General features: G+C 32.1%; 57 protein-coding genes and 2 tRNA genes (2 of these 59 running past the window's edge). 41 read left to right on the top strand and 18 right to left on the bottom strand.

Annotation, left to right across the window (positions count from 1 at the left end; genetic code table 11):
• The 20 genes from SD960_RS04010 to SD960_RS03915 all read left to right on the top strand — a co-directional run.
• On the top strand, positions 1 to 909 hold the 3' portion of the coding sequence (locus tag SD960_RS04010) for a glycosyltransferase family A protein (protein WP_318801066.1). The gene continues 114 nt to the left of window position 1, outside the view; 909 of the gene's 1,023 nt are visible here — the last part of the coding sequence; its start codon lies beyond the left edge, outside the window; the stop codon is at positions 907 to 909.
• Positions 910 to 918: 9 nt separating this feature from the next.
• The gene (locus tag SD960_RS04005; protein ID WP_318801065.1) at positions 919 to 1,698 is read left to right on the top strand and encodes a glycosyltransferase family 2 protein; all 780 of its coding nucleotides are present in this window, start codon (positions 919 to 921) and stop codon (positions 1,696 to 1,698) included.
• A gap of 47 nt (positions 1,699 to 1,745) precedes the next feature.
• Complete coding sequence (locus SD960_RS04000; RefSeq protein WP_318801064.1) at positions 1,746 to 2,699, top strand: glycosyltransferase family 2 protein; 954 nt, start codon at positions 1,746 to 1,748, stop codon at positions 2,697 to 2,699.
• The gene (locus SD960_RS03995) at positions 2,696 to 3,769 is read left to right on the top strand and encodes a glycosyltransferase family A protein (RefSeq protein WP_318801063.1); all 1,074 of its coding nucleotides are present in this window, start codon (positions 2,696 to 2,698) and stop codon (positions 3,767 to 3,769) included. The genes SD960_RS04000 and SD960_RS03995 overlap by 4 nt, the downstream gene beginning before the upstream one ends.
• The gene (locus tag SD960_RS03990) at positions 3,769 to 4,896 is read left to right on the top strand and encodes a glycosyltransferase (RefSeq protein WP_318801062.1); all 1,128 of its coding nucleotides are present in this window, start codon (positions 3,769 to 3,771) and stop codon (positions 4,894 to 4,896) included. The genes SD960_RS03995 and SD960_RS03990 overlap by 1 nt, the downstream gene beginning before the upstream one ends.
• Before the next feature lie 177 nt (positions 4,897 to 5,073).
• Complete coding sequence (locus tag SD960_RS03985; protein ID WP_318801061.1) at positions 5,074 to 6,240, top strand: acylneuraminate cytidylyltransferase; 1,167 nt, start codon at positions 5,074 to 5,076, stop codon at positions 6,238 to 6,240.
• Positions 6,227 to 7,102, top strand: a complete 876-nt coding sequence (locus tag SD960_RS03980) for an N-acetylneuraminate synthase family protein (protein ID WP_318801060.1) — start codon at positions 6,227 to 6,229, stop codon at positions 7,100 to 7,102. The genes SD960_RS03985 and SD960_RS03980 overlap by 14 nt, the downstream gene beginning before the upstream one ends.
• Positions 7,103 to 7,107: 5 nt before the next feature.
• Entirely contained in the window at positions 7,108 to 7,929 is an 822-nt protein-coding gene (locus SD960_RS03975) for a polysaccharide pyruvyl transferase family protein (protein WP_318801059.1), read from the top strand.
• A gap of 48 nt (positions 7,930 to 7,977) precedes the next feature.
• Entirely contained in the window at positions 7,978 to 9,375 is a 1,398-nt protein-coding gene (locus SD960_RS03970) for a UDP-glycosyltransferase (RefSeq protein ID WP_318801058.1), read from the top strand.
• A 1-nt stretch (position 9,376) separates the two neighbouring features.
• Positions 9,377 to 10,810 (top strand): MBOAT family O-acyltransferase, encoded by a 1,434-nt coding sequence (locus SD960_RS03965; RefSeq protein WP_318801057.1) that lies wholly within the window; start codon positions 9,377 to 9,379, stop codon positions 10,808 to 10,810.
• On the top strand, positions 10,810 to 11,691 hold the full coding sequence (locus SD960_RS03960) for a hypothetical protein (RefSeq protein ID WP_318801056.1): 882 nt from the start codon (positions 10,810 to 10,812) through the stop codon (positions 11,689 to 11,691). Before SD960_RS03965 ends, SD960_RS03960 begins: the two co-directional genes overlap by 1 nt.
• Positions 11,692 to 11,710: 19 nt before the next feature.
• Complete coding sequence (locus SD960_RS03955) at positions 11,711 to 13,021, top strand: alpha-1,2-fucosyltransferase (protein WP_318801055.1); 1,311 nt, start codon at positions 11,711 to 11,713, stop codon at positions 13,019 to 13,021.
• A 1-nt stretch (position 13,022) separates the two neighbouring features.
• On the top strand, positions 13,023 to 14,180 hold the full coding sequence (locus SD960_RS03950; protein ID WP_318801054.1) for a glycosyltransferase family 4 protein: 1,158 nt from the start codon (positions 13,023 to 13,025) through the stop codon (positions 14,178 to 14,180).
• A gap of 13 nt (positions 14,181 to 14,193) precedes the next feature.
• On the top strand, positions 14,194 to 15,732 hold the full coding sequence (locus SD960_RS03945; protein ID WP_318801053.1) for a glycosyltransferase family A protein: 1,539 nt from the start codon (positions 14,194 to 14,196) through the stop codon (positions 15,730 to 15,732).
• Complete coding sequence (locus SD960_RS03940; protein ID WP_318801052.1) at positions 15,729 to 16,727, top strand: glycosyltransferase family 2 protein; 999 nt, start codon at positions 15,729 to 15,731, stop codon at positions 16,725 to 16,727. The genes SD960_RS03945 and SD960_RS03940 overlap by 4 nt, the downstream gene beginning before the upstream one ends.
• 8 nt (positions 16,728 to 16,735) lie before the next feature.
• A complete protein-coding gene (locus SD960_RS03935; protein ID WP_318801051.1) occupies positions 16,736 to 17,833 on the top strand; it encodes a glycosyltransferase family 4 protein in 1,098 nt (365 codons plus the stop codon).
• Positions 17,830 to 18,948, top strand: coding sequence for a glycosyltransferase family 4 protein (locus tag SD960_RS03930; protein ID WP_318801050.1), 1,119 nt, complete (start codon positions 17,830 to 17,832; stop codon positions 18,946 to 18,948). Before SD960_RS03935 ends, SD960_RS03930 begins: the two co-directional genes overlap by 4 nt.
• Entirely contained in the window at positions 18,945 to 20,021 is a 1,077-nt protein-coding gene (locus SD960_RS03925; protein WP_318801049.1) for a glycosyltransferase, read from the top strand. Before SD960_RS03930 ends, SD960_RS03925 begins: the two co-directional genes overlap by 4 nt.
• Positions 20,021 to 21,361 (top strand): O-antigen ligase family protein, encoded by a 1,341-nt coding sequence (locus SD960_RS03920; RefSeq protein ID WP_318801048.1) that lies wholly within the window; start codon positions 20,021 to 20,023, stop codon positions 21,359 to 21,361. Before SD960_RS03925 ends, SD960_RS03920 begins: the two co-directional genes overlap by 1 nt.
• 71 nt (positions 21,362 to 21,432) lie before the next feature.
• Positions 21,433 to 22,827, top strand: coding sequence for an exopolysaccharide biosynthesis polyprenyl glycosylphosphotransferase (locus tag SD960_RS03915; protein WP_318801047.1), 1,395 nt, complete (start codon positions 21,433 to 21,435; stop codon positions 22,825 to 22,827).
• Here SD960_RS03915 and SD960_RS03910 read toward each other — a convergent pair whose 3' ends face one another.
• Complete coding sequence (locus SD960_RS03910; RefSeq protein WP_318801046.1) at positions 22,828 to 23,964, bottom strand: DUF4105 domain-containing protein; 1,137 nt, start codon at positions 23,962 to 23,964, stop codon at positions 22,828 to 22,830.
• A gap of 37 nt (positions 23,965 to 24,001) precedes the next feature.
• The gene (locus tag SD960_RS03905) at positions 24,002 to 24,985 is read right to left on the bottom strand and encodes a PorV/PorQ family protein (protein ID WP_073396711.1); all 984 of its coding nucleotides are present in this window, start codon (positions 24,983 to 24,985) and stop codon (positions 24,002 to 24,004) included.
• A gap of 271 nt (positions 24,986 to 25,256) precedes the next feature.
• Here SD960_RS03905 and SD960_RS03900 point away from each other — a divergent pair, with 271 nt between their 5' ends.
• Positions 25,257 to 25,967 (top strand): CDP-alcohol phosphatidyltransferase family protein, encoded by a 711-nt coding sequence (locus SD960_RS03900; RefSeq protein ID WP_318801045.1) that lies wholly within the window; start codon positions 25,257 to 25,259, stop codon positions 25,965 to 25,967.
• 9 nt (positions 25,968 to 25,976) lie between these two features.
• The gene (locus tag SD960_RS03895; protein ID WP_318801044.1) at positions 25,977 to 26,834 is read left to right on the top strand and encodes a glycoside hydrolase family 25 protein; all 858 of its coding nucleotides are present in this window, start codon (positions 25,977 to 25,979) and stop codon (positions 26,832 to 26,834) included.
• Positions 26,835 to 26,857: 23 nt separating this feature from the next.
• Here SD960_RS03895 and SD960_RS03890 read toward each other — a convergent pair whose 3' ends face one another.
• The 5 genes from SD960_RS03890 to SD960_RS03870 form a co-directional block, all read right to left on the bottom strand.
• Positions 26,858 to 27,079, bottom strand: a complete 222-nt coding sequence (locus SD960_RS03890; protein WP_318801043.1) for a DUF5808 domain-containing protein — start codon at positions 27,077 to 27,079, stop codon at positions 26,858 to 26,860.
• Positions 27,080 to 27,152: 73 nt separating this feature from the next.
• Entirely contained in the window at positions 27,153 to 27,893 is a 741-nt protein-coding gene (gene lptB, locus SD960_RS03885; RefSeq protein ID WP_095952286.1) for an LPS export ABC transporter ATP-binding protein, read from the bottom strand.
• A gap of 196 nt (positions 27,894 to 28,089) precedes the next feature.
• The gene (locus SD960_RS03880; RefSeq protein ID WP_007803834.1) at positions 28,090 to 28,443 is read right to left on the bottom strand and encodes a carboxymuconolactone decarboxylase family protein; all 354 of its coding nucleotides are present in this window, start codon (positions 28,441 to 28,443) and stop codon (positions 28,090 to 28,092) included.
• On the bottom strand, positions 28,436 to 29,251 hold the full coding sequence (tatC, locus tag SD960_RS03875; RefSeq protein WP_318801042.1) for a twin-arginine translocase subunit TatC: 816 nt from the start codon (positions 29,249 to 29,251) through the stop codon (positions 28,436 to 28,438). The genes SD960_RS03880 and tatC overlap by 8 nt, the downstream gene beginning before the upstream one ends.
• Positions 29,251 to 30,216, bottom strand: coding sequence for a KpsF/GutQ family sugar-phosphate isomerase (locus tag SD960_RS03870; protein ID WP_318801041.1), 966 nt, complete (start codon positions 30,214 to 30,216; stop codon positions 29,251 to 29,253). Before SD960_RS03870 ends, tatC begins: the two co-directional genes overlap by 1 nt.
• Before the next feature lie 87 nt (positions 30,217 to 30,303).
• Here SD960_RS03870 and recQ point away from each other — a divergent pair, with 87 nt between their 5' ends.
• Entirely contained in the window at positions 30,304 to 32,499 is a 2,196-nt protein-coding gene (gene recQ, locus SD960_RS03865; RefSeq protein ID WP_318801040.1) for a DNA helicase RecQ, read from the top strand.
• Positions 32,500 to 32,586: 87 nt separating this feature from the next.
• Here the strand turns inward: recQ and SD960_RS03860 are convergent, their stop codons facing one another.
• Positions 32,587 to 32,823, bottom strand: a complete 237-nt coding sequence (locus SD960_RS03860; RefSeq protein WP_318801039.1) for a hypothetical protein — start codon at positions 32,821 to 32,823, stop codon at positions 32,587 to 32,589.
• Positions 32,824 to 32,942: 119 nt separating this feature from the next.
• Here SD960_RS03860 and SD960_RS03855 point away from each other — a divergent pair, with 119 nt between their 5' ends.
• Genes SD960_RS03855 through SD960_RS03840 form a run of 4 tightly spaced genes read left to right on the top strand, consistent with a single transcriptional unit; the run spans position 32,943 to position 36,135 of the window.
• Positions 32,943 to 33,194 carry a hypothetical protein gene (locus SD960_RS03855; protein WP_042565954.1) on the top strand — a complete coding sequence of 84 codons (252 nt, stop codon included), beginning with the start codon at positions 32,943 to 32,945 and terminating at the stop codon, positions 33,192 to 33,194.
• Positions 33,191 to 33,457 carry a type II toxin-antitoxin system RelE family toxin gene (locus SD960_RS03850; protein WP_318801038.1) on the top strand — a complete coding sequence of 89 codons (267 nt, stop codon included), beginning with the start codon at positions 33,191 to 33,193 and terminating at the stop codon, positions 33,455 to 33,457. The genes SD960_RS03855 and SD960_RS03850 overlap by 4 nt, the downstream gene beginning before the upstream one ends.
• A gap of 20 nt (positions 33,458 to 33,477) precedes the next feature.
• Positions 33,478 to 35,037: an NAD(P)/FAD-dependent oxidoreductase gene (locus SD960_RS03845; protein WP_318801037.1), complete on the top strand. Its 1,560-nt coding sequence runs from the start codon at positions 33,478 to 33,480 to the stop codon at positions 35,035 to 35,037.
• Between the two features lie 9 nt (positions 35,038 to 35,046).
• Complete coding sequence (locus SD960_RS03840; RefSeq protein WP_318801036.1) at positions 35,047 to 36,135, top strand: hypothetical protein; 1,089 nt, start codon at positions 35,047 to 35,049, stop codon at positions 36,133 to 36,135.
• Between the two features lie 351 nt (positions 36,136 to 36,486).
• Here the strand turns inward: SD960_RS03840 and SD960_RS03835 are convergent, their stop codons facing one another.
• Both SD960_RS03835 and SD960_RS03830 read right to left on the bottom strand, forming a co-directional pair.
• Positions 36,487 to 37,446: a quinone oxidoreductase gene (locus tag SD960_RS03835; RefSeq protein ID WP_318801035.1), complete on the bottom strand. Its 960-nt coding sequence runs from the start codon at positions 37,444 to 37,446 to the stop codon at positions 36,487 to 36,489.
• 187 nt (positions 37,447 to 37,633) lie between these two features.
• The gene (locus tag SD960_RS03830) at positions 37,634 to 39,040 is read right to left on the bottom strand and encodes an aminopeptidase P N-terminal domain-containing protein (RefSeq protein ID WP_318801034.1); all 1,407 of its coding nucleotides are present in this window, start codon (positions 39,038 to 39,040) and stop codon (positions 37,634 to 37,636) included.
• Between the two features lie 265 nt (positions 39,041 to 39,305).
• Here SD960_RS03830 and SD960_RS03825 point away from each other — a divergent pair, with 265 nt between their 5' ends.
• Positions 39,306 to 39,740 (top strand): META domain-containing protein, encoded by a 435-nt coding sequence (locus SD960_RS03825; RefSeq protein ID WP_318801033.1) that lies wholly within the window; start codon positions 39,306 to 39,308, stop codon positions 39,738 to 39,740.
• A 63-nt stretch (positions 39,741 to 39,803) separates the two neighbouring features.
• Here the strand turns inward: SD960_RS03825 and msrA are convergent, their stop codons facing one another.
• Positions 39,804 to 40,412 (bottom strand): peptide-methionine (S)-S-oxide reductase MsrA, encoded by a 609-nt coding sequence (gene msrA, locus SD960_RS03820; RefSeq protein ID WP_318801032.1) that lies wholly within the window; start codon positions 40,410 to 40,412, stop codon positions 39,804 to 39,806.
• A gap of 8 nt (positions 40,413 to 40,420) precedes the next feature.
• A complete protein-coding gene (msrB, locus tag SD960_RS03815) occupies positions 40,421 to 40,981 on the bottom strand; it encodes a peptide-methionine (R)-S-oxide reductase MsrB (RefSeq protein ID WP_318801031.1) in 561 nt (186 codons plus the stop codon).
• A 295-nt stretch (positions 40,982 to 41,276) separates the two neighbouring features.
• On the opposite strand from msrB, the gene idi reads away from it, so the two are divergent.
• The 8 genes from idi (at position 41,277) to SD960_RS03775 (ending at position 44,987) form a co-directional block, all read left to right on the top strand.
• Positions 41,277 to 41,804 (top strand): isopentenyl-diphosphate Delta-isomerase, encoded by a 528-nt coding sequence (idi, locus tag SD960_RS03810; protein ID WP_318801030.1) that lies wholly within the window; start codon positions 41,277 to 41,279, stop codon positions 41,802 to 41,804.
• A gap of 19 nt (positions 41,805 to 41,823) precedes the next feature.
• A complete protein-coding gene (locus tag SD960_RS03805) occupies positions 41,824 to 42,234 on the top strand; it encodes a 6-carboxytetrahydropterin synthase (protein ID WP_042565962.1) in 411 nt (136 codons plus the stop codon).
• Between the two features lie 3 nt (positions 42,235 to 42,237).
• Positions 42,238 to 42,696: a peroxiredoxin gene (locus tag SD960_RS03800; RefSeq protein ID WP_042565963.1), complete on the top strand. Its 459-nt coding sequence runs from the start codon at positions 42,238 to 42,240 to the stop codon at positions 42,694 to 42,696.
• A 53-nt stretch (positions 42,697 to 42,749) separates the two neighbouring features.
• A complete protein-coding gene (locus SD960_RS03795; RefSeq protein ID WP_318801029.1) occupies positions 42,750 to 43,718 on the top strand; it encodes a type I phosphomannose isomerase catalytic subunit in 969 nt (322 codons plus the stop codon).
• Between the two features lie 57 nt (positions 43,719 to 43,775).
• Complete coding sequence (locus SD960_RS03790) at positions 43,776 to 44,042, top strand: hypothetical protein (protein ID WP_026982865.1); 267 nt, start codon at positions 43,776 to 43,778, stop codon at positions 44,040 to 44,042.
• Positions 44,043 to 44,120: 78 nt separating this feature from the next.
• Positions 44,121 to 44,194, top strand: a tRNA-Thr gene (locus SD960_RS03785).
• 104 nt (positions 44,195 to 44,298) lie between these two features.
• Positions 44,299 to 44,372, top strand: a tRNA-Thr gene (locus tag SD960_RS03780).
• A gap of 156 nt (positions 44,373 to 44,528) precedes the next feature.
• Positions 44,529 to 44,987 (top strand): hypothetical protein, encoded by a 459-nt coding sequence (locus SD960_RS03775; protein WP_318801028.1) that lies wholly within the window; start codon positions 44,529 to 44,531, stop codon positions 44,985 to 44,987.
• A gap of 70 nt (positions 44,988 to 45,057) precedes the next feature.
• On the opposite strand, the gene SD960_RS03770 is transcribed toward SD960_RS03775, so the two are convergent.
• The 5 genes from SD960_RS03770 to htpG form a co-directional block, all read right to left on the bottom strand.
• Positions 45,058 to 45,774 carry a DUF4369 domain-containing protein gene (locus tag SD960_RS03770; protein WP_042565967.1) on the bottom strand — a complete coding sequence of 239 codons (717 nt, stop codon included), beginning with the start codon at positions 45,772 to 45,774 and terminating at the stop codon, positions 45,058 to 45,060.
• A 133-nt stretch (positions 45,775 to 45,907) separates the two neighbouring features.
• Positions 45,908 to 46,729, bottom strand: a complete 822-nt coding sequence (locus tag SD960_RS03765) for a hypothetical protein (protein WP_318801027.1) — start codon at positions 46,727 to 46,729, stop codon at positions 45,908 to 45,910.
• 117 nt (positions 46,730 to 46,846) lie between these two features.
• Positions 46,847 to 48,106 carry a hypothetical protein gene (locus tag SD960_RS03760; protein ID WP_318801026.1) on the bottom strand — a complete coding sequence of 420 codons (1,260 nt, stop codon included), beginning with the start codon at positions 48,104 to 48,106 and terminating at the stop codon, positions 46,847 to 46,849.
• Between the two features lie 81 nt (positions 48,107 to 48,187).
• Positions 48,188 to 49,453, bottom strand: coding sequence for a patatin-like phospholipase family protein (locus SD960_RS03755; protein WP_318801025.1), 1,266 nt, complete (start codon positions 49,451 to 49,453; stop codon positions 48,188 to 48,190).
• A gap of 212 nt (positions 49,454 to 49,665) precedes the next feature.
• Complete coding sequence (gene htpG, locus SD960_RS03750; protein ID WP_318801024.1) at positions 49,666 to 51,549, bottom strand: molecular chaperone HtpG; 1,884 nt, start codon at positions 51,547 to 51,549, stop codon at positions 49,666 to 49,668.
• Between the two features lie 201 nt (positions 51,550 to 51,750).
• Between htpG and SD960_RS03745 the strand changes: the two genes are divergently transcribed.
• From SD960_RS03745 to SD960_RS03725, 5 genes are all read left to right on the top strand, one after another.
• Positions 51,751 to 52,251, top strand: a complete 501-nt coding sequence (locus tag SD960_RS03745; protein WP_042566057.1) for a lipocalin family protein — start codon at positions 51,751 to 51,753, stop codon at positions 52,249 to 52,251.
• Positions 52,252 to 52,269: 18 nt separating this feature from the next.
• Positions 52,270 to 52,965, top strand: coding sequence for an OmpA family protein (locus SD960_RS03740; RefSeq protein WP_042565972.1), 696 nt, complete (start codon positions 52,270 to 52,272; stop codon positions 52,963 to 52,965).
• Between the two features lie 102 nt (positions 52,966 to 53,067).
• Positions 53,068 to 54,018, top strand: coding sequence for an ABC transporter ATP-binding protein (locus tag SD960_RS03735; RefSeq protein WP_318801023.1), 951 nt, complete (start codon positions 53,068 to 53,070; stop codon positions 54,016 to 54,018).
• Positions 54,019 to 54,235: 217 nt separating this feature from the next.
• Positions 54,236 to 55,243 carry a 3-oxoacyl-ACP synthase III family protein gene (locus SD960_RS03730; RefSeq protein WP_059114242.1) on the top strand — a complete coding sequence of 336 codons (1,008 nt, stop codon included), beginning with the start codon at positions 54,236 to 54,238 and terminating at the stop codon, positions 55,241 to 55,243.
• Positions 55,244 to 55,362: 119 nt separating this feature from the next.
• Positions 55,363 to 56,034 (top strand): copper homeostasis protein CutC, encoded by a 672-nt coding sequence (locus SD960_RS03725; protein ID WP_318801022.1) that lies wholly within the window; start codon positions 55,363 to 55,365, stop codon positions 56,032 to 56,034.
• A gap of 89 nt (positions 56,035 to 56,123) precedes the next feature.
• Here the strand turns inward: SD960_RS03725 and SD960_RS03720 are convergent, their stop codons facing one another.
• Positions 56,124 to 57,671 carry the 3' portion of a TonB-dependent receptor domain-containing protein gene (locus tag SD960_RS03720; protein ID WP_318801021.1) on the bottom strand. 867 nt of this gene lie beyond the right edge of the window, so the window shows 1,548 of its 2,415 coding nt (coding positions 868-2,415); its start codon lies off the right edge, out of view; the stop codon is at positions 56,124 to 56,126.

Genomic DNA, 57,671 nt, shown 5'->3' with positions numbered 1-57,671 from the left:
TTTACAATTTTTACTTATTGCCTGACTTCAATTCACAAAACTTCATTTTCAAATATAAAAATATCTGTAATAAGTAATGGTTCTTGCAATAGCGTAAACACTAAATTATTTCAGTTACAAGAAGAAAAATATATAGATGAACTTATAATTGAAAAAGAAAACATTGGTAAAGTAAATAGTATTTTAAAAGCATTGCGTACAGCCGAAGAACGTTTGATAACAATTACAGATGCAGATGTTTTATTTGATAACAATTGGGAGAAAGAAGTTTTAGAAGTTTTTAATGCTTTTCCAAAAGCGGGATCAGTAAGCCCGGTCCCTGTTTTCAGAAACCATTTTAGGCTAACATCCAATATATGGTTTGATAATCTCTTTTCACAAAAACTAAAATTTCGCCCGGTAAAAGATCCTGAAAGCATGACATTATTCGCAAACAGTATTGGATGGCCATGGCTTGATATAAAATATAAAGATGTTATTGCAACGTTAAAAAATAAGCAAGGTGCGATAGCAGTTTTAGGAAGTTCTCATTTTGTATGCACATATAAAAAAGAAGTTTTTTCTAAGATGCCTAAAAGCAATAGTATTTATAAATTAGGTGGCGATAGCGAATATTTATATACAGATCTTCCGGTTCTTAAAATGGGAGGATATCGCTTGGCAACTTATGGTAATTATGCCTTTCATTTAGGAAATGTTTTAGAAGACTGGATGATTCAAAAAATGGATACACTAAAAGTAGAAAATAAAGAGGCAAAGATTTTTAAGAATTTAAAAACGATAAAGGCACGGCCCCTTTATTATTTTTTTACTGAAAAAGTATTTAAAAAGATATTTTACAATAGTATTATCAGAAATAAAATTTTGACTTACAAAGGCCTAAGTAAAGAACAAATTAATAATTTATAATATTTATAAATGATTTCAATTGTTATAAGAAATAAAAATGAGGCAGAGGCTCTTGCGTCAATCTTGACTGTTTTGAGGAAAGTATATAATGATGATATTGATGAAATCATCGTAGTAGATAATAACTCTACAGATAATAGTGTTGAGGTTGCGGAAAGATTTAGTTGTAAAATTGTTATAATTGAAAATTTTACTTACGGTAAAGCAATTAATCTAGGAATTGAAAATGCAAAAAATAATTTAATACTTCTTCTAAGCTCGCATGCTGTCCCTGTTGGAAATTCCTTCTTTAAAAATTCAGTAAAAGAGTTTATTTCTAAACCATCATTGGCAGGAATGCGTTATATAAATTCCTATTCAAATTATTTGAGAGCAAATGATAATAATTTTTTGGTAAACGATGGCTTGAAATTTGGTCTGATGGCCGGCTGCGCAATGGTTAACAAAAAGATATGGCAAGAATTTAAGTTTGATGAAAAACTTGTTTTTAGTGAAGATAAAAAATGGTCAGATCAAGTATTGAAGGCAGGATATGAAATTATGGATTTTAATGAAACTTTTTTTTATCATATTAAGCGTGATGAAAAAAGCTCTTTAAATCGGTGGAAAAGTGAAACAATTGCCCATTATCAATTGCATCATTTACATTACCCTTCAAAAATAAAATTAATTGCATTATTTCTATTTAAAATAGGATTTCAATTGCCAAAAGAATATTTGGGTAAATTAAAATATGAAGTGCGGTTGTTTTTTATTAAACTTAATTTGAAAAACAAAATAAACCAGTAACAATAGTTTAGTTATCTAACTGAGAGAGTAATTTTTAAAAAGTAAAAATGATTTCAATTATTATCCCTGTTTACAATAGAGGAAGTTTATTGCCTGAAACATTAGATTCTATTATTAATCAAACATATCAGGCTTGGGAGTGTATTATTGTTGATGACGGCTCAACTGATAATACAGAAGAGATAATAGAATTTTATGCGAAAAAAGATTCTCGAATTCAGTTTCACAAGCGTCCGGATTATAAGCAAAAAGGCGCAAATGCATGTAGAAATTATGGTTTTGAATTAAGTAAGGGAGAATTTATACAGTTTTTTGATAGTGACGATATAATGCATGCTAAACATTTAGAAAAAAAACAAAAAGTATTAGAAAAAAACAAAAATGTACATTTCTGTATTTGTCAAACTCAAAACTTTGAAGGATTATTTAGTGAAAAAAAATTAAAAGAAAGTTCAGTAAATACTATTACAGGAGATATATATGAAGATTATATTTTAGGAAGATGTTCTATTTTAATGATAACTCCTACTTGGAGAAGGGAAGTCTTAATGAACTCTACATTATTTGACGAAACTTTACTACAATCGCAAGACTTGGAACTATATTCAAGAATTCTTTTAAAATTTAAAAACATTGAAATTATACCAGAAAATTTAATTTATGTAAGAAGAAATAATGATTCCATTACGACTTTAAAAGGCAAATTAAATATTCACTTAGAATCTTATCTAGAAGTCAAAAAAAGAGTTTTAATGCAGTCTCCAAATAATTTAAAAATTAATTCGGCACTAATAAAAATGATTTTGGGAATTTTCAGGTATAAATTAGCAAATAAAGAATATAGCGATTGTAAAAAATGTTTGGCTTTTATTGGGACGTACAGTTCGGACAGATCACTAAAATTTAAATATTTCTTATTAAAAATAAATTTCTTTTATCAGGTATTTAAAACATTAGGCAGAGGCGATACGCGATTTAAATCATTACTTAAATTAAAATGATAACAATAGTTTTAACTAACAGAAACCGCGATTTAAAAACTATAAAAAATTGCTTTGAATCTTTGAGCAAACAATCTAATAATAATTTCGAATTGTTTTTTATAGATTATGGATCGGACCAAAATTGCATCAATGATTTAAAGCAATTAATTGTACAATATCCTAAAATAAAATCTATAATTTCTTCGGTTTCCGGACAATTGTGGAATAAATGCAGAGCCATAAATATTGTATTGAAAAAATGCAATACACCTTATTTTTTTGTTGGAGATATAGACATGCTTTTTCATCCCGATTTTATAAACAAATTGGATGAACTTAAAAATAAAGATAAAGTAACGTATTTTCAAGTTGGTTTTTTAAGTCAAAATGAAACCGCAATTCAAAGAGATTTTCATAATGCAACGGTAGATTTTACTTCAAGAAAAGAAGCTACGGGAATGACCTTGTATCCAACTCAATTGTTAAAAGAAATAAATGGTTACAATGAGTTTTATCATGGTTGGGGTGCTGAAGATACAGATGTGCATATTCGACTACACAATCTTGGAGTTGAAATTGATTTTTTTGAAAGAGAGATTCTTTTAAAACATCAATGGCATCCAAAAACATATAGAACAAAGTTAAGTACAGATCCATATCATTTTGAACTCGAAAAAATAAATCATTCCTATATTCAAATTTCTCAAACTAGCAAACAAATAAAAGCAAATATAAACCAGCAATGGGGAGTTTTGCCAGAAGAAAAAGACTATTCTAAGTTATCAAATAAGCCGGATTTTTCAATTGTGACGGAACCGGAAACTTCAAAAGTAAATGCATTATTAGCACAACTGAATAATTTTGAAAATAAAGTGGTTTCAATAATAGTTAAAGACACATCTGAGAGCAATAAGAGAAAACAATTTACAAAAAGAATTTTAGGAAAGAAGTACCTGAAATTTTTACCGATGAAAAGTGTAAATAATATGATTTTACAGGAAATTGTAATGCATTACAGGAATCTGCCCTATCAATATTCATTTGATCAAAATAAAAATTTGATTCATCTTAAAATTTATTTTCGATAATGAAGATACTTATGGTTTCAATTCCATCACTCCATTTCTTTAGATGGACAAGTCAGCTTCAGGATTCTGGACATGAAGTATATTGGTTTGACATTACCGGAATGAGTGAAAAGTCTGAAAGACTAAATTGGGTATCTCAAAAAGTAAGCTGGAAATTAAAATGGAATTATCCCGGAAGATTGTTTGTAAAGAAAAAATTTCCAAAAGTCTATCAGTTTCTTCAACATTTTAATGAGTATAAAACGTCATCAGTTTTTGAAGAATATTTAAACGAAATTGAGCCTGATGTTGTTCATAGTTTTGCTTTGTATTTATCATGTACTCCCATTATTTCTGTAATGGAAAAAAAATCAAATCAAAAATGGATATATTCTTCCTGGGGAAGTGATTTGTTTTATTTTCAAAATGATGAAAAGTATTTAAAAGATATCAAAAGAGTTTTGCCAAGAGTCAATTACTTGTTTACAGATTGCAAAAGAGATTATGAAATAGCAAAAGAACATGGTTTCTCGGGTGATTTTCTTGGTGTTTTTCCTGGCGGGGGTGGATTTGATTTGGCTCATATGGAACAATATAAATTACCTAATGAGCAACGAAAAACTATTTTAATTAAAGGTTTTCAGGGAAGATCGGGAAGGGCAATTTCTGTTTTAAAAGGGATTGAATGCCTGAAAAAGGAACTTATTGATTATAATATTGTTGTTTTTGGTGCCGATGATGAGGTTTTTAATTACGTTAAATATTCTGTGCTAAAAGATTGGTTCAACTTCCAGATAAAAGGGAAAATGTCACATCAGGAAGTTATTCAGCTTATGGGACAATCTAAGATTTATATTGGTAATAGTAACTCAGATGGAATTCCGAATACTTTACTCGAAGCCATTTGTATGGAAATTTTTCCTATACAGTCAAATCCCGGGGGAGCAACAGAAGAAATTATAAATCATCACATAAATGGAATGCTGATAGAAGATTGTGAAAATGTTTATGAAATCAAAAAAATTATTTTAGAGGCTATCTCTTTTCTGCCTACTGCAAATTATGATAAAAGGAAACTTCTACCAGAATTAGATTCTGCCTATTTGCAAGAAAAAGTACAAAAAATATACACTAATTTAATTGCTTAATTATTTTAGGCGCTTTCATAAAATGAGGAATTCTAATCAAAGTTATATTACAATTAATCACATTTAAATCAATAAGAATGATTTAATCCTCTTTATTATTTAAACATAAACTTTATTATTACAAAGTGCCTTTTTTTAACTTTTAAAATTACTTTTGAGGCATTAAAAAGATTACTTATGAAAAAAACAGCCATTATTCCACTTCGTAAAAATTCTAAGGGAATTCCAGGAAAAAACAAGAAAAAAATGTTAGGCCGCCCACTTTTTTCATGGGTTCTGACAGAAGCTATTTTTTCGGAATTAGATGAGGTGTATGTTTTTACAGATGATCAGGAAATAATCGATTATATAAATAAAGAATACCATTGGTCGCCAAAAGTAAAAGCGCTTTTGCGTAATGATGAAAATGCGTCTGATACAGCCTCTACAGAAAGTGTTATGCTGGAGTTTGCAGAGATTGTTAAATACGATTTTGATATTCTGTGCTTATTACAGGCAACTTCTCCAATGACAAGGGCAGTAGATATAAATGCCACGTTAAATGAAATTATCGATAACAAAAAACAATCTGCGTTAACAGTTGTTAATACACATCGCTTTATATGGAATTCTGATGGGACATCTCAAAATTATGATGTTTTTAAAAGACCGAGACGCCAGGATTTTGATGGTTTATTAATAGAAAATGGTGCAGTTTATGCCACAACAAAAGAAGCTTTTTTAAATTCAAAAAATAGAATAAGCGGTTCGATTGGTTTGGTGAAAATGCCAGAAGAATCTCTTGTTGAAATAGATAGTACATCAGATTGGCATATTGTTGAGAATTTATTGGCAGAACGTCAGAAGAAAAGCAAGACGCACCAAAAAATTGAATATTTAATACTCGATGTCGATGGTGTTTTTACCGATGGAAGTGTTTATTATAATGCCGATGGAGAAATGGCCAAAAGATTTGATATGCGCGATGGAATGGGATTGGAAATTATCAGGCAAAATCAGATTCAGGTGATCGCAATAACATCCGAAAATTCTGATTTAGTTGCGCAGCGGATGAAAAAATTGCAAATAAACGACACATTTTTGGGGGTAAAAGATAAATTTTCATTTTTAACACATTTTCTTTTAGATAGAAATAGTAGTTTTGGCGCCGTTGCGTACGTAGGAGATGATGTAAATGATTTGGCAAATATTTGTAGTGTTGGATGGTCTTTTGCACCGGCAAATGCAACTATTACCGTAAAAGCAAATGCTGATTATATATTAACCCATGCATCTGCATCCGGAGCAATAAGAGAAACTTGTGAAATTTTAATAAAGTACAATAAACGTTATGAAGGAATATAAAAAACCTTATGTGATTGCCGAAATAGGATGTAATCATAAAGGCGAAATGTCAATAGCAAAGGAATTAATTAAAATTGCTAAGATTTTTGGAAATGCAGATGCAGTTAAATTTCAAAAACGAAATAATAAAGAACTTTTAACAGAAGAACAATACCACGCTCCACATCCAAATGCATTAAACTCGTATGGAGATACTTATGGTGCGCACCGCGAATTTTTAGAATTTGATGTTAACCAACACCGCGAATTAAAAGAATATTGCGAAGAAATTGGTATCGTTTATTCAACATCAGTTTGGGATACTACTTCTGCAAAAGAAATTACATCCTTAAATCCGGAATTCATTAAAATCCCTTCTGCATGCAATAATAACTTTGATATGTTAGGCTGGTTATGCGAAAATTATTCTGGCGAAATTCATATTTCTACAGGTATGACTACTAAAGACGAGACGGATATTTTAGTAAATTATTTTACTGAAAGAGGCAGAAACAAAGATTTAGTATTATACAATTGTACTTCAGGATATCCGGTTCCATTTGAAGATGTTTGCTTATTGGATATCAATTTGTTAAAACAAAAATACGCAGATAAGGTAAAACATATTGGTTTCTCTGGTCACCACTTAGGAATTGCTGTTGATATTGCGGCTTATACATTGGGTGCAAACATTATAGAAAGACATTATACTATCGACAGAACCTGGAAAGGAACTGACCATGCAGCCTCTTTAGAACCAATGGGCTTGCGCAAATTGTCTCGTGATTTAGATGCTGTTTATCAGGCATTAACTTTTAAATCGACTGATATATTGCCAATTGAGCAAGTTCAAAGAGATAAATTAAAGAACAAAAAAGTTTAAGACGAATGCTTTTTTCAAACAGAATTAGAGTTTTTTGGTGGAACGAAAAAATTATCCAGGGTAAGTCTAAAGAAAACTATGGAGATGTTTTAGGAAAATACCTTGTTGAAAAAATCTCTAATAAAAAAGTAGTTTTTGCATGGCCTAAAAAATTCTCTGTTTTAGATTGGTTTTTACCAATTTATGTAACGATAGGAAGTATTTTAACCAATGTAAATCATAAATGTATTGTTTGGGGCAGCGGAATTATCAGTAAAGATTCTAAAATAAAAAATGCTGTTTTTTTAGCTGTTCGCGGCCCTCAAACCCGAAAACATTTGCTCAGTCTTGGATATAAAGTTCCCGAAATATATGGAGATCCGGCTTTACTCTTGCCGGATTATTTTAATCCTGAAGTAACTAAAAAGTACGAGTACGGCATTGTACCGCATTACAATGATTATAAATTAGTTCAAAGCTGGTTTCAGGGACAAAATCATATCAAAATCATCGATATGATGACCAATGATATTGAGTCTAAAACTATTGAATTTTTAGAATGTAAAAAAGTGGTTTCGTCTTCTTTGCACGGAATCATTATAGCTCATACATACGGTATTCCGGCAGTTTGGCAGCCGTTTTCTGATGGTGTTTTCGGTGACGACATCAAATATCAGGATTATTTTGAGTCGGTACAAATACCTTCTTATAATCCGGCAATAAGAAGTAACGAGTACTCAGAAATAGAATTAGAAAAATTATTTGCTGAGAATGCTAGTTTGCCAAATAAAGAAGTTATAGCGTCACTGAAAAAAGGTTTAATGGCAGTTTGTCCTTTTAAAAATTAGTTTAATTATAGAAAATATTATTTTTAAATACCACTTAGTGTTTAGGTTATGAGTAAAAAAGTATTTGTTTTTTTTCCGGATGGTGTAGGACTACGCAATTTTGCTTTTACAAAATTTAAAGAAATAGGAGAAGAAAAAGGGTATCAAATCGTTTACTGGAATAATACTGTTTTCTCTTTAAAAGAGGAGTTAGGATATGATGAGGTTAAAATCGAAAATCATACGACGCATCCTTTAACGCCTGTTTATTCCAGAATAAGAAAACATATTGAATTAAATGTTTCTCAAAAAAAATTCAATGATAAAGTCTACGAAACCTATAAATTTCCATTTAGTTACAAAGGTTTCAAAAATACTTTAAAAACCTTATACACTAAATTATTGATTGGTTTTAATTCTTCAGAAAAAGGAATTGTAAGGATCAGAAAGCGTATCAATGCCCTGGAACGTTCAACTACAAAATATCAATATTGTAAAGCACAATTACAAGAACATAAACCTGATTTAGTTTTTTGCACCACACAAAGAGCAACACAATCTATTAGTGCGTTATTGGCAGCCAAAGATCTCGGTATTCCAGTTGTATCTTTTGTTTATTCATGGGATAATGTGCCAAAAGCAATGCAGGTTGTCGAAGCTGATTTTTATTTTGTATGGAGTGATTTAATGAAAGAAGAAGTCCTGAAATATTATCCTTTTATACAGGAATCTCAGGTTTTTGTTACAGGTACGCCTCAGTTTGAACCTCATTACGACCAAAATTTATTCAAAAGCAGAGAAGAGTTTTTTAATGAAAATAATTTAGATACTTCTAAAAGATATATTTGCTTCTCTGGTGATGACGAAACGACTTCTCCACTAGATCAATATTATTTAGAGGATCTGGCAATAGCGGTACGAAATTTAAATGCTAAAGGTGAAAATGCGGCTATTATTTATCGTAAATGTCCTGTAGATGTCAGCACAAGATATGACGCAGTTATTGAAGCTAACAAAGATGTAATAACTGTACTTGACCCATTATGGAAACCTGCAGGTAAAAATTGGAACGAAATTTTACCAACCAAAGAAGATTTAGGATTATTACATAACGTTTGTGCACATTCAGAGTTCGTTACAAATGTATGTTCTTCTACCGTTTTTGATTTTGTTGCACATGATAAACCTTGTATTTACTTCAATTACGAGCAGCCACAACTAAAAAAAGGAATCAGAGATATTGGGCAGAATTATAAATATGTTCATTTTAGAAGTATGCCTTCTCAGGAAGCGGCAGTATTTTGTACAGATAAGACAACTCTGGAAGATCAGGTAAAACAAATTTTAGATAAAAAGTTATCGAATGTCTCCGATGGTAAAAAATGGTACGAAATTGTGGTGGGAAAAAATCCAACACAAGCATCTTTAACAATTTGGGATAAAATCAATCAATGCATAAATAAATAATATGTTTTTTAATTCTCTAGCTTTTGCTGTTTTTTTACCAATTGTTTTTTTTCTCTATTGGTTTGTTTTCAATAAAACAAAAAGTACTCAAAATGCTTTACTTATAGTTGCCAGTTATTATTTTTATTCTTGTTGGGATTGGAGATTTCTATTTTTATTAGTTTTTTCTACGTTTCTGGATTATTATACCGGAATCCAGATTGAAAAAGGTAAATCTGAAAAAAGCCGAAAATTTTGGTTTTGGCTTAGTATTATAGTCAATTTAGGATTCTTAGGAATATTTAAATACTATAACTTTTTTGCCTCTTCTTTCTCTGATTTATTAAATTCAGCAGGAATAAAAGCGAGCCCAATTTTATTAAATGTGATTCTTCCTGTCGGAATTTCATTTTATACATTTCACGGTTTATCATACGTCATTGATATTTATTATAAACGAATAAAAGCCGAATACAACTTTGTAGATTATTCCTTATTTGTGAGTTATTTTCCACTTTTGGTCGCAGGACCAATAGAAAGAGCCACCCATTTATTGCCACAGGTAAAAGTTAAAAGAGAATTTAATTTTGAAAGGGCAAAAGAGGGTATTTGTCAAATTGTATGGGGATTGGTAAAAAAAGTGGTCATTGCGGATACTTGTGCAACTTATGCCAATGCCATTTTTGATCATTATACAGCAATGAATTCGTTTTCATTAATTATGGGAGTCATCTATTTTGCATTCCAAATTTATGGCGACTTTTCAGGTTACTCGGATATTGCTTTAGGAGTTTCAAAACTCTTTGGTTTAGACTTATTAAGAAACTTTAATTATCCTTATTTCTCAAGAGATATTGCCGAGTTTTGGAGACGCTGGCATATTTCACTTTCGTCCTGGTTTCGCGATTATTTGTATATTCCGTTAGGAGGAAGCAAAGGGGGACTTTGGATGAAAATCAGAAATACCTTTATCATTTTTGTGGTGTCTGGTTTTTGGCATGGTGCCAATTGGACATATGTTGTATGGGGTTTTATAAATGCTGTTTACTTTTTGCCTTTACTGTTGTCAAATAGTAATAGAAATAATATGGATGCCATTGTATTGAAGTGGAATTTTGATTCTGCAAAAGTAATAATGAGCATTTTGTACACATTTTTATTAACCTGTATAGCCTGGGTTTTTTTTAGAGCAAGAACCATAACAGATGCAGTTTCATATTTAAAACGTATTGTTACAGATAGAAGTTTTAATTTTCAATATCTCGATAACGAAAGATATAGTTATGAGTTATTGCTTATGATTGGCCTTTTTGTTTTGATTGAATGGAATAGCCGTAACAAAATTGAACCTATTTCGGGAAAAAGAAGCTTTTTAAAATTGAGCTTTGCAATAATAGCAATAATGGCTTTCGGGACTTTTTCAGACTATAAAGAATTTATATATTTTCAATTCTAATGAAGAATTTTTTAATTTATATAGCCAAGATTATTTTTGTAACAATCTTATTGGCCATTGTTTTAGACGGACTTTATAGTGCGATGTTCATACAATGTAAAAACCGAGGAAAAATAGATCAGATTTATAATTCAGAAGGAAGGAAATATGATGTAGTGATTTTGGGTTCTTCAAGAGCAAACAATCATTTTGTAGCTCCAATGTTTGAAGAAAAAGGATTAAAAACCTTTAATTATGGCATGAGCGGTTCACATTTATTTGAAACAGCCCTAATGCTAAAACTTATGATAGAAAGAAAATATCAAATTAAGAATGTTATTCTTGAAGCTGATTTAAACCTTTCCAGCATTAATCAATCTGAAGGCATTGCTTCAAGATTTTTGCCTTACATTCATAATTCAAATGTTATTAAAGAACATTTTCAAACACAAGATCATTTTAATGAATTGTATTATATTCCATTTTATAGATATATTAAATATGAAGTACGAATAGGATTTAGAGAAATGTTTTTTAATGCGATTCATAAAAAAACAACACATTTAAATAAGCTGGGATATTATCCTCTGGATGGAGTTGAAAACGGCAATATGAAAAATAACATTGTCAAATTGAATCCATTGCCACATAACAAATACTACGAAGAAATTAAAAGTATTTGCAAAGCAAATAAAATAAACCTGATTGTTGTAATGACGCCAATGTGTGAAAACGTAAAAGGTATGAACTATTTTGAAAAGGTAAAAAAAGCGTATCCCGAAATTCATAATTATGAAAATGTAGTAGTCGAAAATAAATATTTTGAGTCTTGTGGTCACATGAACAATACAGGGTCCGAAATGTTTACAGCCAGGATTTTAAAAGACTTTTTTAATAAATAACTTCTGAAGACTTTTTAAAATGATAACATACTCTAAAATAGGAAAGAAGGGGAATTTGGGAAATCAGCTTTTTCAAATCGCATCTACTATTGGTTTGAGTATTAGAAATAATCAGCAATATGCTTTTTCACAGTGGAAATATCAGGAATATTTTAAAAATAAATTACCACTTTTAACATCTGATTTTTCAGGTTTTATAAATGCTGAAGAGACCGAATATAATTTTCATGAATGGGATATAAAAGACAGGGATTATGATCTTTCCGGTTGGCTTCAAACAGAAAAATATTTTGATAAAGGATTAACCAAACATCATTTTGAATTCGCTGATTCGGTAACTAATCACATTAAAAAAAAATACGAAAGTGCTTTTACGAAGCGAACCATTTTGCTTTCAATACGAAGAGGCGATTTCGTAAATCATCTGGATTATTTTCAGTTGCCAATTAATTACTATTTAAATAGTTTAGCTCAATTTTTCCCAAATTGGCAGTCTTGCAACTTGATTGTTTTAAGTGATGATATTAAATATTGTAAGTTTCATTTTTCATTTTTAGAAAATGCTTTTTTCGCAGAAGATTTAAATGGTATAGAACAGCTTTGCCTGGGTTCATTGTGCGATGATTTTATAATAAGTAATTCTACTTTTTCGTGGTGGACAGCCTGGTTGGGTGAAAAAGAACATTCAAAAATAATAAGACCATTAAAGAACTTTGATGGCGTCAAAAGTCAGGAACTTAATGATAAAGATTATTTTCCGGAAAGGTGGATAAAATACAATCATACAGAAGAGATAATTAAACTTGAAGATATAGTTTTTGATATCAAAAGCAAAAAAAACAGACATGAAATTGCCGCATATATTTCGACTTATTTTGATGTGGAAATGAATCTAAACCACAGTGAAACTGAATCATCTAAAAATATTTATGTTTTAGAGAAAGATTATTTTTTACCTCCTTTGGTAATTTATTCGTCTTATTTAAAATTGAAAGAAGATTCAAATACTTTAGTTGTCAATAATGTAGTTAGATCTTTTAAAGTTTCTAAGCCATTAAACTATAATGATTTTCTTTTACAAAAAGACTTCGGTTTGTTTTCAACTATTTTTTCATTTTCGAAAACCAACGAAAACTCAAAGGCTCAAAATCCTGACATTTATTTAAAAAGGAATAACAATGCAGTTTTGGAGCCAAAAGAATCAATATTATATTTTTCAGGAGGACAATTTTGTGCAATCGGAGCGTATGGTTATAGTTTTAAAAAGTTAATGAAAAGAAAAGAAATAGAATTAAAAAGAACTATTAAAAAAATACTTTCAATAAAATAATATGGCAGCAAAGCTACATGTCGCATACATTGTTTCTCATTATCCACATAAAGCTTTTGGTCACGATGGCGGATTAGGAACCAGCGTTTACAACTTAGTTGAAAAACTTAGAATGAGCGATGTTCAGGTTTCTGTTTTTGTGTACGGACAAAAAAATGAGTTTGTTCTGGAAGAAAATAATGTAACGATGTATAGTCTTACGGACAGCAAAGTAAAATTTCTTAAGTTTTATTTTAACAGAAAAAAGATAGAAAATTTTATCAATAATAAAATTCAGGAAAAGAATATTAATATTATTGAAGCACCGGATTGGACAGGAATTACCGCTTTGATGAATTTTAAAATTCCATTGATAATTCGTTTTCACGGAAGTGATGCTTACTTTTGTCATCTCGAAAACAGAAAACAAAAGCCTAAAAATTTCTGGTTTGAAAAATTAGCCATAAATGGAGCAAAAGCTTTTATTGGGCCAACAAGCTTTGCCGGAGAAGTCTCAAAAGAACTATTTAAAATAAAAAATAAAGAGATAAAAACGATTTATCACGGATTAGAATTACAAAAAATCACAAACGATTCTCCTTTAATTTATGAAAAAGGGATTATTCTCTATGTAGGTACATTAATTAGAAAAAAAGGAGTTTTAGAATTGCCCGAAATTTTTAATAAAGTGCGAAAAGAATTTCCTGAAGCAAAACTGATATTAATTGGCAGCGATGCTTCTGATATAAAAACAAACTCAGGTTCTACATGGCAATTAATGCAAAGTCAGTTTAAAGCTGATGATTTAGAACATGTAAGTTATTTGGGGAAAATCCCATATAACGAAGTTCAAAACCATATTAGAAAAGCAAATATATGTGTTTTTCCAACTTTTGCAGAAACTTTAGGAATGGTTACCATAGAATCAATGGCCATGCAAAAAGCCGTTGTTAATAGCAATATTGGCTGGGCACAAGAACTTATTATTGATGAAGAAAGTGGTTTTTTAGTACATCCGGAAAATCATAATTTATACGCCGAAAGAATTATACAGCTGTTAAAAGATGACACATATTGTTTAAGAATTGGTCAGCAAGCCTTAAAAAGAGTCGAAACCAAATTTGATATTAATAAGGTAGTGCTTGAGAATATTGCTTTTTATAAAAAAATAATCAATTAAATATAAAGTAAAAATGATAGTTATTTATCATCAAAATAATAAAATTGTAAATGTTGAACATGGAGCTGAAAGCCTGAATTTTTCTCAAAAAGATATTACCAAAACTTTATTTGAAGTTGCGGTTTCTTTTCCGGATGAATTATTGATTTGGTGCCAGTTTGATTTGAAATCAAATCTTAATTTTTCAGCTATTTCTGAAATTTTTCACCATCATAAAATACTGGCATCTTTCAATTTATCAGAAAAAACATTTTTGTCTGATGCAATTGGTTATGTTGAAGTATCTCCATTTATTAATATTAAAAAAGAGATAAATTATCCAACCTGGCAAATGAGTGGCTCTGTTGGAGGTATTTATGCTTCGACATTATTAACTTTTAAAAAGTTATATAAAACAGCAGATAGTTTTGAATATTTTTTAAATTCTCTAGCTAAATTAGCAATGCCAAATGGTCTTTTGTGTTATTCTGAACCTAGACTATTAATAGGTACGTGTAATAAAATTAAAGAACATAAAAGTAATTTTTTTTACTTATTTCGATTTGTAAAACAGCATTATAAAACCCGTTGGATATTTTTACTTCTGCTCAATTTGTTTTTATATGAGAGAAAAGTAGCTTTTTTTCCATTTTTGTTAAGCCTTTTCTATAGTAAAAGAAAATTCGAAAATAATTTATTAGCTAATATAAAAGTTCAATCAACAAAAAAAGTACTGGAAACAGGAACTATAGATGTTATCATTCCTACTATAGGAAGAAAACAATATTTATATGATGTTTTGAAAGATTTATCAGTCCAAACTCATTTACCAAAAAATGTAATCATTGTAGAACAGAACACAAACCTTGAAAGTGTTTCAGAGCTTGATTATCTTACAAACCAAAGTTGGCCATTTTCAATAAAACATACTTTTACTCATCAGGCTGGAGCTTGTAATGCGAGAAATGTGGCTTTGTCACAAGTGAAGAGTGAATGGGTCTTTTTAAATGATGATGATAACAGATTTGAGCCACAATTAATTAGTGAAACTCTTAAAAATTGTGTGCAATTTGGTAGTAAAGTAGCAAGCAATTCTTATTTGAAAAAAAATGAAAAGAAAATTGATAACAATGTTTACCAGGCAGTTTTTTTTGGCTCGGGAAATAGCTTTATCGCCAGTTCTTTGTTGAAAAAAGTTTCCTTTGGAATGGGATTTGAATTTGGTTATGGAGAAGATAGCGATTTCGGAATGCAATTAAGAAATTCAGGTGAAGATGTTCTGTTTTTTCCCAATCCTGAAATTTTACATTTGAGTGCACCTATTGGAGGTTTTAGAACAAAGCCGGTTTTAGCCTGGCAAAATGAAATTATTCAGCCAAAACCTTCACCAACCATTATGTTATTCAATCAATTGCATTTGACGAAAAAACAAATTAATGGTTATAAAACAATATTGTTTTTTAAGTTTTATCGCGTTCAGACAATCAAAAATCCAATTAAATATTTGAAAAATTTTAAAAAACAGTGGAAGCAAAGTTTACATTGGGCTAACGAATTAAAGAATAAAAGATGAAGTTTTCATTGATTGTTTGTACTTATATGCGTCCTGCATCTCTAGTAGCTTTATTAAAATCTGTTGAAAAACAGACGTTATATCCGAATGAAATTATAGTTGTTGATGGCTCTCTGAATAGAGAAACAGAGATTGCTTTAACGAATAATGAATTTCAAAACCTAAAATATTTTTTAGTCAATGATGAGGACAGAGGCCTTACTAAACAACGAAATTTCGGAATTTCTAAAGTTGCTGAAGATTCAGAAATTGTTTGCTTTTTAGACGATGACACTGTTTTAGAATCTGATTATTTTGTAGAAATCATAAAAACATTTCAAACAAATAATGATGTTTCAGGTGTTGGCGGAGTTGCCATTAATGAATACAAATGGAAACTTCAGCAAGAAAATGTTTTATATAATAAAAACAAATTTTATTTGTTTGAAGGTTACTATTATAAGGAAGGTTTGCGCAATGTAATGAGAAATTACCTTGGTCTTGCCTCAAATTTAGGCCCCGGAAAAATGCCGAATTATTCACATGGGAGAACATGCGGGTTTCCGATGACAGGAAAAACGTATGAAGTAGATTTGCTGATAGGAATGTCGATGTCTTTCAGAAAAAGTGTTTTTGACAAGATTAATTTTTCAAGATTTTTTGAAGGTTATGGCTTATACGAAGATGCGGATTTTAGCTTAAGAGCTTTAGAATTTGGTAAAAATGTAATTAATACAAAAGCGCATTTATCGCATTTTCATGCCGAATCAGGAAGACCAAATAAATATAAATATGGTATAATGGTAGTAAGAAACGGCTGGTATGTTTGGAGAGTTAAAAAAGCAAAACCAAATCTAAAAGAAAGATTTAAGTGGAATGCAATAACAATTTTACTTGCTTCTATCAGATTTACCAATGTAATTACAGATCAAAATAAAAAAGCAGCTTTTACCGAGGCACTTGGCAGAACAGTTGGATGGTGGAGTTTACTATTTAATAAACCTCAAACAAAATAAAGGTATTTATGAAAACAATTTTAATTGCACATAATTATACCGAAAATTCATTTGCGTCAATGAGTTATTATTTGGCGCATCATTTGGCTGATTTAGGAAATAGGGTGATTTTTATTTCGCATAAGCCCTTTTTTAAAGAAAAAGAGATTATTAGTAAAGAAAAAGGGGAAATTATTGTGTATTCATGGCCAACTCAAAAAAGGCCAACTTCTATAAAAGATGTTCTTTGGTTTTCTAAGATTTACTTTAAATACAAGCCAAATGTGGTGGTTGGTCATTTTGTTGGAGCCAATATTACAATTGCAATGTCAAAGGTATTGTCATTTTCGAAAGCTAAAACATTTGCCTATTATCATACGTTAAGTAATCAGATTTTAACAGATAAAAAACAGAGCGGAATAAAATATAAAATGCAGTTTTTACGAAAAAAGATGTTTTATAAATTATTCTGTAATGCTATTGTTTGCCCATCAGAATTGGCAAAATCAGATCTGGAAAAATACTATTCTGTTACAAAAGGAATAGTTGTTTTAAATCCGATGAAAGATCGATTTAAGAATAAAACTGATATTGGACAGAATATTAGTATATCTTTTTTAGGAAGATTAGATCCTTCAAAAGGAATTTTAGATCTTATTAAGGCGTTTAAAATTTACTGTGATAAAGTTAAAACGACAAATATAATTTTGAATATTGCCGGAACCGGAAGCCAGGAAAAAGAAATTAAAGAATTGGTAAAGAACGATGACAATATTTTTTATTTTGGAGGATTAGGTTATGATAAAATTGATGACTATCTATGTAAGAGCCATTTTGCCATAATACCTTCAAAAGTTGATAATTTGCCAACTGTTGGTTTAGAAGCAATGATGAATCAGACACCTTTATTGATTTCTAATTCAACAGGATTAACAGAATATGTACAAGATAATCATCAGTGTTTTAAATTCGATTCAAATCAGGAATCTATGATTTCACTTTTTGAAAGAGTGGAAAGTAGCTTTAATCAACAAGCACAAATGAGTGTTAATGCCAGAAATACTTTTTTGGTCAAATTCACGATAGACAATTATTGTATTAATTTTTCTAACGAATTACTCAAATGAAACTTGTAATCATTACACATGTCAACCATATTCAAAATGACAATCAGTATTTTGGTTATGCGCCTTATGTTCGCGAAATGAATATTTGGTTAAAATATGTTGATGAAGTTATAGTTGTTGGTCCTTTACTTAAAGGGAATCTAACAGCAATTGATATTTCATACAATCATCCTAGAATCAATTTTAGAAAAACACCTAATTTCAATTTAACCACTTTTAAAAATAGTATATTTTCTGTTTTTAAATTTCCAATCATAATTTGGAGAATATTTTGGGCAATGAAAGATGCAGATCATATTCACCTGCGTTGTCCAGGAAATATTGGTTTGTTAGGTTGTATAGTTCAAATTCTGTTTCCAAATAAAATAAAAACGGCTAAATATGCTGGAAATTGGGATCAAAAAAGTAAACAGCCCTGGACTTACAGACTGCAAAAATGGATTTTGAGCAATACTTTTCTAAATCGAAACATGCAGGTTTTGGTTTATGGTCATTGGGAGAATCAATCAAAAAATATAAAACCTTTTTTTACCGCGACATATCCAGAATCTGAAAAAGAGATTTTTAAAAAAGCAGGATTTGAAGAAACTATAGAATTTGTTTTTGTTGGAAGTTTAGTTCCCGGTAAAAAACCTATATACGCCGTAAAATTATTAGAGCAACTAATTAAAAAAGGACACAATCTGGTTTTGAATTTGTACGGAGAAGGAGTCGAGAGAAGTGCTTTAGAACAATATATTCAAGAAAACCAACTCGGGAAAAATATAATCCTGCATGGTAATCAGGATATAGAAACAATAAAAAAGGCTTATCGAAAGAGCCATTTTGTATTATTGCCTTCTAAAAGTGAAGGTTGGCCAAAAGCTGTTGCCGAAGCTATGTTTTGGGGGTGTGTTCCTGTTGCCACAAAAGTCTCATGCGTACCTTTTATGCTTGATAATGGAAACAGAGGGGTTTTGTTGGATATGAATTTGGATAAAGATGTGGCCGATATGGAAGAAATACTTACAAATGAGGCAGTTTTTTTTACTAAAAGTAAATCAGCTATAGAATGGTCACAAAAATATACAACTGATGTTTTCGAATCTGAAATTAAAAAGCTTTTAGGAAAATGAGAATTGTACAAATTATAGATTCCCTTGAAGCTGGCGGAGCTGAAAGAATGGCGGTAAATTACGCAAATGCTTTAGCTAAAAAAATATCGTTTTCAGGTTTAATTACCACAAGGAAAGAAGGAGCGTTAAGAGGTCAAATAGATTCGAAGGTTTCTTATCTGTTTTTAAAAAAGAAAAAAGTGATTGATTTTCAGTCTGTTTTTCGTTTGCGAAATTATATTAAAAAAAATAAAATTGATATAATTCATGCCCACAGTTCTTCATTTTTTATCGCTGTCTTAGTAAAATTAACTTTGCCCAGAATAAAAATCATATGGCATGACCATTACGGTACAAGATCAAAAGAAACAAAAGAAAAAAATAAAGTTTTAATTCTTTTATCTGCTTTCTTTTCTTCTATTTTTGTTGTCAATCTTCAATTAGAAGAATGGAATACGAAAAATATGAATTGTTCGAAAGTAATCTTTATTCCTAATTTTACAACATCAGGACATGCACATGAAAAAGTGACTACATTAAAAGGCATCCCAAATAAAAGAATTATTTTTCTGGCAAATTTAAAAAAACCTAAAAATCATATTTTAATTTTAAAGGCATTTTTTGATTTAAAATTAAATGAATCTGAATGGACTTTACACCTTATTGGTAGAGATTACGGTGATGATTATTCAGATTTATTAAAAAACTTTATAAAATCGTATTCACTTGAGAATTATATACATTTGTATGGCGAAAGAAATGATATTAAATATATTTTATCTCAGGCTTCGATAGGAGTTTTAGCTTCAACAGAAGAAGGTTTTCCAGTTACTCTATTAGAATATGGACTAGAAAATTTAGCCGTAGTTTCTACAAATGTAGGGTATTGCTCCTCAGTTATTAAGGATGGCTTTACAGGATTATTATTTGATCCTTTTTCTGATGATGAAGTTAAGTCTCAATTAAGAAATTTGGTTGACAACGAAGCTCTAAGGGAAATGTTAGGATATAATTTAAAACAATCGATTTTAGAACATTACTCAGAGGAAATAACAATTAAAAAGTTGATTTCAGCATATAAAATAACTTATTAATGAAAGACAGTAAAATATCATATTTTTATATAATTACAATACACGCATTAATTGCACTAGCAGTTTTTGCTGTTCCATTTTTATCTAAAATTTATGCCATTTTAGTACCGGTAGTTGGTTTTTTAATTGTTGTAAAAAAGCAAAATAAAAATAATGAAGTTCTTTTAGTAGCAGCCTATATGGTTGGATTTGAGGTTTTTTTGCGAATGACAGGAGGGAATTTTAATAATGAATTTGTTAAATTTAATATTATCGGTTTCATGTTCTTGGGAATGATTTATAGTAATTTTTCAACAAAGGCCTTTGTCTTTTGGTTTTTTTTAATACTATTAATTCCCGGTATATTGATGGCTGTTGCAGTTGCTAATTTTAATACAGACATCAGGAAGGCATTGGTTTTTAATTTGTCTGGCCCCGTTTGCTTAGCCAGTTGTGCTGTTTATATGTTTAAACGAAATGTTTCGTTTTCAGATCTGCAAAATATAGTCATGGCAATGGGGTTTCCAATATTTACGACTGCAATTTACCTATTTTTATACAACCCTAGTGTAAAAGATGTAGTGACGGGAACACAATCTAATTTTGCAACTTCTGGGGGATTTGGTCCTAATCAGGTTTCTACAGTTTTGGGATTAGGAATATTTATCTTTTTTGCACAGTTCCTTTTATTTTCAAAATCAAAAAAACTGATGTTTTTAAATGGGGCTTTGTTACTGTTAATTAGCTTTAGAGGCATAGTTACTTTTTCGAGAGGTGGTGTAATTACTGCAGTTGTTATGATTATGTGTTTATTGTTCTTGTTGTACTATTTTTCAAGTCCAAGAGGCAAAAGTAAATTTACAAGAGTCTTCATCGTAACGATTTTAATGGGAATTGGACTTTGGACCTACAGTTATTTGCAAACCGGAGGGTTGATCGAGAAACGTTATGCGAATAAAGATGCCAAAGGTAGAACCAAAAAAGATCGTCTTGGAGGAAGAGAAGAAATAATAGATACAGAATTGAAACTTTTTGTAGATAATCCTATCCTTGGGGTAGGCGCAGGCATGGGAAAACAGGCGCGAGAGGAATCTTTTGGTATGGAAGCAGCCTCTCATAATGAAATTTCACGTATGTTAGCGGAGCATGGGGTATTTGGTGTTATTGGGCTTTTTGTATTATTTGTTACGCCATTTGTTCTTTATTTTGATAACAAACAACATTTGTATTTTCTTTCCTTTTATGTTTTTTGGCTTCTTACTATAAATCACGCTGCGATGCGGACCGCAGCTCCAGCTTTCGTTTATGCCTTGACTTTACTATCGGTCAAAGTGAAGATTCCTGAAAAACCTGAAAATTAGGTAGTTTATATTCTTTTTTTTATAATACATTTGTTCTACGTTTTAGCCCCAAACCAAAACCAAATAAACCAATGTTTACAAAAAATAAAATTCATTTCGAGATATCGGAAAGAAAAGTGTTGCTACATGCTTTCGATGCTTTTTTTGTCCTGCTCACGCTATACCTCTTAAATCTGCTTTTCAATTTCCAATATTTTCAATTTTCGATTGTAAATTATTATAGGGAGATTGTACTAATATCTTATATATACATCTTCGGCTCCATTTTCGAGATGTATAACCTGCAAGTTGCAAGTAATCAGTTTCAAATTCTTAAAAGTACTGTTTTTACAACTACAACTACTGTATCAGTTTATCTGTTAACTCCTGTTTTATCTCCGGAATTACCCAAAAACAGAATTGCAATTGTAATATTTTATTTTGCTGTTTTGTTTGCCTTATTATCGTGGAGATATATATATGTTTTTTTTCTGGCTTCTCACCGCTTTGTTCAAAATGTCGTTTTAATATGTGATCAGAATCAGGTTGAAGAATTGGTGTTAGGACTAGAAAATGTTGATCCGCATTATAAAATAATTGGTTTTGTAAATTCAGATTCTGTTTATGAAAAAGATTTAGATTTTCATTATGTAAAACAAATTAAAAAGGAAAACCTGGAAGATTTTGTAATCAGACATAATGTTGCTGAAATTGTAATTGCTTCTCAAAAAACAGACGGAATTACAGCCGATTTATACCAGCAATTACTCCATTTGCTGCAATCAGGAAATATAATTCGCGAGTATACGCAAGTATACGAAAGTAAAACACAACGTATTCCGGTTCAGTATATTGCCAGAGATTTTTACCGTTTTTTTCCTTTTAGTCGTAGCAACAATAATAAATTATATCTGTTGCTGGTGCGAGTACTTGAGTTCTTTTTCTCGTCCGTAGGATTGTTGATATGCATGGTTTTGATACCATTTATATCTTTTGCCAATCTTTTGGGAAACAAAGGAAAGTTATTTTACACACAAGAGCGAGTAGGAAAGAATGGTGATGTTTTTAAAATCTACAAATTTAGAACCATGGTCGAAAACTCTGAAGCAAACGGAGCCGTTTTTGCAACAGCTTCAGATAAACGTATTACACCATTTGGTAAGTTTATGCGTAAATCGAGAATTGACGAATTGCCGCAGTTTTTTAATGTTTTAAGAGGCGATATGGCAGTAATTGGACCAAGACCCGAACGTCCGTTTTTTGTTGCTGAAATTGCGCAGATAATGCCGTTTTACGAAACAAGGCATGTTATAAAACCGGGACTCACAGGTTGGGCACAGGTAAATTACTCTTATGGGGAATCAATAGAAGAGAGTTTGATCAAGCTTCAATATGATTTATATTACATCAAACACCGAAGTATATTTCTGGATTTAAGCATCACCTTCAAGACAATTACAACAATTGTCTTTTATCGCGGACAATAATCAGATGATGATAGGAATACGTTTTTTGTTTCGTATTGCTACTCTTACCAAAACAAAACCACTTGTAATTATCATTGGTAATACAATTATAAAATGCGCTTTATTGATCATAAAGATGCTGTAGATTACTAAGAACATCAAATGTAAAACGGCAAATCGATACGTCCATTTTTTGTTTTTTGCAATGGAGAGAAAAATCAAAATAAGCAAAAATGGGCTAAATAAAAGTACATTGTAGTTCATCGATAATTCCAGGTGGAAAGAATAGAAACCAACACAAACAAAAAAGATTCCCATTAAGGATAAAAGCAAAAGATAAATTTTGTCTACAATTTTGTTGTGCGCTAAAACTACAAAAGCCAAAATGATGAGGTAAGAATAAATATTGTTCCACCATGAAGTCGGCGTTTCTTTTTCGAAAAAAAGAAGTGTTTTGCTTTTGGCAGCCAAAGGTTTATTTTGAAAGCTTACCTTTTCTAAACTATTTTTTAATTCAAATGGCAAAAATATTCTCGTTCCTAATTGGTCTACTTTTGTTCCGAAAATAATGCTTGTGCCTAATTTTTCGTAAAAATGACCATCAAAATAAGGATATAAAATAGATCTGTAAGTAATGTCCGTGTCGCCTTTTTTTACAATTACATTTTCATTCAAAGTGTTATTGATAATATCTACCACCATCGAAGTACAATTTTTATCAATAAATTTATAAGTGTAATAGCGATCTTCAGAAAGTAAAGTGGCGTTTAATTTATCAAAAAGCTTTTGTTTTAAACCCTGTGAAATAAGTAATTCCTGCTCAAAAACACTTCTTTTTTCAATGTTATATTCCTCTATAAATTCAGAGAAAGAGTGTGTGATTACAAAGTACTGTAAATCTCCCTTGGTGAATTTTGCAACGAAATTTGGAGTCCTAAAATCAAAAGCGCCATAATTATAAACAATATCAAGATTATTTGCCGGATCAGAAACCCTAATCGCCGTATGTCCGAAATAGGAATAGGTTTCATTTCCTAAACCACAAGTAAGAACGCTAACTTTAGCATCTTTTGATAAAGGTACACTTTGGCTAAAACCAATACTGAAACTTAGTAATACTAATAAATTAAAAAGTGTTTTAAAATTGACTTTTTTCATGATTAAAAATTTTAAGAAGTGTGATGGTTTTTAATTATTATCTAAAGATACCTAAATCTACTTTCAAAGAAAAAATATTCGAATACAAAGCAGTACTTTGGTTTCCTAAATCAGTCAGGGCATAATCAACCTGAATGCCTTTATATTTAAATCCCAAACCAATGTTGGGTTGAAAATTTATTTTTTCAGTATTATCCAATTGCGTAACATTTTGGAAATTTCCCGCTCCCGCTCTTAAAAAAACAAGTTCAGTATATCCAAATTCAAAACCTACAGCCGGATCAATGCTCACTACTTTTGATGAGATAATATCGTTTGTTTGTTCAAAACGCATATTCAAATTTGTAGCAACCAAAAGACTGTAATCGTTATGAAATTCTATCTTTTTTGAAACCCCTAATTGTGCTTTTGGTAAGGTAATTTCAGTACTTTCGGGTAGTTCAGTATTTTCTCCCGGAATTGCATTGGCAATTTTTTCGTATTCTTCTTCATCAATATTCCAAACATTATAAGTCGTTGTAATATCACGAAGCATTAAACCAAATTTCCAGTCATTTTTCTCAAACTGTAAACCAAAATCAAAACCAAATCCCCATGAATTGGCAAATTTTCCAATAACACGTCGAATTATTTTTGCATTTACACCATATTGAAAACCTTCAACAGGCAATTTTCTTGCGTACGAAAAAGTAAAACCATAATCGGCGGTCGAAAACAAGCTAATTCGGTTGTAATCAATATTTCCCTGACTGTCGATCAATTCGGTTGTGTCCATGATGTCATCAACACCAAAACGAATCATCGAAATTCCCCAGGCACTTCTCTCATCAATCGGGCTTGCATATCCTATATAATCATATTGTGCAATGTTTGCAAAGTAATTGGCATGCATTAAGGAAATCTGATGATCTTCAAGATGTGTCAAACCTGCCGGATTCCAATAAACTGAATTTACATCTTCTGTAGAAGCAACTACAGCACTCGACATTCCTAATGCTGCGGCGTCAACACCAATGTTCATAAACTCGTTCGAATATTTTCGAATAGTTTGTGCATATTGTGTAAAACTCCAAAATAATAAAAGCCCAAAAAGTTTCTTCAACGGATTTTTTTTTGCAAACCGAAGTCTGTTTTAATTTTCATCAAAAATATAATATTTTACTCATCTAATTTCTTCCTTTTCATAAATATTGCAAAACGGAGAGTTTGAAATAAAAAACTCTTGCAAAAACACCTTTTTCATACACTTATTATGCTAAATTTGCGCTAACCATAATCAAATTTTATAAAACATGAATATCAAAAAACACATTCCAAACCTAATTACATTAATTAACCTTTTTTGTGGTTGTATCGCAGTTGTTTTCATTTCAGAAGCCAATTACGAAATGGCTTTTTACATGGTTTGTTTAGGGATCTTTTTTGATTTTTTTGATGGTTTTTTTGCCCGATTATTTAAAGTTTCAAGTCCGCTTGGATTACAGTTAGATTCTTTGGCAGATATGGTAACCAGCGGAGTTGCTCCGGGTTATGTAATGTACAGTTTGTTCACCAACAGTGCACACGAATTAGGAACAAATCCAGCAATTCCTTTTTTAGGATTTATTGTAACATTGGGATCTTGTTATCGATTGGCAAATTTCAATATAGATACCCGTCAAACTGATTCGTTTATTGGTTTACCAACTCCGGCAAATGCACTTTTTATTTTAAGTCTGCCTTTGGTTTTAAAATTCTCAGATTCATTGCTGATGTTGGAGATTTTAACGAATCAATGGGTTTTGTTGGTAATCACTTTATGCAGCGCTTATATTTTAAATGCAGAAATCCCGTTGTTTGCATTAAAAGTTAAAAAGTTCAATTTGAAAGATAATGCACTTCAAATCGTGTTTTTATTAGTTTCATTAGCTTTGGTAGTAGTGCTTCAATATATCGCAATTCCGTTAATCATCATTTTTTACGTGTTGTTATCGGTAGTGAATAATATGTTTTTGAAAAAGTAGGTTATTTGAATGGCAAGAAAAACCACTACACGAAGAAATTCTTATTCTAAAGCAAAACCTAAAAGATCTGTTTTTGGCAGCGCCATTCGCTTTATTTTTTATTCTTGCTTAGTGCTGATTTTTTTAGGTACGATTTATCATTATCGTGCGGGATTGGCTTTTTATCTTGGTTTTAAATCAGGGAAAGTTTTAGAAGAAGATGAGGTAGACAAACACCTTTCTGACGTTAGAAATATTCAGGTCTTAGAAAATCACAAAGGAAAAGTGATTGGTATTGACGTATCTGAATTTCAGGGAAAAGTGGATTGGGAAGAAGTTGAAATTTTAGAAGAAAAATACCCGGTAAGTTTTGTTTTTATTCGTGCAACTGCCGGAAACGATAGAGTAGACAGGCAATTTAAGAAAAATTGGGATGGAGCCAAAGAAAATAAAATCATGCGTGGCGCTTATCATTACTATCGCCCCAATGAAAATTCTATAGAGCAGGCGAATCTTTTTATCAAAACCGTAAAATTGCAAAAAGGTGATTTACCGCCCGTTTTAGATATCGAAAAATTACCAAAGAATCAATCTTTAGATAGTTTGAAAAAGGGTTTAAAAAGATGGTTAACTAAAGTGGAAACACATTATCAGGTTCGCCCGATAATTTATACGGGAGAACGTTATTACAGCGATTTTCTAAAAGAAGAATTCAGTGAATATTTATTCTGGATAGCCAACTACAATTTCTACAGAGAAAAAATTGAAGACGATTGGCTTTTTTGGCAATTTACAGAAAAAGCTTCTTTGCCAGGAATTGAGCATCGGGTTGATGTAAATATCTACAACGGTGATTTACAGCAATTGCAGTTTATTACAGTGGAGTAGGTTTTCAGTGTCAGTTTTAACTCTTACTTTGATAAAAGAGCAATTGGAATTAAAGACAATACTGCTATTAAAATTAAAACAGAATAAGGATTAGCAAAATTTACAGTGTAGCCCATCCATTGAATTCTTTTTGGCGGAAGTAATCGTTTATCTTTCGGATTGTAATAAAAGCATCCTAAATACCAATTGTTTGGGTCTTTATGCCAATTTTCGTAGTCTTCCTGAGTTGGTTCTTCTGAATTCATATTTTTTAGTTTTCAGTCGAAGTCACAGTTCTCAGTGCTCACTGTGGACTGAAAACTGCGACTGATTACTTATTTAAAACTCTAATTTTTTCTTACGTAATTCGAAGTTTTGTCCCAAATAAACACGGCGAACCATTTCATCTTCAACAAGTTCTTCCGGAACTCCGGCTTTCAAAATTCCACCTTCAAACATTAGGTATGTTTTATCGGTAATGGCTAAAGTTTCCTGAACGTTGTGATCGGTAATTAAAATTCCGATATTTTTATTTTTCAACTGCGCTACAATTCTCTGGATATCTTCAACCGCAACAGGGTCAACTCCGGCGAAAGGCTCATCCAGTAAAATAAATTTTGGATCTGTTGCCAGGGCGCGCGCAATTTCGGTACGACGACGTTCTCCTCCCGAAAGTAAATCACCTCGGTTTGTGCGAATGTGTTCTAAGCTGAATTCTTCAATCAAACTTTCCATTTTGGCAACTTGCTCTTCTTTAGAAAGTTTAGTCAATTGTAAAACGCTCAGAATGTTATCTTCAATACTTAACTTCCTAAAAACAGAAGCTTCCTGTGCCAGATAACCAATTCCTTGTTGAGCACGTTTGTACATTGGATAATCAGTAATATTCAAATCATCAAGGTAAATATTTCCCTGATTTGGTTTTACCAATCCCACAATCATATAAAAAGAAGTTGTTTTTCCTGCACCATTCGGACCCAAAAGTCCAACGATTTCTCCCTGATTTACTTCAACAGAAATTCCTTTTACAACACTGCGTCCTTTATAGGTTTTGATTAAATTATCGGCTCTTAGCTTCATTATTTTAATTAGATAATTAGATAATTTGAAAATGAGATAATTGAAAAACTAACTCAGTTCAATTTTAAAATTTATAAGAAGAAACAAATTAAAAGTAAAATAATCAATCAGATAAATGAATTAACAAAATATTGCGCTTTCACAATCAGATAATTACAATTTAAGCAATTATCTAATTATCCAATTGACCCATTTTCTAATTTGCAGCTTCTTCTTCCAAAGCTTCCCAAAATTCGTATGCTCTTCTTAAATGCGGAATTACAATTGTTCCTCCAACCAAAGTTGCGATTCCCATAGCTTCCATCATTTCTTCTTTTGTAACACCTTCTTTATGGCTTGTTTCCAAGTGATATTTTACACAATCATCACAACGTAAAACTGCCGAAGCAACCAATCCTAAAAGCTCTTTTGTTTTTACATCAAGAGCACCTGGTGCATATGCGTTAGTGTCAAGGTTAAATATTCGCTTTACAATTTTGTTATTGTCAGCTAATAATTTTTCGTTCATTTTAGAACGATAGTCGTTAAATTCTTGTATGATATCAGACATTTTCTTTCAATTTATTTTTATAAACAATCCTTGAAATCAGGATACTTATTTCGTATATAATTAACATTGGGATAGCCACAATAGTCTGGCTCACTACATCCGGAGGTGTTACAATTGCCGCAATAATTAAAATAAGGATTACTGCATATTTCCAATATTTTCTTAAAAATTCAGGAGTTACAAGTCCCAGTTTAGTTAGGAAATAAATGATAATAGGCAATTCAAAAAACAATCCGCTGGCAAGAATACTGGTTTTTACCATTCCCATATACGATTCTATCGTAAATTGATTGACTACCATTTCACTAATAGAGAAGGTAGCAACGAAATTTACCGACATCGGAATTACAATATAATATCCAAATATAACACCGCAAAAGAAAAGTAATGAAGAAGTGAAGATGAATATTTTGGCATTTTTTCTTTCTTTTTCATACAAAGCCGGACTAATAAATTTCCAAAGTTCATATAAAATATAAGGAAAACTCAGAATAAAACCAGCCAGGATACACATCCAGACAAAAATGTTTACCTGTCCTTCCATTTCGGTATTCTGAATAATGAAATTCAATTTAGTAATACAAATGCTGTCAGCAAAACCTAACTGATGTGATAAGTCGCAAAACCATACGTAGGTGAAAAATGTGGGTCTCGTTGGACCTAAAATGATTTCATCAAATAAATAATCACTGATGAAATAAGTAATAAATGCCATTATCATAATAGCAATTGTACTTCTTACTAAAAGCCATCTTAATTCCTCAAGATGGTCTAAAAATGACATCTCGCCAAGGTTCTTTTTTGCCATTATACGATTCCTTCTTTTAAAATGTCATGTAAATGTAATACTCCTTTGTACTCGCCATTATCAGCAACGATTAGCTGCGTTATTGAAAAATCTTCTAAAATATTTAAGGCGTCAATAGCCATAGTTTCAGATGATACTAATTTAGGGTTTTTTGACATAATATCCTTTGCAGTCAAATCTGCAATAGTATCTACGTCATTTAGCATTCTTCGGATGTCTCCATCGGTAATAATTCCTATTATTTTATCATTTTCGATTACTGCTGTAACTCCTAATCGTTTTTCAGAGATCTCAAAAATAACTTTTTTAACTGAAGTATCCGGTGTTACCATTGGTTTTAATGAGTGCTCGATCATGTCTTTTACGCGAAGCAGTAATTTTTTTCCTAAAGCTCCGCCTGGGTGATAAACTGCAAAATCTTCAGGTTTAAAATCACGCATTTCCATTAAACAAACCGCAAGAGCATCACCCATAACAAGTTGTGCAGTTGTACTGTTTGTTGGCGCCAGATTTATTGGGCATGCCTCCATGTCTACTGTTGTGTTTAAAACATAATCAGAGCCTTTGGCCAATGATGAAGTTATGTTTCCTGTAATGGCAATTAAGATATTTCCAAAACGTTTCAATAACGGAACCAAAACTTTAATCTCCGGGCTGTTTCCACTTTTTGAAATGCAAATAATGATATCTTCTTTCTGAATCATACCCAAATCGCCATGAATAGCTTCTGAGGCGTGAAGGAACATAGAAGGCGTTCCGGTTGAGTTAAAAGTAGCGACCATTTTTTGTGCGATAATGGCGCTTTTTCCTATACCTGTAACGATCAATCTGCCTTTTGTTTCGTAAATGCGTTGGGTTGCTTCGAAGAAATTTTCGTCAAGAAAATCAATTAGATTTGTAATTGCTTCACTTTCAGAGAGTATTGTTTTTTTGGCGATCGCCAATATATTTTCTTTTGTGATCAAAACAGAATATTTAAAATTTGTATGTATAAAAGAAAGTTGTATCTTTATGTGTTGCAAATTTATACAAAATATCCATTAATATAAAGAATGAATTCAAACGAAATTGAAATACACAAGGAATTAAAGAAGTATTTCGGCTTTAGCCAATTTAAAGGCTTGCAGGAGCAAGTCATTACGAGTATCTTAGGTAAAAAGAATACTTTTGTAATTATGCCAACTGGCGGTGGAAAGTCTCTTTGTTATCAATTACCCGCTTTAATTCAGGACGGAACGGCAATTGTTGTTTCTCCTTTAATTGCTTTGATGAAAAATCAGGTTGATGCCATCAGAAGCCTTTCTTCAGAAAACGGAATTGCGCATGTTTTAAATTCCTCTCTTACCAAAACAGAAATTGCACAAGTTAAAAAAGATATTACATCTGGTTTGACAAAGCTTTTATATGTCGCGCCCGAGTCTTTAACAAAAGAAGAATATGTGGCTTTTTTACAAAGCGTGCCTATTTCATTTGTTGCTATTGATGAAGCGCATTGTATTTCAGAATGGGGTCATGATTTTAGGCCGGAGTACAGAAACCTGAAAAATATTATTAAACAATTGGGACAGGTTCCTATTATAGGACTTACCGCAACTGCAACCCCAAAAGTTCAGGAAGATATTCTTAAAAACTTGGATATGTCTGATGCAAGTACTTTTAAAGCATCGTTTAACAGACCAAATTTATACTACGAAGTTCGTACAAAAACCAAAAATATAGAATCGGATATTATTCGATTTATCAAACAACACAAAGGAAAATCAGGAATTATTTATTGTCTTAGCCGTAAGAAGGTAGAGTCAATTGCCGAAGTTTTACAGGTTAACGGAATTAGTGCCGTACCGTATCACGCAGGTTTAGATGCCAAAACCAGAGCCAAACATCAGGATATGTTTTTGATGGAAGATGTAGATGTTGTGGTTGCAACAATTGCTTTCGGAATGGGAATTGATAAACCAGACGTTCGTTTTGTAATTCATCATGATATTCCAAAATCACTCGAAAGTTATTATCAGGAAACCGGTCGTGCCGGTCGTGATGGCGGAGAAGGACATTGTTTGGCTTATTATTCTTATAAAGATGTAGAAAAACTGGAGAAATTCATGTCAGGGAAACCGGTTGCAGAACAAGAAATTGGTTTTGCGCTTTTGCAGGAAGTTGTGGCTTACGCCGAAACCTCAATGTCACGCCGAAAATTCTTATTGCATTATTTTGGTGAAGAATTTGACAGCGAAAACGGAGAAGGTGCCGATATGGATGACAATGTTCGTAATCCCAAAAATAAAATTGAAGCTAAAGAACAGGTTGTTAAATTGCTGGAAATTGTTCGCGATACCAAACACATTTACAAATCAAAAGAAATTGTCTTTACTTTAATAGGCCGTATCAATGCCGTAATTAAAGCACATAAAACAGATATACAGCCATTTTTTGGTTCAGGCTCAAGTCATGACGAAAAATACTGGATGGCTTTACTTCGACAAGTTTTAGTTACAGGTTATCTGTCAAAAGATATTGAAACGTACGGAATCATAAAAATTACTCAGGAAGGATTAGATTATATTAAAAATCCGGTTTCGTTTATGATGTCTGAAGATCATGAATATAATGAGTCTGAAGATGAAGCAATTGTAACAGCATCAAAATCATCCGGTACCGCCGATGAAGTTTTAATGGGAATGTTACGCGAACTACGTAAAAAAGTAGCCAAAAAACTGGGAGTTCCTCCGTTTGTTGTTTTTCAGGATCCTTCTCTTGAAGATATGGCTTTAAAATATCCTATTTCTTTAACAGAATTGTACAACATTCACGGTGTTGGTGAAGGAAAAGCCAAGAAATACGGTGGCGATTTTGTTACCTTAATTAATCGTTATGTTGAAGATAATGATATTATTCGTCCAGACGATTTAGTTGTAAAATCTACAGGAGTAAATTCTGCCAATAAATTATATATTATTCAAAACATTGACAGAAAATTATCTTTAAATGATATTGCTTCTGCCAAAGGACTTACGATGGATGCTTTGATTAAAGAGATGGAGCAAATCGTTTATGCGGGTACTAAATTAAATATTAAATATTGGGTTGATGATTTACTTGATGACGATCAGCAAGAAGAAATTCACGATTATTTCATGGAATCAGAATCAGACAAAATCGAAGATGCTCTTAAAGAATTCGATGGCGATTATGATATTGATGAATTAAGACTGATGAGAATTAAGTTTATTAGCGAGGTAGCTAATTAAAGTTTTACAGTCTCAGTTTACAGTTTGTAAACTGAGACTAATAATATAAAGTCAAAGTAACTGAAAACTGCGACTGAAAACTGAAAACTACTCATAAACTTCCCCACGATGCGGTTTCAAAGCATCTCTTACCTGAATCATATTTTCATCGGTAACCACCATAAAAGCAATGGCCTGCATTTCGTTTATGATTTTAAACCCCGTAATATTTAGCGGAAGTTTTTCTATGGTGATATACTCTTTCAAATGAATTTCATGGTGTTCGGCAGTTTTTGCCGAAGCCGGACCACGAAAATCCCAAATTAATTTTATTTTTCTAGACATTTTTTTTAAAGGTGCAAAGGTTCAGAGTTGCAAAGGTACAAAGTTGTGTGAAGATATTCGTTGTATTTTAAATTGTATATATCGTATATATGGTATATTTTTGCTTAAAATTATTTCAAATGAGAAAGTTAATAGATATCGACGAAAAAACATTAACTAAATTAAAGGTGATTTCAATTTTTGAAAAGACAAGCGTTAAAGGATTAATTGAAAATGCAGTACAAATGTACGTGAAAAATATGCAGTCAAATCAATTTAATAATCTGTCAGAGGAAGAAAAAGAAGATCTTGGTTTGATGATGTTAATGCAGGAAGTAGACAGAAACGATAAAGTTAGCGAAGAGGAAATCTTCAAAATATTAGGTAAATGAAAGTTGAATATTTAAAACAATTTTCTAAAGATTTACTAAAAATTAATGATGAAACTTTAAAGAATAATTTATTTGAGGTTATTGTTTTGCTAAAAGAAACCCAAAATTTAAATCTTCTATCTAATGTCAAAAAACTGAAAGGTCATACAGAAGCTTACAGAATTAGGATTGGAAAATATAGATTGGGATTTTTTTTCGATGGTGAAGTGGTAGAACTTGCCCGATTTGCAAAACGAGAAGACATTTATAAATTATTTCCATAAGATTTCAGAACACATACAACATGCCAAAAGAACTTCTATTACAAGTTTCTCCCGATATTGCAGCAAACGAATCGCTGCTTAAAGACTATTTGTCTAAACAAATAAAAGTTTCTCCACAGGAAATTCAGCATATTGCCATTTTAAAACGTTCAATTGATGCGCGCCAAAAAGCGATAAAAATCAATTTGAAAGTTACTATATATTTAAAAGGCGAACCTTTTCAGGAAACCAAAATTGAGCTACCTATATATAAGAACGTTTCATCGGCTCAGGAAGTGATTGTTGTGGGTGCTGGTCCAGCCGGACTTTTCGCAGCTTTGCAATTGATAGAATTAGGCTTAAAGCCAATTGTAATCGAACGCGGAAAAGATGTTCGCGGACGCCGACGTGACTTAAAAGCAATCAACGTAGATCATTTGGTAAACGAAGATTCGAATTATTGTTTTGGCGAAGGCGGAGCAGGAACCTATTCTGACGGAAAATTATATACACGTTCTAAAAAACGTGGAGATGTTACCCGAATTTTAGAGCTTTTAGTAGCTTTTGGAGCTTCTGAAGATATTTTGGTAGAAGCCCATCCACACATCGGAACAAATAAATTACCCAAAATTATCGAAGACATCCGAAACAAGATAATCGAATTTGGCGGTCAGGTTTTGTTTGATACCCGAGTAACCGATATTTTAGTAAAAAACAATGAGGTTGAAGGAATCGTTACTCAAAACGGAGATAAAATTCTTGCCAATAAATTAATCTTAGCAACAGGACATTCAGCGCGAGATGTTTTTGAATTATTAGATAAAAAGAAAATCCTAATCGAGGCAAAACCTTTTGCATTAGGAGTTCGTGCAGAACATTCGCAACAATTAATAGATAGTATTCAATATAGCTGCGATTATCGTGGGGAACATTTGCCTCCGGCGCCGTATTCAATCGTAAAGCAGGTAAATGGACGAGGAATGTATTCTTTCTGTATGTGTCCGGGTGGAGTGATTGCGCCTTGTGCTACAAGTCCTGGTGAAGTGGTTACAAACGGCTGGTCGCCATCAAAACGCGATCAGGTTACGGCAAATTCAGGAATTGTAATTGAGTTGAAATTGGAAGATTTTAAACCTTTTGCAAAATTTGGTGCTTTGGCCGGAATGGAATTTCAAAAAAGTATAGAGCAAAAAGCGTGGCATTTGGCTGGAGAAACTCAAAAAGTTCCTGCACAGCGAATGGTCGATTTTACCCAAAATAAAGTTTCAGCAGATATTCCAAAAACATCTTATGTTCCAGGAACAACTTCGGTAGAAATGGGACAGGTTTTCCCCGGATTTTTATCGCAGATTTTACGCGAAGGTTTTAAGGAATTTGGAAAATCAATGCGTGGTTATTTAACCAACGAAGCCATTTTGCACGCTCCAGAGAGTAGAACCTCATCGCCGGTTAGAATTCCCAGAGATCCTTTAACGTATGAGCACTTGCAGATAAAAGGTTTATATCCCTGCGGAGAAGGCGCTGGTTATGCAGGCGGAATTATATCTGCTGCTATCGATGGCGAAAAATGTGCTTTAATGATTGCCGAAACACTAAGATAATATAAGCCTATGAAAAATTTCTTTTCTAATTTGTTTGGTAGAAATAACGATCCAAAATCAATTGTTTCCTTTGATGTTCTTAATGCCATTTACTCGTATTTGTATAACGTAAATGATCAAATTGAATTTAAAATGAAAGGTGTTCACCATACTGTTGTGACCAATTTATTTACTTTTCCAAGTGCATTTAATTACGAGCAAGCTAAAAATGAATTTGAAAAAAGTGGTTTGAAAGATGCGTATGGACTTTTAAATGAACTGTATCAAAAAATAGATATTGGAGCACTTTCTCAGGAGGAAATTGAAAAAGGACTTGAATATGATTATATACATATTCAGTTTTATTCTGAGCCGCCAGCCAGAATCAAAAAAGATCTGAAACATATTTTTCATAATTTTATTATCTTTTTTTGCTGTACAAATAGTTTAGAAACTAATGATTTCAGGATTCTATACACAAGTGACTTTTTTATGGATTATGTAAAAGGAATTCGTAATGCTCAATTTATTGATATAAAGAATCCTCAAAATGATGTTCAGGAGATAGGTTTTAAAGAATTTGAAAAAGTACTACAGGCAATTTGCCAATATATAAATATCGAAATTCCTGAAAGTGTCGAGCTTCCTTCAACAGAAAATTTAATAGAAGATGAAGAAGTTACAGTTGAAACTTTTGAAGAATTTATTAATCTGGTTTCAAGAGGAAATGCAGACGATAAATTGGTTAAAAAACAATCGAAGAAGCTTTTAAAGAATTTTAAAAAAGGACCGGAAAATTATTATGAGACGGTTGAAGCACATTGGGGGCTTTTTGATAGTGTGGACTGCTGGAACAGCGATTGGAAATTTGATCCCGAAGATGCTGAGTATTTCATTTCAGAAATGATTGGCCATGATCTTAATTTTGCCTATCCGGAGGAAACTTTTAGTCATAATTTGTTTCCTTATATTCAATCGGCACTAGAGAAATTAGATTTGGAATTAATGACTTATGATACACATGGAGATAATTATTTGTTTTTTGTAGCAAATAAAAATGATGTAGGCAGAATTTTAGCCTTGTCTGAGTTGACGAAGATTGAGGTTAATCAATTGTGATTCGTTATAAAGAATCAATTTTGTGTAGTCCCTATGGGACAAATATGGAAATTGTAAAATTATTTTTTCTACCAATATGTAATCTCTACGAGATATTATTTTGATAGCATTTTCTAAAAGTACAATCTGTAAATTACTCCGTTAGGAGTTACATATTGGTAGGAAAAACGTTTGAAGAGAGGAAATGTCCGGTAGGGACTACATAAATATGTGCGCAATCTTGTCATTTCTAAGGAAAAATTTTCGCAAGAAGTCTACAAAGATTGTTTTTCTTGTTGAGTTACTTGCGGAGATTTCTCCTTCGTCAGAAATGACAAAAAAATAAAAAGTTTTTTTACCCCAGATTATTAATTACGGAATCAAAATTATTTTTCCTGTACTTTTTCTGCTTTCAAGATAATCATGCGCCAGTTTTCCTTCTGATAATTTGAAAGATGTTGGTGTTGAAAGCGTTATCTTTCCTTCTATAATCCATTGAAATAATTGATTGGCTCTTTTGATTCTTTCTTCTTTCGAATTTAAATAACTCCATAAATCACCTCCGGTTAGGGTTTTTGAGCCGTCCATTAACATTCTCGGATCTACAGGCGCAGGATCGCCGCCCGCCATTCCGAAGAAAACAACTTGTCCGCATTCTTTTGTGACCTCAAAACTGTCCAGTAATGTGCTTCCGATACTATCGTAAACGACATCAACTCCATTTGGGATTATCTTTAAAACATCTGATTTCCAATCATTATTATATAGAAAAACATGATCTGCGCCTTGTTCAAAAGCAACTTTTGCTTTGTCTGAAGATGAGGTTAAACCAATAACATTGGCGCCTAAAAATTTACTTATTTGAGTTAAGATCTGACCAACTCCACCAGCAACTGCGTGAATTAAAATCGTTTCACCTTTTGCTGTTTTGTGACTGTCGGTTGCTAAATAATGCGCTGTTAAACCCTGAAGCAAAATAGAAGCTGCGGTTTCAAAAGAAATGGCTTCAGGCAAAGGCAAAATATGATTGGTATTTACGGCAACTAATTCTGCATTTGCAAAAGGAACATCGGCGAAAGCCACACGATCGCCAACTTTATATTCGGGATGATTGTTTGCGTCAACTACAATTCCGGCGCCTTCGTAACCTGCAATAAAAGGCGGATTTCCTTTTAAATGATAATTTCCTTTTCGTCTGTAAACATCGGCAAAATTTAATCCGATGGCTTTCATTTCGACTAAAATTTCATCGCTTTTTAATTCCGGATTTGGAATTTCTATATATTCTAAAACATCTGAATCTCCAAAAGTAGAGAAGGTAAGTGCTTTCATTTTTTTATATTTTTTAGGAATACAAAGTACGTGAAAAATCAGCTGTAGATTTAAAAGCTTGTCTTAAAAGTGAATAAAAAACCTCGCTTCAGATGAAACGAGGTTTTGGTTTTTATAGCCACGAATTTCACGAATATACACTAATTAATTAGTGCTGATTAGTGAAACTCGTGGCAAAAAAAATAAATTATATTTTAGGAAATTTCATTTCATTGAAAGTACTTTTTTGAGCTGCCAATTTTTCAATTTCATCCCATTTTCTTGGAGATTCAGCTGATAGATTTTCGTATGAATTTTTTTTGATGAGAATATCATCTTCGATGCGAACACCAATATTCCACCATTTTTTATCGCATTTACTGTTTGCCGGAATATAAATTCCAGGTTCAACCGTCAGGATCATATTTTCTTTTAAACTGCCCATATAATTTCCTTTGTCGTGAACATCTAAACCAAGAAAATGCGAACAACCATGCGGATAGTAGATTTTTACATCTGCAGGATCTGTAATAATTCCCAGTTTAATTAATCCGGCTGCAATAACTTCTTTCGATTTTTTATTTAAATCCTGAATTGGTGTTCCTTCTTTGCAGATTTTAAAAACCTCTTCCTGCGCGTCGTAAACCAATTGATAAATGGCTTTTTGCTCTTCGGTAAATTTTCCGTTTGCCGGAATTGTTCTTGTAACGTCGGCAGAATAACCGTGATATTCAGAACCAACATCCATTAGCAACAATTGATTGTCGATTTTTGTGGCGTTATTTTCTCCATAATGTAAAATACATCCGTTTGCTCCGGCACCTATAATTGGCGGATAACCTTCGCCTTCAGCACCATAGTGCTTGTGAATGTAAGCATGAATTCCGTCAGCCTCGTTTTCGCTCATATCGGGACCTACGGCTTTCATAACTTCGTTGTGGGCAACACAGGAAAGTTTTACGGTTTTACGCATTAAAACCAGTTCCTCGGGTGTTTTTATTTCTCTAAGTGAATTTGTAATTGTTCTGAAAAGTTCCAGAGAAGTTTCATTTTCTGTCATAATTCCAGCTTTCGTTTTGAAAGAATCGAGCAAACCAGCAAGATCAAAACCGCTTTTGTCTCTCCCGATATCCGTTGGAATTTTATCATAAATAACTTTATCAAATTTTTTGAAATCAATGTCAAAGTTTTTAAAATCCTTACCATTGTAAACTGTTGAAAAGCCTAACTTAGATTTCGCGCCATCGGTTCCTAAACGTCTTCCTGTCCACATTTCGCGATTGGCATTTTTTTCTCTCACAAAAAGAACTTCGTTGTACTTTTCACCACTTCCCTGATTTTCTTTAAAAAGTAATAAAACACCATCCGGTTCCTTATAACCTGTTAAATAAAACAAATCAGGATTTTGATGATAATTGTAATTTACGTCTTTTGAAAAAACTCTTTCAGGATATGAAAAAATTACTGCTACAGAATTTGCAGGCATTAAAGCTCTAAAAGCCTCTCTTCTGCCTTTATGAAATTCTTTGGAAAGATAATCGGTTGGTAAATTTTCCTGAGATTGAACTTGATTGATTGTAATTAAGAAGGCAAAAAGTAAGAGCAGTCGCTTCATTTTTTTTGATTTTTTGATGATGAATTTGTTTTTTATGTGATGCAAATTACAAAAAATACAATTGCGTACTGGAATTTAGATCTTGAAGTGATATTGTTTTTTAAGAAAAACATGTAACTTAGAGATGTGAATATGCCAGCTTAACGGTTAAAGTTTTTTTGTTTAAAACTGAAAACCGGGCATGAATATTGAGAAACGAATGCTAGGGGATGATTTAATCTTCAAGGAAAAACAAATTATTTAATTCAAAAAAAAAACACACATTATGAAAAAATACACCATCGCAATCGTTTCGGTTTTAACCTTATTACTCGCTTCATGTATGGCATCAAAAGAAAACAAAAGCGCTGCCAGTATTTATGATACAACTTGGGAATTAGAATATATTTCAGGACCAAGAATTGCTTTTGAGGGATTGTATCCAAATAAAAAACCACAAATTACTTTTGATCAGAAAGAAAAAAATGTTTTTGGTAATAATGGATGTAATGGCTACAGCGCGCCATTTACTTTAAATGGAAATTCTCTGACTTTTGGAGAGCCGGGACCAACTACAATGATGTTTTGTGATGGTGGAGGAGAAGCACAATTTTTGCAGCAGATGAAAAAAATCACAAGTTATTCTATTGACAAAGATGGGAAACTAAATCTAATTCAAGGCGATGTGCCAATGATGAGATTTAAAAAAGTAGCGAAATAATTTTAATTTAAATTGACTTTAAAAAAAGCGAAATGATTTAATTCATTTCGCTTTTTTTACGCTTTACTTCTTTTTTAATTTGTCTTTAAAGACTTTTTCGAATTTTTCTATTTTAGGCTGAATTACCATTTTACAATAAGGCTGATTTTTATTGTTTGCATAATAATTTTGGTGATAATCTTCGGCCTTGTAAAACTTGGTAAAAGGTTCTACTTTGGTAACAATTGGGCTATCGTAAACTTTTGCTTTATTCAGCTCGGCGATAATACTTTGAGCAGCGTTTTTTTGCTCTTCATTTTTATAAAAAATCACCGAACGATATTGCGTTCCAACATCCGCTCCTTGTCTGTTTAAAGTTGTAGGATCGTGAACGGTAAAGAATACTTTGAAAATTTCGTTGAGGTCTGTTACATTTTTGTCATACGTAATTTGTACCACTTCGGCGTGACCGGTTGTTCCTGTGCAAACTTCTTCATAAGTTGGATTGGCGACTTTTCCTCCCGAAAATCCCGAAACTACAGATTTTACCCCGTTTAAATTTTCGTAAACAGCTTCTACACACCAATAACAGCCTCCGCCAACGGTGATGGTTTCCAGATTTGAAGCTTTTTTTGTTTGTGCCAATCCGGTAAGGGATAATGCAAAAAAGCAAATTAAGATTGTATTTTTCATTTTAAGAATTATTTGTTTTGAGAATCAGGAATAAAATCAAGCGCGATCGAGTTCATGCAATAACGTTTTCCGGTTGGTGCAGGACCATCATCAAATAAATGCCCTAAATGTCCACCGCAACGTCCGCAAAGCGCTTCGATTCTTTCCATTCCTAGTGAATTATCATTTTTATAGACTACACTTTTTTTGTTGTCTTGTTCAAAAAAGCTCGGCCAGCCGCAGCTACTTGAAAATTTGGCTCCCGATCTAAAAAGGAGGTTTCCGCATGAAGCGCAATAATAAGTTCCTTTTTCATCGGTGTTCCAGTATTTTCCTGTAAAAGGTCTTTCCGTATCCGCCTGACGCATAACGGCGTAAACATCTTCCGGAAGCACTTTTTTCCATTCCGCATCGCTTACATTCAACTTAGTAGTATCTGTATTTGAATAATATGGATTTCCGGGTTTGTCGATTTTATTTTCCATCACAACTGTTTTTGTATTTTGTTTTTTTGATGATTGCCCGCATGCCTGAAAAATAAAGAGCGGAAGCAAAAAGCAAAGACTGAAAAATTGAGTTCTTGTTTTCATGTTTTATGAGGCTTTTAATTGTAAATCAAAGATACGACGAGAGTTGGCTTAGAAATGTCGGCTAATTTACAATTGAGTTTTTTTTAAGTATGTTTTAACTTTTTTTTATTTACGTAAAAGCAATCGGTTTAGTTTTTTAGACTTATTTTTAAGGGAATTTTAAATCAAAAAGTATTTTTAAAGTTTTGAATATGAAATGCTTGTCGCGGATGGCAGCTCGTTAAACTTTTCACAATCTTTTTTAGGATTTTCAAGCCATTTCTTTTTTCGTATTTTTGTTTGTACAAAACTACATATGATAGAAGAAAACGTAATATTAGTCAATCAAAACGATGAACAAATTGGCTTAATGCCAAAATTAGAAGCGCATGAAAAAGCACTTTTACACCGTGCATTTTCGGTTTTTATTTTAAATAGTAAAAATGAAATCATGTTGCAGCAGCGTGCGCATCAAAAATACCATTCTCCTTTGCTCTGGACGAATACTTGTTGCAGCCATCAGCGTGAAGGCGAAACCAATATAGAAGCCGGAAGCAGAAGATTGTTTGAAGAAATGGGTTTTAAAGCAGAATTGAAAGAACTTTTTCATTTTATTTATAAAGCACCTTTTGATAATGGTTTGACAGAACACGAACTCGATCATGTTATGATAGGCTATTATGATGACGATCCTGCCATCAATTTAGAGGAAGTCGAAGATTGGAAATGGATGAAAATTGAAGATATTAAAGCAGATATTGAACAAAAGCCTGAAATTTATACTGTATGGTTTAAAATAATTTTTGATGAATTTTATCATTTTTTAGAAGACCATAAAATTTAATTATACCAACCAAACCTAAATGAGAGTAACCATATCAAGAAAAGCACATTTTAATGCTGCACATCGATTGCACAGAAAAGATTGGACATTTGAAAAAAACGATGCTGTTTTTGGAAAATGCAATAACGCCAATTTTCATGGTCATAATTATGGTTTAACAGTAAGTGTTACAGGAAAAATTGACCCGGAAACTGGTTTTGTTTTAGATGTGAAAGTATTAGCGGATATTATACTAGAAGAGGTAGAAATTCCGTTTGATCACAAGAACCTGAATCTGGATGTTCCGGAATTTCAGGATTTGAATCCAACAGCAGAAAATATTGCCGTTGTGATATGGAATAAAATTAGAAAAAGAATTCAGCCTGATTTTGACTTAGAAATCGTTTTGAATGAAACGGACCGCAATTTTGTAACTTATAAAGGAGAATAATAAATGTCATTAAAAATAGGAGATATAGTTCCGAATTTTACTGCAAAAGATAGTCACGGAGAACTTTTTGAAAGCCGAAATGTTTTAGGAAGAAAGCCACTTGTGATTTATTTTTACCCAAAAGATAATACACCCGGTTGTACTACTGAGGCTTGCAGCTTTAGAGATCAATACGAAGATTTTAAAGATTTAGGTGCCGAAGTAATCGGGATAAGCAGTGATAGTGTAAAATCACATCACAAATTTGCCAAAAAACATGAATTGCCATTCATTTTGTTGTCTGATCAGGATAAAAGATTAAGACAGCTTTTTGGAGTAAAGAATAATTTATTTGGTTTGTTGCCGGGAAGAGTTACTTATATTATTGACAGAAATGGAGTTGTAATTTATATTTTTGATAATATGAATGCAGCAAAACATATTCCGAAAGCATTAGAAACCATCAAAGAATTAGTATTATAGATTAAAAATTAGAACACAACATTAATTAAATATTTGCCAAAAAATAAAAACTTATGGAACCAAAAATGTACCCTTTACAATTTGAACCAATTTTAAAAGAAAGAATCTGGGGAGGAGAAAAACTAAAAACTATTCTTAACAAACCAATTACTTCTAAAATAACTGGCGAAAGCTGGGAGTTATCAACTGTAGAAGGAGACGTGAGTATTGTGGCTAATGGTGAGTTGAAAGGAAAATCATTGATGGAACTTATTGACGAATCACCAAATGAAATTCTGGGAACAGAAGTTTACAAACGTTTTGGAAAACAATTTCCATTGCTTTTTAAATATTTAGATGCAAGAGAAGATCTTTCGATACAAGTTCATCCAAACGATAAATTAGCAAAAGAGCGTCATAATTCTTTCGGTAAAACCGAAATGTGGTATGTAACGCAAGCTGATGCTGATGCAAGAATTATTGTTGGGTTTAAAGAAGATTCAAGCAAGGAAGAATATGTAAAACACTTAAATGATAAAAGTTTAGTTTCGATTTTAGATACTGTAAAAGCAAAGCCGGGGGATGTTTTCTTTTTAGAAACAGGAACCGTTCACGCGATTGGTGCAGGTTTAGTTGTTGCCGAAATTCAGCAAACATCTGATATTACGTATCGCTTGTACGATTTTGATCGTAAAGACGCACAAGGAAATACGAGAGAACTTCACGTAGATTTAGCGCTTGATGCTATTAATTATGATAAAGTAGATACACAGAAGAGATACGAGACAAAAACAAATACATCAAACGTTGTGGTTGATTGTCCTTATTTTACCACCAATTTTCTTCCTTTAGAAAATAAACTGGAAGTTTCTAAATCAGGAGCAAGTTTTACCGTTTACATGTGTATTGAAGGAAGTTTTGAAATTGAATACAGCGGTTTTAAACAAACTTATATAAAAGGAGATACCATTTTGGTTCCTGCTGAGATTAATGCATTTATCTTGAATGGAAATGCTTCAATTTTAGAAATATACATTTCATAGCACGTAATAAAAAGATTATATGTACTTTTGCAGTCGCAAATTAAAATTAAAATAAAAATGGCAAACGTTAAGAATTTAAAGAAAGACATCAATTTCGTATTAGGAGATATTATTGAGGCAATTTACTTATTTGAAATGTCTACAACAGGAAATCCTACTCCGGAAACGAATGCTTTGATCGACCAGGCTATCGCTGCTTTTGATACTTTGATAACAAAAGTGAATGCAAAGAACGTTGAAAACAAAAAAGCACACTTCAAACAAATAAATGTTGAATTGGAAGAAACTGCTAATCAATTGATTGCTAAAATCAACGAATTGTAAGCAAAAAAAAGTATAAAAAGTTTGATTTTTTATTTGGAAAAACGAAAAACAGGCTTATCTTTGCACCCGTAATGAGTCGCCAGCGTAGCTCAGTTGGCTAGAGCAGCTGATTTGTAATCAGCAGGTCGTGGGTTCGAGTCCCTCCGCCGGCTCAACAAAAACCATCACTTTTAGTGGTGGTTTTTTATTTGAAATACTTGTAAATTTATTTTGGAAAATATAAAAAACCATTTTATCTTTGCACCCGTAATGAGTCGCCAGCGTAGCTCAGTTGGCTAGAGCAGCTGATTTGTAATCAGCAGGTCGTGGGTTCGAGTCCCTCCGCCGGCTCAACGTAAAACCATCACTTTTTAGTGATGGTTTTTTTGTTTAAGGCAAAAGCTAAAATTCCAATTAGATTGATATATATTCCTGAGAAATTAATTTTTATCTTTTGAAACATTAATTTCCTTATGTTTGTTTTAAACTAGAAAAAATATTAGGTAAATGGAAGAAACTTCAGTTTTTGAAAGTTTTGAGTTGCAGCTCGATCAAACGATAAAAAAGTTTTTAAGAGAAACAGCAAAATGGGCTTATTTGTTGTCTTTTTTAGGATTCATAGCTATTACTGTTTTATTAATATTTGGCATATTTGGAGATGCTATTTTTTTAGCAACAAGAACAGTACTTCCTGGAACTGGTGAGATGTTTGATTCTTACGGATCTGCATTAAGTACTTTTTATCTTATAGGTGCTGCAATTTGTTTCTTACCCACTTATTATTTATTCAGATTTGCATTAAAAACTAAGACAGCGTTTAAAAATAATGATTCAGAAGCTTTGAAAGTTTCTTTTGGTTATTTGAAATCACATTATAAATTCATTGCAATTTTTACTTTATTTATTTTTATATTATATGGAATTTCAATTGGATTGATGATTTTTAATTATTTATTAGCTAGATAAAATAGTCCATATAAAACCATAAAAAAAGTCCTGAGAAACTCTCAGGACTTTTTTTATGGGGTTGTGTATGTTACTTTTGTTCTTCTTTTTTTATTTCAGCAACAAACTTGGTTAGTTTTTTACCATAAAGTGACTGTGCTACTTTTGGAGTCATTGATTTTTGAATGGTATCAAGAAACTTTACATTGATGTCATAAATCTCTGCCAAGGCTATATAAGGTGCTATTTCGTGATCTTTATGATTGATTGCAAAGTTGGTAGCGTACAAGTATCTTCTTTTGATATTCGACTGTTGTTTTGTATCGATGCTATCAACTGCTTTTTGGTCTTGTCTTTTTATTGCATTAAATTTTGATTCAACCAAAGAAAGATTTTCGTCGTTAAAGCGTGAATTGATTTTTTTGTATTCTTCGTATAATTCCTGATTTTTAGATCCGGTAATTTTAGCTCCGTAAATGAAATTGTCAAGGTTGGTGTCAATATTCATATCGCCTGGTTCAGCAAAGAATAAAATATTATTGTCTAATGAATTGGTCACCCCGCGGTCAAGGAATAAATATAGCACTTCTGGTGATTCTAATTTAATATTACTTTCAAAAGAAGAATTTCCGTCTATTTTAATAGAGTCAATAGCAATAAGTGAAGTATCAACAACTCTTTGGATATATAAAGTTCCGTTTTTTAATCCTTTAATATTTCCTGTTAAGTGCAAACCGTCAGTAGATTCTTTTTTGCTGCATGATGCTAAAAGTGCAATTGCGGCAAAGGCAATAATTGATTTTTTCATTGGTTTTTAGATTTTGCTGCAAAATAAAGAAAATAGTTTGAATGTGAAGATGTAGCTGTTTAATTTTTACTAAAAATAAAATCCCAATCTATTTCTAAATTGGGATTTGTTTATTTTTTTTAAAATGAATCTGTTACATCGATAAATTATAGGCAGTTCCGTTCTCGTGAATGTAAGTGTATTTAGTGTCACATTCGTTGTTTCCGTAATCTACAATGCCATTCAAATAACCTCCCGCAACTTGCAATTCTCCTTTTGAAATAAACTCGCAGGAGTATTTTTTAACTAATGTTTCTTTAACAGTTAATGTCAAAGTTCCTCCTTTATCCGTAGTTACGGTGTGAGTTCCATCAGGTATTTCATAAACATTATCTTCCAATATGTACGGAGTGTCAACGCCGGCTGTTTGTTTTGTGGTAAATGTTCCTGAATTCAAAAAAACTCTTCCTTGCAGATCTGTAAATTTTCCGTTAGTTACTTTTCTTGTCCATTGTGGTACAGTGGCAATAGTTGTAGTGTTTGTATATTCAATTGTTCCTTCAAGTTTTAAACCTGCAAGAGAGTAATCGATTCTTTCGATTGTCATTTTACTTCCAGTCGTAATAATTGGGCCAGTAAGAGTAATTTTTAGTTTTCCTTTTCTTTCAAGCTGATTAATAGTGCAGCCTGCACCGTAATCTACTGTAAATACTTTTGGATAAGCTGTTCCGTTTGGCATTGTTACTGTAATTGTAGCGCAGGTTATTGGTCCGGTTTCAGTTGTTTTTGCAGTTTCGGCAGAAGCTGTTACCGATAAACCCGTTTTAACATCCATTTCGTTTGCTGCGTCAATTGCAACAGAAGCGCCAACGGCAGATGGATCTGTTTGATTGACAACATCATCACTGCTGGAGCATGAAACATAAATTAGTGCGGTTGTGCAAATAGTTAGGGTTAAAAGAATAATTTTCCTCATAGTGATTTTGGTTTAAGTTAGAAATAAGGGCTATCAAAAATAAGAAAAAAAGGAATTAGCAAAAAAAAATCCTGTTGGCTTATTTACAGGATTATGTATAGAATTTTATGTGAAAATTTATAAAGGAATTGATTTTTTTTCTAACAAACCAGGTAATATTACTTTCATACAGCTTTGTCCTATTGTGCTGTAATCCCAATAACATTTATGCATTTTAATGCTATTTAATGAAAAAAATGTCACTAAACCAGAACGGTCAGATGTGATTTCATAATTGATGTTTTCAGGAGTAAGCGGAATGTCTTTTATACCAAATTCAGCTTCACCACGTTTGTCATCCCTTCTGAAGTTGGTTGAGAAAACGTCTAAAATAGAATAAACATTTATCCAATTCAGTTTGTCTTTCATTACCCTGCATCTTCTTTCATAAAATACAGGGTAGTAAGCATTAATAAATTCAAATGGGTTTCCGATAGTAATAAGAAGTTTCGTTAATTTTTGAATATTATCAGATGGAGGAATTTCTGCAATTGGAAAAAGGGCATCGATGGCAAGTATGCATCCAAAACTATAGGTATGAAAATGAATTTCAGGATCAGGCTCATTCTCTGCAATGTATTCAACTAACTGATCCAGATTTCCTAATAATATCTGACTTTGATCTCCATTTGTAATATAACTGTCGACACAGGAAAATTCAGTGGCAAGCGAAGTTAATATTGTTTTAGATTTTGGCGCGAACAAAAGTACCAAAGTAGTTATTGAAAGTATCGTCTTTCCAATAACAGTAAGGGTTTTAGTGCTTTCAGTAACGCAAAATGGTTTTATATTAAAGAAGTTAAGAGCTGAATTGATTTTTTCTATTAAACCAGTATCGGTATTTTTATTTGTGTTGTTTAAGATTATTTCAATGCATGCCGGGACTAAAAAGAGTATACATAGTGAGATTGTAAATAACATTAGAAAAGCATACAAGGTTTGATAGGGTCTGCTAAAACCATCGCCATTAAATAATCGTAACGTAATCTGAGGGAATTTTTTTAAAATTAACGTAAATAAGAGTAAATTTTTGATAATAATATTGTGGCGTTCAAATCTGTTAGTTAAAATTTGATGGTACTGAAAATCATACATTTTATAAATTAGTTGTCCGTCAATATTTTTATTGTCCTTATCTTTTCTGTTCTTTCTATAAAGATTAACGACCGTACATTCTTTATCTATGGGATAGATTTTTTTTTCAATTTTAAGATGATAGAAGGTTCCATCTGATTTAAAACTTAATTCATTTTTAAGCCTTTCAGCATATTTTTCGACTGTTTCGTTGTCAATCGATTGACCAAGACCTGTAATGTAAATTCCTATTTTATTTGTCATTGGATTTAATTTTAAGTTTATAAAAAACTTCAGGTTTCACTAAAATTGCAAATCATTTTTAACCAAATTTTGGTTTAAAAATCAAACAGTTCGATAGTATTTGCTCTTTGCTTTTCGTATATCTTTATATTTTTCCCAATCAAATTTGGTTAAGAATTCCGAGGCTTTTTGGGCACCACGAATGAAAAGATCAATTTTGGCATCTTCGGTCATATTGAAATTAAGCCAATTATGGCTGCCAGTATCGATATATCCTATTAGATTTTTAAAATCGGGATTTTTTATTAAAAATTCTGAATCGTAACCATACCTTGCCGTATCAAACATAGAACTCACTACGTTGGTGATTTTTTCGTTTTTATTAACTTCATTTTTGTCGTATCCCAGTTTTACACCAAAAGTAGGCGAGGCCGGTACATTTAAATTTTCATGAAAAATATCAATGGGAAAATTTGAAATAATCCCACCATCCATAAAAATAACTTCAGATGGTACCGAAGTTCGTAATCCTGTGGCTTCATTCCATTTTTCCCAGGCATCAACGCCTGTCGGAATGTTTTTAATTCTAAACGGACTAAAAAATAAAGGTATTGACATGGAGGCCCTAACAAAATCAGCGGGATTTTGAACATCCGGATTTGAGTAAAACAGATCAATCATTTTTGGGAATACAATTTTACTTTCAGTAGTAATATCAGCAGCAATTATTGCCATATTACTCCAATGATCAGATCTTGTATATTCTTCTCTGTCGCCTTGTTGTACCTTATTTATTAAGAACAATTTATTTTGATCTGAAACACCTTTCAATCGTAAAGCTTTTAAATCGGCATAATTTTTTATTCCTTTTTGTGAAAGAAGATTTGAAATCCATTGATAAAAATTATTTCCGGGATTTAATCCAAGATCATCTTTAAAATTATCGACCACCTGACATCCTTTCATAATTAATTTTAAGTTTCCGGAATCACTTAGTAAAGCATCGATAAATTCGCGTGCATCGTGATCTCCATCTACAAAATCATATAAGTTTTTATTGCATAAACAGTCTAATATCCATTCTGATTTTTCAATATCGCAAGTTCCGGCAGCGGCCATAAGCATAGTGTTAATACTTCCGGCAGAAGTTCCTGCCAAACTTAAAAACCGAATACCCATTTTTTCTAAAACATAAACATAGCCAACCAAAGCAATTCCTAACACGCCTCCTCCTTCCTGAACCAGATCAACATATTGGTTGTTATTGAGATCAATAATATCCGAAAATTTTTTGCCATTTATTTCCTTTCTCAAATCTCTTAATATTGCTAAAACTTCTCCATTTTCAGTAAATTTTCTCTTATCCATGAGTTTTGTATTTAAGTATTGATAGTCAGTTACTTGTGTTTTTTTTTGAAGAAATAAAATTAGAGAAATCGTTATTTAAAAAATAGAGTATAAATACCCTTTTTTTGGCGGTGTTTTTAGTGTTAAATAATTGATTTTGAGTTTTTTTGTAAACGAAAAAAACCTGCAAGTATATTACTTGCAGGTTTTGTATTTAAAAAGATTTAAAAATCTTATTTGATCATCTCAAAACTTCTTTTAACGAAAGCTGTTAAAGCTTCTCCTTTAAGTAAATTTTGCGATAATTTAGCTAAATCTAAAGCCTGTTTTACCAAATGTTCCTGATGTGTTTTGTCCTCTGTATTCAATATACTAGAAGCCAAATCAGAATTGGTGTTAACTACTAAATTATACATTTCAGGCATATTACCCATTCCGAACATTCCGCCTCCGCCAGATTGGCTCATTTCTTTCATTCTACGCATAAATTCAGGTTGCGTAATAATAAACGGAGCTGCCTGGCTGTCCATAGCTTCTAACTGTACAGAGTATGCTTTTGGAATATAAGCTTCTAATGAAGTTTTAAGTGTTTCTTTTTCTTCATCAGATAACTTAGAAATTGTGTTTTCGTCTTTTTTAATTAAATTATCAATATGATCAGAATCAACACGTACAAAAGTTACATCTTTATTATCACCTTCAATTTTTTGAATCAAGTGTGAGATAATCGGAGAATCTAAAAGCAATACTTCGTATCCTTTATCTTTTGCAGTTTGAATATAAGAGTGCTGTGCATCTTTATTTCCTGCATAAAGAACTACTAGTTTTCCGTCTTTGTCAGTTTGGTTTTCTTTTAATTTCTCTTTTAATTCCTCAAGAGTAAAGTAAGTATCGTCTACAGTTGGGTATAAAACAAATGCACCTGCTTTTTCGTAGAATTTATCTTCAGAAAGCATTCCATATTCTAAAACGATTTTAATATCGTTCCATTTTGCTTCAAAATCAGCACGGTTTTCATTGAATAATGCTTTTAATTTGTCGGCAACTTTACGTGTAATGTAGTTTGAAATTTTCTTAACCGCGCCATCTGCTTGTAAACCAGAACGAGAAACGTTCAACGGAATATCCGGAGAATCGATTACACCTTTTAGCATTGTCAAAAATTCAGGTACAATTCCTTCTACGTTATCTGTTACGTAAACCTGGTTTTGGTACAATTGAATTTTATCTTTCTGAATTTGCATGTCAGAACCTAACTTGGGGAAATACAAAATTCCGGTTAAGTTAAACGGATAATCTACATTTAAGTGAATGTTGAATAACGGATCTTCAAATTGCATTGGATACAACTCTCTGTAGAAGTTTTTATAATCTTCATCAGATAATTCAGTTGGCTGTTTTGTCCACGCCGGGTTTGGATTATTGATGATATTATCAGTCTCAACAGTTTCGTTTACGTAATCCTCAGGAGCATCTTCCGGTTTAGGAAGTGTTTCTGTTCTTGTTCCGAATTTAATCGGAATAGGCATAAATTTATTGTACTTATTTAATAAACCGCTGATTTTAGAATCTTCTAAAAATTCTAAAGAATCTTCGGCAACATGCAATATGATTTCAGTTCCGCGTGAAGTTTTGTCAGCTGGCTCTAAAGTAAATTCAGGACTTCCGTCACATGTCCAGTGTGCAGCCGGTTCGTCTTTGTATGATTTTGTAATAATTTCTACTTTTTCAGCAACCATAAAAGCAGAATAGAATCCAAGACCAAAGTGTCCGATAATTCCAGAATCTTTAGCAGAATCTTTGTATTTATCAAGAAATTCTTCAGCTCCTGAAAAAGCAACCTGATTGATGTATTTTTCTACTTCATCAGCAGTCATACCCAAACCCTGGTCGATAATGTGGATTTTTTTACCTTCTTTATCAACTTTGATTTCAATAATAGGATTTCCGTATTCTACTTTAGCTTCACCAATGCTTATTAGGTGTTTTAGTTTTAAAGTAGCATCGGTTCCGTTTGAAACCAATTCACGTAAGAAAATCTCGTGATCGCTGTATAAGAACTTTTTGATTAAGGGAAAGATGTTTTCTACTGAAACATTAATTTTACCTGTTGTCATATTTTATAAATTTAGTTTAACGTGATGATTTTCATTTCTTCAAATAGAATACCAATTGTTTTTAAGGTGACAAAATGGCGTAAGTGTTAATTTTGAAAGAAAATAATTAGATTTTAAAACCCAACTTATTTCAATGAATTGTATCTTTGTGGTATAATAATTGTTAAATGTGTAAGTATTAACTTAAAAAATATGTACAAAATGAAGAAAATCATTTTCATTTGCATGATCGCCACGATGTTTTTTGCGTGTAAATCATCTTCGTCAACTGCTTCAAATGAGGCAACTACGCTTTCGACTAAACTTGACAGACCTTCTCAGGTAGCACTTAAAGGAAATTGGGTTCTTACCAACGTTTCTTACCCAGGTTCTGATTATATCAAGGTAAATTCTTTTGATCTTGCAGATTCTAAATGTTTCATTGGTAGTACCTGGAATTTTATTTCGAATAATAATAAAGGTACGATGACATTAAATGCTCCAAGTTGTACTGCATTTACATCTCCAATTGTATGGAGTATCAACAATCAGGGGCTTTTTGTTCTTAAAATTGTAGATCCGGGATTAAAAGCTAAAAATGTAAAGTCAGGATATTTACTAAAAGTAGCAGGATTAACTGACAACTCTTTTCAGTTAATAGACAACATTAACGTTGGCGGACAAACTAAAGATGTAACTTACCAATTTCAAAGAGCCAATTAATATTAAAAAGAATAAAATATGAAAAAGATAACAGTTTTAGGATTGAGCAGTTTACTTGTATTAGTTAGTTTTTTTGCAAGTTGCGATTCAGTTAAAAATGCAAATAATACCCAAAAAGGTGCAGGAATTGGTGTAGTAGCCGGTGGACTTATTGGTGGTATTTTAGGAAATAATTTAGGAAAAGGCGGAAACGCTGCTTTAGGTGCTGCAATTGGTGCTGCCGTAGGTGGTGGAACAGGAGCACTTATTGGAAACAAAATGGACAAACAAGCCCGTGAAATCGATCAGGCTTTACCAGGTGCAGATGTAGAAAGAGTAGGAGAAGGAATTCACTTAACTCTTAATGAAAATGCTGTGCGTTTTGATACAAATAAATCTACTTTGACTACTCAGGCAAAAGCAAATTTAGATAAATTAGTTCCTGTATTTAATGATTACGGAGATACTGATATTCAAATTTTTGGTTATACAGATAATACTGGTAAACCAGAATATAATTTGACACTTTCTGGACAAAGAGCTGCATCTGTGCAGGCTTACTTGGTTTCAAAAGGTTTAAAATCAAGCCGTTTCAAAACTTCAGGTTTAGGAATTGCAGATCCTATTGCAACAAATGATACTCCTGAAGGAAGATCTCAAAACCGTCGTGTTGAATTTTCAATTACTGCAAACGACAAGATGGTAAATGATGCCAAAGCAGAAGCTGGAAAATAATTTCCATCACAATATAATTTTAAAAAAGCTGTTTCAATTGAAGCAGCTTTTTTTTGACATTAGAAATTAAACATTGTAAATTTGCTCTCTCAATTATAACTCATGCTCGACATAAAAAATATTTCTTTTTCGTATACAGATAAATCGGTTATTAATAACGTTTCTTTTACCATAGAAAAAGGTCAGAATATTGCTATTATTGGCGAAAGCGGCTGTGGAAAAAGTACGTTGCTTAAACTTATGTATGGTTTATATGATCTTGATGAAGGTGCGATTTTCTATAATGAAAAACCTATTTTGGGTCCAAAATACAATTTAATTCCGGGAATGCCTTTTATGAAATATCTGGCGCAGGATTTTGATTTGTCTCCATTTGAAACCGTAGCCGAAAATGTTGGAAAGTTTCTTTCGAATGGTTTTGCAAATATGAAAAAACTTCGTGTTCAGGAGTTATTGGAAATGGTTGAAATGGATCAATTTTCTAATGTAAAAGCAAAGTTTTTAAGTGGAGGACAACAGCAAAGAGTAGCATTGGTTCGTGTTTTGGCTTTAGAGCCGGAAGTTATTCTGCTCGATGAACCATTTAGTCAAATAGATGCTTTTCGTAAAAATGCTTTACGAAGAAATTTATTTCGATATTTAAAACAAAAAGGGATTACTGTTATTATTGCGACCCACGATAGTACTGATGCTTTATCTTTTGCTGATGAAGCAATTGTAATGCGCAATGGCGAAGTAATAATAAAAGACAATCCAACGAAAATTTACGAAAATCCCGAAACCAAATACGTAGCCTCACTTTTTGGAGAAGTAAACGAAATTGCAACTCATTTGCTAGTTTCTTATGAAGATGAAACGCATAAAACGCTCGTTTATCCACACCAATTTAAAATGGTTTCTGAATCTAAGTTACCAGTAAAAATTCGTAGAACTTACTTTAGAGGAAATCATTATTTGATAGAATCGGTTTATAAAAGACAATTAGTATTTTTTGAAAGTGAAATTGATTTACCGCTTGAAGAGAATGTTTTTTTAGCCTTAAATTATTTATAGAAAGAAGCCATAAACATTAAAACGTGTTTGTGGCTTTTTCAATTTATTGCTGTTTTTTGTTTCAAAATCTGCTTTTCTTTCAATAAAAAAATAGTATGTACTTCATAATTAAACTTAATTAAATTGCTAATACCGAAAAAAATAGTAATTTGTACGCTTATGTTTTAAAGTATACTTAAATTTGCAATCCAAATTTTTAACAAATAATAAAAAGAATATGTATCATTCAAAAATAGCGGGCTTAGGATATTATGTTCCTTCAAATGTTGTCACCAATGATGATTTGTCTAAGATAATTGATACCAATGATGAATGGATTCAGGAAAGAACCGGAATTCAGGAACGAAGACATATTATTCGTGGAGAAGATACCACGACTTCAATGGGTGTTAAAGCAGCTAAAATTGCAATAGAACGTTCTGGCGTTGCCAAAGAAGATATTGATTTTGTAGTTTTTGCTACATTAAGCCCTGATTATTATTTTCCTGGACCCGGAGTTTTAGTACAACGTGATTTAGGATTAAGAACTGTAGGAGCATTAGATGTTAGAAACCAATGTTCGGGTTTTGTTTATGCAATTTCAGTTGCAGATCAATACATTAAAACCGGAATGTATAAAAATATTTTGGTAATTGGTTCAGAGGTTCATTCAACAGGACTAGATATGACAACCCGCGGACGCGGTGTTTCGGTAATTTTTGGAGATGGAGCAGGAGCAGCTGTTTTAAGCCGTGAAGAAGATTTAACAAAAGGGATTTTATCTACACACTTGCATTCAGAAGGACAGCATGCCGAAGAATTAGCGTTGCAGGCACCAGGAATGGGAGCACGCTGGGTAACCGATATTTTGGCTGATAATGATCCAAATGATGAAAGTTATTATCCTTATATGAACGGACAATTTGTATTTAAAAATGCTGTAGTTCGTTTTGCTGAGGTAATTAATGAAGGTTTAGAAGCAAATGGCTTACAGGTTTCAGATATTGATATGTTGATTCCGCATCAGGCAAATTTGAGAATTTCTCAGTTCATTCAGAACAAATTTAAATTGTCAGATGACCAGGTGCACAATAATATTCAAAAGTATGGAAATACGACTGCAGCCTCTATTCCGATTGCTTTAACAGAAGCTTGGGAACAAGGAAAAATCAAATCTGGAGATACCGTTGTTTTAGCCGCTTTTGGTAGTGGATTTACTTGGGCAAGTGCTATTATTAAATGGTAATTTGATTCGATTGAAATAATATTTAAAACCTGCTCTGAAATGGAGCAGGTTTTTTTTATAATTTAGTATTTTGTTATAGAGTTTTACAGAAATGACAAACTAATTAAGTGGATTATAAAATGAAAAAAAATCAACTAGAAATAGCGTGCTTTAATTATGAATCGGCGTTAATTGCTCAGGAAAACGGAGCAGATCGAATTGAGTTGTGCGAAAACATGCAGCTTGGCGGAACAACGCCAAATTCAATTTTGGTAGTAAAAGTGCGCGAAAATCTGAGTATTAAAATGCATGTGATTATAAGGCCTCGCGGTGGGAATTTCGTTTATTCTGATGAGGAACTTACAGAGATGAAGCAAGACATTAGGCAGTATAAAAAACTAGGTGTTGATGGTTTTGTTTTTGGAATTTTAAAAGAAGATGGAAGTGTCAACAAAATGCAAAATAAAGAATTAGTGCACTTAGCGCATCCACTTTCATGTACTTTTCACCGGGCTTTTGATGTAGTGAAAGATATTGAAAATTCGTTGGAAGATGTAATTGAGTGTGGTTTTAAAACAATTTTGACTTCAGGACAGGGAATAAATGTAGAGGAAGGAATTTTTACTTTGGCCAAAATTCAGCAATTAGCAAAAGACAGAATTGAAATTATGCCAGGAGGAGGTTTGCGATCTTCAAATATTGAATTACTGCAGGAACAACTAGAAACCACTTATTATCATTCATCTGCCATAACAGATCAAACCGAAACGGCAAATCCCGAAGAAATAAAAGAATTGCGTAACTTTTTGTAAAATGAATTAAATAAAAAAGGCCTGGAGTTGGCATACTCCAGGCCTTTTCTTCTACAAGAAAATTATTAAAAACTCTAATAAGTACGGGACTAAAACATTCCGCCGCCGCCTTTGCTAGTATTATCTTCTCTTTGTTTACGCTGCAAATTCTTGATTTTCGCACCTCCAAAGTTGTATGTTAATCCTAAATATACCGTTTGGCTCTCCCATGAAAACTGACCTGTTTGCGGATAAGGATACATAGTATCAAACGCATATTTCATTGTATTAAATACGTCATTGAAACGTAAACTGATGTTCATCTTGTTGTCTAACAATGTATAACGCGAACCTATGTCCATTTTGTACATTTCATGACTATTATTTTGCAATCCGTCAACAGCACCTCTGTAAAAACCGAAGAATAAAAAGCTTAAACGCTTGTTTGCTTTGAAGTTTGAGTTCATACGACCGTTAAAAGCAGATACAGTAATTTTTCTTTCAAGAGGATTACTTGTTTTGTCTGCCGGATTATATTGAAACACAACGCCTTGTTGATTAATACTTGAGAAATCAATAGATGGAGAAATGTCCCACCATTTAGTAATTTTATAATTAAAAGAAGCTTCAAATCCGTAAGCAGTATTATGATCATAGTTTGTAAAAGACATTATTTGCTTTTCTTTAGTAGGATCTGCCGGGTCTGGATATAAAATTCTGCTAATTTGATCATTAATACTTCTCACAAAAACACCTGCTGTAAAACTTCCTTTTTCTAATGTTTTAGTATAATTTATTTCCACAGAATTAGTAAACTGAGGTCTTAACTCAGGATTTCCTAATGAAGTTACCAATGGTGTAGAAAATTCGCGAATAGGTTTTGTCTGCTCTAAACTCGGGCGGTCTACACGACGGCTGTAACTTAACTGAAATGTGTTTTTCTCATTTAAATTATAAGTTAAGTACGCTGATGGATATAAAGTGATATAATCATCATCAAATGTAGAAAGGCCTTGATTTAAATTTGTGGCAACTTTATAACTTTCAAAACGAGCACCAAGCTGGTAACTGAATTTTTTGAACTTTTGACCAAATGTTACATAAGCAGAATAAATATCGGTATCGTAACTGTAATTTGAACTTGGCAATGCCGCAAATGGGTTTCCGGTATTATAAATATTATCTGTTCTTGTAATTCTGGCTTCGGCACCGGCTTCTAAGGTTGTTTTTTCATTTAGCGGATTTACATAATCAACGTTTACAGTGCTTAATTTTCTTGTACCGTTAATATAATCATCGTAAACAGTACTGTTAGATGTATTGTCTAGATTCGTAATTTGGGTATCAAAATTTGCATTTTGAATTTCTTTAGTATCACTAAAATTTCCTTCAATGTCTAAAGTATGTCCTTCTTTTTTAAAGATGTGTTTGTAAGCTAAATTATAAGTTCCTGTCGTTTCTGGTCCCCAATATCTTGATTTTTGAAAAATGTTGGCAACATCAGAATCCAATACATTATTGTAATCAATATTAGTATCCACAAATCCTTTTCCTGTAGATTTATTTTGATTGGTGTAAAAAGATAATGTGTTGTGATCATCAATTAAATAATCCATTCCAATTTTATACAAATAAGAATCATTGTCATTTTTAATGTC

Origin of the sequence: Flavobacterium sp. MMLR14_040, assembly GCF_033657265.1 — a bacterium.
Lineage (GTDB): Bacteria > Bacteroidota > Bacteroidia > Flavobacteriales > Flavobacteriaceae > Flavobacterium.
This window is presented reverse-complemented; position numbering and strand designations above follow the sequence as displayed.

Excerpts from the sequence above, each read along its gene's own strand:
- SD960_RS04005 (WP_318801065.1), top strand. The coding sequence starts at position 919 with ATGATTTCAATTGTTATAAGAAATAAAAATGAGGCAGAGGCTCTTGCG.
- SD960_RS03915 (WP_318801047.1), top strand. The coding sequence starts at position 21,433 with ATGTTTACAAAAAATAAAATTCATTTCGAGATATCGGAAAGAAAAGTG.
- SD960_RS03955 (WP_318801055.1), top strand. The coding sequence starts at position 11,711 with ATGATAACATACTCTAAAATAGGAAAGAAGGGGAATTTGGGAAATCAG.
- SD960_RS03760 (WP_318801026.1), bottom strand. The coding sequence starts at position 48,106 with ATGACAAATAAAATAGGAATTTACATTACAGGTCTTGGTCAATCGATT.
- SD960_RS03835 (WP_318801035.1), bottom strand. The coding sequence starts at position 37,446 with ATGAAAGCACTTACCTTCTCTACTTTTGGAGATTCAGATGTTTTAGAA.
- SD960_RS03920 (WP_318801048.1), top strand. The coding sequence starts at position 20,021 with ATGAAAGACAGTAAAATATCATATTTTTATATAATTACAATACACGCA.
- SD960_RS03975 (WP_318801059.1), top strand. The coding sequence starts at position 7,108 with ATGCTTTTTTCAAACAGAATTAGAGTTTTTTGGTGGAACGAAAAAATT.
- SD960_RS03775 (WP_318801028.1), top strand. The coding sequence starts at position 44,529 with ATGGAAGAAACTTCAGTTTTTGAAAGTTTTGAGTTGCAGCTCGATCAA.
- SD960_RS03790 (WP_026982865.1), top strand. The coding sequence starts at position 43,776 with ATGGCAAACGTTAAGAATTTAAAGAAAGACATCAATTTCGTATTAGGA.
- SD960_RS03800 (WP_042565963.1), top strand. The coding sequence starts at position 42,238 with ATGTCATTAAAAATAGGAGATATAGTTCCGAATTTTACTGCAAAAGAT.
- SD960_RS03825 (WP_318801033.1), top strand. The coding sequence starts at position 39,306 with ATGAAAAAATACACCATCGCAATCGTTTCGGTTTTAACCTTATTACTC.
- SD960_RS03895 (WP_318801044.1), top strand. The coding sequence starts at position 25,977 with ATGGCAAGAAAAACCACTACACGAAGAAATTCTTATTCTAAAGCAAAA.
- SD960_RS03850 (WP_318801038.1), top strand. The coding sequence starts at position 33,191 with ATGAAAGTTGAATATTTAAAACAATTTTCTAAAGATTTACTAAAAATT.
- SD960_RS03910 (WP_318801046.1), bottom strand. The coding sequence starts at position 23,964 with ATGAAAAAAGTCAATTTTAAAACACTTTTTAATTTATTAGTATTACTA.
- SD960_RS03940 (WP_318801052.1), top strand. The coding sequence starts at position 15,729 with ATGAAGTTTTCATTGATTGTTTGTACTTATATGCGTCCTGCATCTCTA.
- SD960_RS03965 (WP_318801057.1), top strand. The coding sequence starts at position 9,377 with ATGTTTTTTAATTCTCTAGCTTTTGCTGTTTTTTTACCAATTGTTTTT.
- SD960_RS03770 (WP_042565967.1), bottom strand. The coding sequence starts at position 45,774 with ATGAAAAAATCAATTATTGCCTTTGCCGCAATTGCACTTTTAGCATCA.
- SD960_RS03880 (WP_007803834.1), bottom strand. The coding sequence starts at position 28,443 with ATGTCTGATATCATACAAGAATTTAACGACTATCGTTCTAAAATGAAC.
- SD960_RS03725 (WP_318801022.1), top strand. The coding sequence starts at position 55,363 with ATGAAAAAAAATCAACTAGAAATAGCGTGCTTTAATTATGAATCGGCG.
- SD960_RS03765 (WP_318801027.1), bottom strand. The coding sequence starts at position 46,729 with ATGAGGAAAATTATTCTTTTAACCCTAACTATTTGCACAACCGCACTA.
- SD960_RS03755 (WP_318801025.1), bottom strand. The coding sequence starts at position 49,453 with ATGGATAAGAGAAAATTTACTGAAAATGGAGAAGTTTTAGCAATATTA.
- SD960_RS03925 (WP_318801049.1), top strand. The coding sequence starts at position 18,945 with ATGAGAATTGTACAAATTATAGATTCCCTTGAAGCTGGCGGAGCTGAA.
- SD960_RS03995 (WP_318801063.1), top strand. The coding sequence starts at position 2,696 with ATGATAACAATAGTTTTAACTAACAGAAACCGCGATTTAAAAACTATA.
- htpG (WP_318801024.1), bottom strand. The coding sequence starts at position 51,549 with ATGACAACAGGTAAAATTAATGTTTCAGTAGAAAACATCTTTCCCTTA.
- SD960_RS03985 (WP_318801061.1), top strand. The coding sequence starts at position 5,074 with ATGAAAAAAACAGCCATTATTCCACTTCGTAAAAATTCTAAGGGAATT.
- SD960_RS03855 (WP_042565954.1), top strand. The coding sequence starts at position 32,943 with ATGAGAAAGTTAATAGATATCGACGAAAAAACATTAACTAAATTAAAG.
- SD960_RS03990 (WP_318801062.1), top strand. The coding sequence starts at position 3,769 with ATGAAGATACTTATGGTTTCAATTCCATCACTCCATTTCTTTAGATGG.
- SD960_RS03860 (WP_318801039.1), bottom strand. The coding sequence starts at position 32,823 with ATGTCTAGAAAAATAAAATTAATTTGGGATTTTCGTGGTCCGGCTTCG.
- SD960_RS03805 (WP_042565962.1), top strand. The coding sequence starts at position 41,824 with ATGAGAGTAACCATATCAAGAAAAGCACATTTTAATGCTGCACATCGA.
- SD960_RS03735 (WP_318801023.1), top strand. The coding sequence starts at position 53,068 with ATGCTCGACATAAAAAATATTTCTTTTTCGTATACAGATAAATCGGTT.
- SD960_RS03830 (WP_318801034.1), bottom strand. The coding sequence starts at position 39,040 with ATGAAGCGACTGCTCTTACTTTTTGCCTTCTTAATTACAATCAATCAA.
- SD960_RS03930 (WP_318801050.1), top strand. The coding sequence starts at position 17,830 with ATGAAACTTGTAATCATTACACATGTCAACCATATTCAAAATGACAAT.
- SD960_RS03845 (WP_318801037.1), top strand. The coding sequence starts at position 33,478 with ATGCCAAAAGAACTTCTATTACAAGTTTCTCCCGATATTGCAGCAAAC.
- SD960_RS03945 (WP_318801053.1), top strand. The coding sequence starts at position 14,194 with ATGATAGTTATTTATCATCAAAATAATAAAATTGTAAATGTTGAACAT.
- SD960_RS04000 (WP_318801064.1), top strand. The coding sequence starts at position 1,746 with ATGATTTCAATTATTATCCCTGTTTACAATAGAGGAAGTTTATTGCCT.
- SD960_RS03950 (WP_318801054.1), top strand. The coding sequence starts at position 13,023 with ATGGCAGCAAAGCTACATGTCGCATACATTGTTTCTCATTATCCACAT.
- SD960_RS03795 (WP_318801029.1), top strand. The coding sequence starts at position 42,750 with ATGGAACCAAAAATGTACCCTTTACAATTTGAACCAATTTTAAAAGAA.
- SD960_RS03745 (WP_042566057.1), top strand. The coding sequence starts at position 51,751 with ATGAAGAAAATCATTTTCATTTGCATGATCGCCACGATGTTTTTTGCG.
- SD960_RS03935 (WP_318801051.1), top strand. The coding sequence starts at position 16,736 with ATGAAAACAATTTTAATTGCACATAATTATACCGAAAATTCATTTGCG.
- SD960_RS03970 (WP_318801058.1), top strand. The coding sequence starts at position 7,978 with ATGAGTAAAAAAGTATTTGTTTTTTTTCCGGATGGTGTAGGACTACGC.
- recQ (WP_318801040.1), top strand. The coding sequence starts at position 30,304 with ATGAATTCAAACGAAATTGAAATACACAAGGAATTAAAGAAGTATTTC.
- SD960_RS03840 (WP_318801036.1), top strand. The coding sequence starts at position 35,047 with ATGAAAAATTTCTTTTCTAATTTGTTTGGTAGAAATAACGATCCAAAA.
- lptB (WP_095952286.1), bottom strand. The coding sequence starts at position 27,893 with ATGAAGCTAAGAGCCGATAATTTAATCAAAACCTATAAAGGACGCAGT.
- msrB (WP_318801031.1), bottom strand. The coding sequence starts at position 40,981 with ATGAAAACAAGAACTCAATTTTTCAGTCTTTGCTTTTTGCTTCCGCTC.
- SD960_RS03960 (WP_318801056.1), top strand. The coding sequence starts at position 10,810 with ATGAAGAATTTTTTAATTTATATAGCCAAGATTATTTTTGTAACAATC.
- SD960_RS03730 (WP_059114242.1), top strand. The coding sequence starts at position 54,236 with ATGTATCATTCAAAAATAGCGGGCTTAGGATATTATGTTCCTTCAAAT.
- tatC (WP_318801042.1), bottom strand. The coding sequence starts at position 29,251 with ATGGCAAAAAAGAACCTTGGCGAGATGTCATTTTTAGACCATCTTGAG.
- SD960_RS03900 (WP_318801045.1), top strand. The coding sequence starts at position 25,257 with ATGAATATCAAAAAACACATTCCAAACCTAATTACATTAATTAACCTT.
- SD960_RS03740 (WP_042565972.1), top strand. The coding sequence starts at position 52,270 with ATGAAAAAGATAACAGTTTTAGGATTGAGCAGTTTACTTGTATTAGTT.
- SD960_RS03890 (WP_318801043.1), bottom strand. The coding sequence starts at position 27,079 with ATGAATTCAGAAGAACCAACTCAGGAAGACTACGAAAATTGGCATAAA.
- idi (WP_318801030.1), top strand. The coding sequence starts at position 41,277 with ATGATAGAAGAAAACGTAATATTAGTCAATCAAAACGATGAACAAATT.
- SD960_RS03980 (WP_318801060.1), top strand. The coding sequence starts at position 6,227 with ATGAAGGAATATAAAAAACCTTATGTGATTGCCGAAATAGGATGTAAT.
- msrA (WP_318801032.1), bottom strand. The coding sequence starts at position 40,412 with ATGAAAAATACAATCTTAATTTGCTTTTTTGCATTATCCCTTACCGGA.
- SD960_RS03905 (WP_073396711.1), bottom strand. The coding sequence starts at position 24,985 with ATGAACATTGGTGTTGACGCCGCAGCATTAGGAATGTCGAGTGCTGTA.